The sequence below is a fragment of the Kitasatospora sp. NPDC127035 genome (assembly GCF_042726075.1).
Classification (GTDB): domain Bacteria; phylum Actinomycetota; class Actinomycetes; order Streptomycetales; family Streptomycetaceae; genus Kitasatospora.
In genome coordinates, this window is sequence record NZ_JBHXDN010000033.1 from 1 (window position 1) to 55,898 (window position 55,898).

The following is a 55,898-nucleotide window of genomic DNA, read 5'->3' on the forward strand; positions in this document are numbered from 1 at the left end:
CGCGGCCGGGGGGGGGCCCCCCCCCCCCCCCGGGGGGGGGGGGGGGGGGGGGGGGGGGGGGGCGCGGGGGGGGGGGGGGGGGGGGCGCCCCCCCCCCACGGGGGTGGGGTCAGCGGGGGGCGGCAGGGCGCCGGCGCGGGGGCGCGGTGCCGGGTGCCCCGGTGAACGGGAGGAACGGGGTGCCCGCCAGGGCCGTGCCGAGGGCCAGCAGCACGCCGGCGGAGCCGGTCGCGAGGTCCGTCGAGAGGCGCAGCAACTGGTCGCCGGGGAAGGCGAGCCGCCCTCGGTAGGGGATCCGGTGGAGGGCCAGCAGGGCACGTTGGCGGTCCAGCAGCGCGGTGCGGTCCGCCGAATCGGTGGCACCGGCGGCGTCGGGGGCGCCCGCCGTACCGGCGTCACCCGTCGCACCGGCCGCGCCGTTCCCGCCGCCCGCTCGCCCGCCGGTGCGGGCGAGGTAGCCGAGCAGCCCGGCCCGCCCGTTGAACAGACCGGCCTGGATGACGAACTCGGGCTCGGCGGCCCGCAGGATCGCCGCCTCCCGCTCCGCCAGGACGCAGTCCGGCCGGTGGGCGAGCAGTGCGTCCAGCACGAGGCCGATCCCGGCGCTGCCGGTCTCGATGTAGGGCAGGACCCGGCGGCCGTCGACCACCTGGAGCGTCCCGTCACTCACCTCGACGCACCGTTCGAGGTCCAGCCCCAGGAGCGTCTCGGCCTGGTCGAGCAGCGAGTGGTCCCCGGTGTGTTCGTGTAGCCGGACGAGGGCGAGCGCGGCTCCCGAGGCACCGGCCAGGAGCCCGGAGCGGCGCTTGGCGTCGCCGTTCCCCGCCTTCTCCCACGCCCCGGCGGCGGACCGGGCGACGTCGAGTGCCTCGTCCAGCATCCGGTCGTCGCCGGTGGCGAGCGCGAAGTGGAGCAGGGTGAGCGCGATGCCGGGGCCACCGGTGGCCAGGCCCGGTGACGGTTCGCCGTCCACGGCCCCGGGGAGGCGGCGCAGCAGACCCAGTGCCTGCTGGTGCTCGCCGAGCAGGTCCAGGACGTAGGCCACGCCGTGGCCGCCGTGGTAGAGGCCGGCCGGGAGGCTTCGGCTGCGGGCGGCGTCCGCCAGCCAGTCGACGTGTCCGGGGTCGACGACGGCGCCGGTCGTGTGCAGGGCGTAGAGGACGCCGGCCGCGCCGTGGGCCAGGCCGAGTCCGCCGTGCGTGAACTGGGCGATGTCGCCCGGGAAGAGCCGGTCGGTCCGTTCGGGGGTGGCCGTCGCGGCGATGCCGGCGGCCAGCGAGTCCCTGATCGCGGGCCAGTCGGCGACCGGCTGCTCCAGCAGCGCGCGGGTCTCGGCGTGCCCGTGGCTCAGTTCGGGGCGGGGCGTGCGGCCGTCGTCCGGTGAGGATCCGAGGTAGCGGCGGATGTCGTCGGTGTAGCCGGGAGGCACCGGGAAGCGGCGCTCGACGGCGTCCGCGAGCTGGCCGGCCTTGCCAGGGTCGAGGGCGGTGAGCTGGACCAGGGGGTAGAAGAGCCAGAGGCGGATCGCCGCCAGCCCGTACCGGTCGATGTCCGTCCCGGTGCGGCCGGGCGGGGCGGTGAACCCTGCTGCCCCGAGTGCGGGCCGGAGGAAGTCGTCGACGGTGCTGGCGAGTTCGAAGTCGATGAAGCAGAGCTCGCCGTCCGGACGGACGATCAGGTTGTGCGGGTGGAGGTCCCCGAAGACGACGCCGCGGGCGTGGATCCCCGCCAGGGCCCGTTCCACCTGCCCGACGACCGCGACGGCGTCCCGGGTGTACTCGGCGACGGCGCTCTCGTCGGCGTCCGGGTGGATGAGCGGGTAGCGGGCCGTGAGCCATTCGCTGAGCGACTGCCCGGCCACGTACTCCTGGACCAGGAACTCGTGCTCCCAGGCGGTGAGGAGGCCGTGTTCGGCCGGGACTCCGGGGACTCCCGACAGACGGCGGAGGACGGCGTGCTCGTTGCGCAGCCGGGTCACCGCGTCGACGCCGCGTTGGTCGAGGCCGGCGAACGGGCGCGCCTCCTTCAGTACGACGGGCGGCCCGTCCTTCCCGTCGCGGGCCAGGTAGACGCCGCCGGCGTTGGAGAAGTGCAGGACGCGTTCCACCGCGTACGGCAGTCCGGTGTCCTGCGGCGCGGCGCGCTCGGCGACGGCCGGGGCGATGCACGCCGGGACGGGCGCCCAGGAGGGGACGGAGAAACCGGCGCCGCGGACGTCGGGGACGAGCCGGCCGTCCGGTCCGACGAGGGCCAGCACCCGCTCGCCGGCCTCGTTGCGGCAGTGGCGTTCGGCGAACCCGCCGTACCTCAGGTAGAGCGGGCCGTCCTTCCAGCGCAGGTCGCTGAGGATGTACGGGCCCTTGCGGCCGGCCAGCAGCTCGCCGAGACCGTCGAGACATCGCTCCAGCTCCGCGTCGTCCACCGGGTACAGCGTGCAGAACTTGCCGCTGGAACCGCGCGGCGCGTACTTGGAGTTCTGCACCTGGAGGATCGGCAGCCCGCGCAGGAACTTGAAGGTCACGCCCTCCCGGAGGCAGTAGGAGAAGACGGTCTCCAGCACCTCCTCCGCGGTCTCGATGCACGAGGAGACGTGGATCTTCCAGCCCTGGTCGGGGATCCGGACACCGACGGGACGCACGACGGCCCACATCTCCAGCTCGCCGTGCTCCCAGCCGTCGGGCAGCGGCCGGGTGACGGCGGCGAACTCCTCGTGCGCTCCCCAGCGCCGGGGCGAGTCGTAGAAGAGCGGGTCGGCGTAGGCGTAGGCCTCGTACCGGTTGTCCAACGGAACCCTCCTCGTGGCGGGGGTCTGGTCGGTGCAGGGTTCGGTGCAGGGTTCGGTGCAGGCGGGAAGAGCGCGCGGCGGAGCCGGGGGTGGTGGAGCGGGGGCGTGGAGCGAGGACGTGGTGCGGGACGACGGTGAATCCGTGCCCGCCCCGGGCGTCGAGGTGCCGGCCGAATGCCTCGGGTATCGAAATCTTGTATGGCGATACGGCCATCCGAATAGTGGGTCCGCCGGGGAATCTCCGCAACGGCGCACGTTCTGCCCGGACGGCCGGTTCTGCGCACCCGGATTGCGCCGGTGACATTCCGAGAGCGGGGCGCGCGGCCACGCGCCGGCTGCTGCCGTTCGGCGTCGTTCGCCGCCGGTGGCGGCCTCGGGGTCGGCCGGAGCGGGGCGCGGGGGTCCGCCCGTCCCGTCGACTGTATGGCCGACCACCTGGAGGGACGGCCCCTCCGGGGCTCCGCCGACCGGCGTGGGCACGCGCGCCTCGCGGCTGCCGGCTCCGGCGCACGCCCGGCGGAGGGCAGGGTTTCGGCGTCCGTGGACCACCCGGGAAGGGAGTTCGGATTCTGTCGAAATGCCGAACAGAATCATCCGTTCCGCATTTCAGTTCTATTTCGACAGTATTTCTAGGATTCGGAAAATTCGTTTCTGCATGTCCTGGCTGCCTCGGACGGGAGCGGTCCGCCGGAACCCGTCCGGCCCCAGAGGCACCTCCGGCCCATCGGGCACCGATGAGCACGCCGGCCGTCGGGGTCGAGGCCGCACGAGCCACCCGCGTCGGTTCGCAGGTGTGCGACCGCCTGACGGCGCGGCGGGCCCGTGTGCGGCGGTCCGCGGCGGGCAGACGAGCGAGGCGCATCCACCCGCGCCGGCAGCACGCGGTGGCGGGGCGCCCGGGCCGTCCGCGCGGTGCGCGGGACGGGACTTGAGGAGAGCAGCCGTACGAGGAAGGAGGGACCATGCCGGCCTTGACCCACCGACACCGCGGCGACCGGGGCCCGTTCGGGTTGCGTCGCCGCCACCCGGCGCCCGGCGCCCGACGGGCGCCCCGCCACGGATCCGATCGGCACGTCCCGCAGCCCGGGCACGGGGTGCTACGGCACGCCGGCCGGTTGCTGCTCGGCGACGAACTGTTCGACCGGGCGGCGGCCCTCACCTACTACGGGGTGCTGGCGCTCTTCCCCGGTCTGCTGCTGCTGACCGGCCTGCTCGGCCTCGCCGGGCCCTCGCCCGGAGGGCAGGTGATGGACGGCCTGCGCCGGCTGGCGCCCGGCCCGGCCGGCGACGTCCTGCGGGACGGCGTCGGGCAGGTGCAGCAGAACTCCGGTGCGGGCGGGGCGTTCGCGGTACTGGGGGCGGTCGGGGCCCTCTGGTCGGCCTCCGGCTACGTCGGCGCGTTCATCCGTTCGGCCAACGCCGTCCACGGGGTCCGCGAGCGCCGCCCGCTGTGGCGGCTGGCACCGGTACGGCTGGCGCTGACCGCGGTGCTGGTGGTGCTGCTGGCGGCGGGGGTGACGATCGTGGTCCTCACCGGACCGATCGCCGAGCAGGCCGGCCGGGCGCTCGGGGTCGGGGACTTCGGCCTCACCGTCTGGTCGTTCGCCAAGTGGCCGGGGCTGGTGCTGCTGGTCACCCTGACGGTCGCGGTGCTCTACCGGGCGGCCCCCGACCTCCCCTCCCGCGAACCGCGCCTGATCTCCCCGGGCAGCGCGCTGGCGGTCGCGCTCTGGCTGGCCGCCTCGGGCGGCTTCGCGCTCTTCGCCGCGTACGTCGACACGTTCGGGCGGATGTACGGGGCCCTGGCCGGGGTGATGGTGTTCCTGGTCTGGCTCTGGCTCACCAACCTGGCGGTCCTGCTGGGCCTGGAACTCGACGCCGGGCTCGCCCGCCGGCGGACGGCCGCGGCGTCCGGGCCCGCCGTGTCCAGGGCAGCCGTGTCCAAGGCCGCCGTGGCCGGGCCCGCCGCCGGGCGGGACGCGGTCTAACTCCGCCCCGGCCGCTCCCGCTCCTGATCCCGGTTCCGGTTCCGGTCCTGATCGCCGCCCGCCGGCTCGGACGGGTTCGGCCGCTGCGTGGGCACCTCGGCGTGGCCGCGGGCCGGGACCGCATCGGGAGGGAACGGGGCCGTCTCGTCCGGGAAGGACCCGGCCACCGCCTCGGTCCGGGCGACGGTGACCCGCGGAAGCGCGTAGGGGTGCCGGTCGCGCAGGAACGCGACCAGGTGCTCGCGGACCGCGCAGCGCAGCTCGAAGGCGCGGTCGGCGTCGGCCGCGGTCATCAGGGCCCGGACCACGATGGTGCTGGGGGTGGTGTCGACCACCTGGAGCGCCCGGCCGGTGCCGTCCCACCGTTCGTCGCCCGCCAGCAGCTTCTCGAACTCGGCGCGCAGCTCCTCGACCGGCGTGCGGTGGTCGAGGTGCAGCAGGACGGTGCCGGTGATCCCCGGGTCCCGCCGGGACCAGTTCTCGAACGGCTTGCCGGCGAAGTACGAGACCGGCATCACGATCCGCCGCTGGTCCCAGGTGGCGATCACCACGGCGGTGAGGGTGATCTCCTCGACCGTGCCCCACTCGCCGGCCACCACCACGACGTCGCCGATCCGCACCATGTCGCCGAAGGCCAGCTGGATCCCGGCGAACAGGTTGGCCAGCGAGGACTGCGCCGCGACGCCCGCCACGAGGCCGAGCAGACCCGCCGAGGCGAGCAGGCTGGCGCCGACCGCGCGCACCGCCGGAAACGTCATCAGGGCGGCGGCCAGGGTGAGCACCGCGATCGCCACGTCCGAGATCCGGCCGACCAGGTCGACCTGGGTCCTGACCCGGCGCACCCGCCCGGGGTCCCGCCGTCCGGCGGCGTACGTGGTCAGCGCGGACTCGATGAACAGCGACACCGTCCGCGCGGTCAGCCAGCCCGCACTGACCAGCACCGCCAGCAGGAGCGCGTGCCGGACCGGCGGCCGGATGCCCGGGCCGAGTCCGGCGGCCGGCTCGCAGCCGAGCAGCAACGCCGCCGTGGCCGTCGCCAGCACGGGTATCCGGCAGCGCCGCAGCACGTGCCACCGGCGGGCGCCGGGCCGGGCGGCGGACAACCGGCCGACGGCCAGCTGCAGCACCCGGTCCACGGCGAAGACGGCGGCCGGCACTGCGGCCGCCACCAGCAGCGGGCGAAGGACGGTCCAGATCGGCATGTGGGTCTCTCCTCCGGTCGTGATCGGGGTCCGGATACGCGTCGAGGCCCCGGGGGGAGAGCCGGGGCCTCGACGCCGGGCGCCGCGGACGGGGCGGCGCTGTCCGTCGCCTTCCCGCTGAGGGTTGTTCAAACATCCGCACGGCACCTGACCGGCCGGGCACCCCGGAGAGGCCCCTTCCGGGCGCGCCCCCGGGGCGGGCTGACACGATGACCGCATGGATGACGTGGACCTGGGCGGATTCGTCGTGCGCCGTGCGCGGGAGTCGGAGGCGGATGCCCTGGCGGGGATCGACACGGTCGCGGCCGGAGGCGACGACGGGCGGCGGGAGAGCATCCGGAGGTGGTGCCGGGAGGGCCTCGCGGTGGTGGCGCAGGGGCCGTCCGGCCTGCTGGGCTACTGCGTGGTCGAGTACACGTTCTTCGGGCACGGCTTCGTCCCGATGCTGATGGTGTCCTCCGCCGCGCGCGGCGGAGGCGTCGGCCGTGGCCTGCTCGATGCCGCGGCGCACGCGTGCGCGACCCCGAAGCTGTTCACCTCGACGAACGTCTCCAACCAGCCGATGCAGCGGCTGCTCCGACGGGCCGGGTGGAGCCCGGTCGGCCTTCTGCACGGCCTCGACGACGGCGACCCCGAGCTGTTCTACCTCCTGCCGGTGGCCGGAACGAACTCTGCACCCGTGACCTGACCTGACCTGACCTGACCCGGCGCCGGCCGACGCGCGGCAGGGGCCCTCCACCCGACCCGAACGGTGACCCGGAGTGTCCGGCCGGTCGCCGGGTGGCGGGAGCGGAGGCATGTCTGCGGACCGGGGCGAGGGCGAGCGGTGAGTTCTTCCTGCCCGTGGGCGACGTGATCGTCACCTGACGACGTGGCGGACACGGGTCTGGCCCCGGCGGAGCTTCGCCGGGGCCAGGTCTCTCCGTGTCTCCAGGGCTGCCGTGTCGCAGGCTCGGTGAGGGATGCCGCGCAGAAGTGAGACCCGCTGCGCCCGGGCGCCGATGGGTCGGCGGCCGGCTCTGACGAGAAGATCTTCAGCGTCGACCCCCCTAAATGACGGTCGCTCACCAGCCGGAGCCGAAGAATTTTCGGTCTCGGTGTCGGCTTCCTTGCCGGTTCCCGTGCCCCGGGTCAGCCCGGCAGGTGCGGCAGACGGGGCAGACGGGGCAGCAGGGCCTCGGGCCGGATCGGCAGTTCGCGGACGCGGACGCCGCACGCGTGGCGGACGGCGTTGACGACGGCGGCGGCCGTGCCGACGATGCCGAGCTCGCCGATGCCCTTGGCCCCCATCGGGTTCAGGTGTTCGTCGTGCTCGTCCAGCCAGAACGCCTCGACGACGGGGACGTCGGCGTTGACGGCGACGTGGTAGGAGGCCAGGTCCCGTTCGGCGTGGTCACCGAACCCCGGGTCCAGGGTGCTGTGTTCGAGCAGGGCCATCGACGCGCCCATGATCATCGCGCCGGTGAACTGGGAGCGGGCGGTGCGGGTGTTCAGGATCCGGCCGGCGGCGAAGACGCCGAGCAGCCGGCGCAGCCGCACCTCGCCGGTGTCGGCGTCCACCTCGACCTCGGCGAACTGGGCGCCGAAGGCGTGCCGGGCGAAGGTACTGCCCGCCGCGACCGCGTCGGTGGTGTCGGCGCGATGGCGGAGCCCCTCGGAGGGGAGGGGCGTACCGCCCCGGTCGGTGAGCGCGCGGCGCAGCCCGGTGCAGGCGTCGTGGACGGCCCACCCCCAGGAGGCGGTGCCGGCCGAGCCGCCCGCGAGCGGGGCGGGCGGCAGGTCGCTGCGGCCGATCTCCACGTCCACCCGGTCCGGGGGGACGGCCAGGGTCTCGGCGGCGACGGCGGCGAGGACGGTGCGGGCACCCGTGCCGATGTCGGTGGCGTTGACGCGCACGAGGAAGGTGCCGTCCGGGCGGGCGAGGACCTCGGCGGTGGAGGGGGCGATCAGCACCGGGTAGGTGGCGGACGCGACCCCGCTGCCCAGCAGCCGGCGCCCCTCGCGGCACGGGCCGTCCGCGTGCCGGCGGGACCAGTCGAAGCGGCGGGCGCCCTCGCGCAGGCACTCCACCAGGTGGCGGCTGCTGAACGGGCGGTCGCTGTCCGGCTCGACGGCCGGTTCGTTGCGGATCCGCAGCTCGACCGGGTCCAGCCCGCAGGTCTCGGCCAGCTCGTCCATCGCGCACTCCAGCGCGAACATGCCCGGGGCCTCGCCGGGCGCCCGCATCCAGGACGGGGTGGGTACGTCCTGGCGCACCACCCGGTGGACGGTCCGGCTGTTCGGGGAGCGGTACATCACCCGGGCCGGGACGGCGGCCTGCTCGACGAACTCCCGCACGGTCGAGGAGCGGGTCGTCACCTCGTGGGCCAGCGCGGTGATCCTGCCGTCGTCGTCGGCACCCAGCCGGACCCGGTGGACGGTGGGCGCGCGGTATCCGGTGAGGGCGGGCAGCTGGTCCCGGGGCAGCGCGAGCCGTACCGGGCGGTCGACCCGGCGGGCGGCCATCGTCGCCAGCACGGCGTGCGGCCGGGTGGTGCCCTTCGAGCCGAAGCCGCCGCCGACGTGTTCGCTGATCACCAGGACGTCGGCGACGGCCAGGCCGAACAGCGTGGCGAGGGTCGTCCGGACCTGGTTGGTGCCCTGGCTGGAGTCGTGCACGGTCAGGCGTTCGCCGTCCCACTGCGCGGTGGCGGTGTGCGGCTCCATCGGGTGGTTGTGCAGCGGACCGATCCGGTAGGTGCGGTCGATCCGGACGGCCGCCTGACCGTGGGCGGTGTCGAAGTCGCCGCGCTCGCGGACGGCCGGGTGGCCGCCGTTGGCCTGGGCCGGGGTGTAGAGGCCCTGGTGGTCGTCGGTCAGGACGACGTCGAACGGCTCCGGCCGGTAGACGCACTCGATGGCGGCGGCGCCGGCCCGGGCGTCCTCGGGGGTCTCGGCGACGACCAGGGCGACGATCTGGCCGCGGTGGGCGATCCGCGGGGACTGCAGGACGGCGAGCGTCGGATCGCCGTCGTCGGGGAGAGCGAGCGCGGGCGCGTCGTGGTGGGTGAGTACCGCGAGCACGCCGGGGACGGCCAGTGCGGCCTCGGTCCGTACGGCGGCGAGGTCGCCGCGGGCGATCGTGGCGGGCACCGGCCAGGCGTGGGCGAGGCCGTCCGGGTGGTGGTCGCCGGCGTAGCGGGCGGTGCCGGTGACCTTGGCCCAGCCTTCGAGGCGGGCGAGGTCCGCCCGGTCGGTGGTCATCTGTCCTCCTGGACTTCGTCGGTCGGCGCGCTCGGAGCAGGCGTTGCGGCCTGCACCGCCAGCGCGGTCAGTTCGGTGACGGCCAGCCGGTGGGCCAGCGGCACCTTGAACGCGTTGTCGCGCAGCGGGCGGGCGGTGGTCAGCTCGGCGTCCATGGCGCGGGCGAACGCCTCCTCGGTGGCCGGGCCCCCGGCGAGCGCGGCCTCGGCGGTGAGGGCCCGCCAGGGCTTGGGCGCCAGTCCGCCGAAGGCCAGCCGGACGCCGGCGACCCGGTCGTGGCGCACCGTCAGCAGGACGGCCAGGGAGACGGTCGCGAACGCGAAGGAGGCGCGTTCGCGGACCTTGCGGTAGCCGCCCGTCGCGCCGGCCGGCGGCGCGGGCAGCTCGACGGCGGTGATCAGCTCCGCCGGTGCGAGCTCGGTGTCGCGGTCGGGCGTGTCGCCGGGCAGCCGGTGGAACCCGGTGAGCGGGAGCACGCGGTCGCCGTCCGGTCCGGTGAGGTGCACCACGGCGTCCAGCGCGACCAGGGCGACCGCGAGGTCGGAGGGGTGGGAGGCCACGCAGTGCGCGGAGGTGCCGAGCACGGCGAGATCGCGGTGGACGCCGTCGAGCGCGGGGCAACCCGAGCCGGGAAGACGCTTGTTGCAGGGTTTGGTGACGTCCTGGAAGTAGAGGCAGCGGGTGCGTTGGAGGAGGTTGCCGCCGGTGGTGGCCGCGTTGCGCAGCTGGCCGCTCGCCCCCGCCAGGACGGCCCCGGAGAGGAGCGGGTAGCGGTCGCGGACCAGGGGGTGCGCGGCGAGGTCGCTGTTGCGGACGGTGGCACCGATCCGCAGGCCGCCGTCCGCCGTCTCCTCGATCCGGTCGAGCGGCAGGCGGGCGATGTCCACCAGCAGGGCGGGCCGTTCCACACCGAGCTTCATCAGGTCGACCAGGTTGGTTCCGCCGGCCAGTGCCCGGGCCTGCGGGTGGGCGGCCAGCAGGGCGACGGCCGACGCCACGTCGGCCGGGCGGTGGTATCCGAGCGGCCTCATCCGGCGACCCGCGATCCCGCGCCGGCCCCGGCCGGCCGCCCGCCGGCGCCCTGCCCGCCGGCCGCGCCCGCGGCGGCGTCCCGCAGCACCCGGCAGACGGCCCGCACGATGCCGGGGTAGGCGCCGCAACGGCAGAGGTTGCCGCTGAGCAGCTCGCGGACGGCCGCTTCGTCGAGCGGGTCCGCCGCGGCGGCCGTCTCGTCGAGCAGGCCCGCGGCCGAGCAGAGCTGGCCCGGTGTGCAGAAGCCGCACTGGAACGCGTCCTCCTCGACGAACGCGCGTTGCAGCGGGTGCGGCCCGTCCGGCCCGGCGAGCCCCTCCACGGTCCGGACGGCTGCGCCGTCCTGGGCGACGGCGAGCAGCAGACAGCTGTTGAACCGGCGCCCGTCCAGCAGCACCGTGCAGGCCCCGCACTGGCCGTGGTCGCACCCCTTCTTCGCGCCGGTCAGACCGAGCCGGTCCCGCAGCGTGTCCAGCAGGGTGCTCCGGTGGTCCACCGTGAGCGTGTGCGGGTGGCCGTTGACGGTCAGCGTGATCGTGCTCGCGGTCGGCACGGTTTCGGTGGGATCCATGAGGCCAGGCATTCCACCGGGGTCGCGTCCGGACACGCCGCCGCCGCGCAGACCACCGAAACGACGCACCGTGCCGCGTCGAGGGGAGCGGTGCCGCAGGCGGGCGCGCCGCTCGCCGTGCTCGCTCACCGGACGGCGTCCTGCGGGGAACCCGTTCCGTGACCGACCTCTCGGTAGGCTGGTCGGATGACCGATGGACTTCCTCCCGGCGGCGTCGGGATCACCGAGGCCGAGGCCGGGGCCAGATGGGCGAACGCCTGGACGCCCGCCGAGGTCGCGGCCCGGCTCGCAGGCGTCTCGGCCCCCTGGTGCGTCGCCGGGGGATGGGCCGTCGACCTGTTCAGGGGCGAGCGGACCCGGCGCCACGACGACCTGGAGATCGCGGTCCCGGCCGCGCGGTTCCCCGAGATCCGGGCCCGGTTCGACGCGTTCGCCTTCGACGTCGTCGCGTCCGGCCGTCTCTGGGAGCTCACGCCGGAGGTGGCGGGACTGTCCCACCAGACCTGGCTGCGCGACCCCGCGACCGGGGACTTCCTGGTGGACGTCTTCCGCGAGCCGCACGACGGACCGACCTGGATCTGCCGGCGCGACCCCTCGATCCGCCTGCCGTACACCGCCGTCGTCCGCCGGACGGTGGACGGCATCCCGTACCTCGCGCCGGAACTGGCGCTGCTGTTCAAGGCCAAGGCCGCCCGCCCCAAGGACCGGCACGACTTCGCCGGCGCGCTCCCCCTGATGGACGGGGCCCAGCGGCAGACCCTGGCCGCGCTCCTCACCCGGGTGCATCCGGGACACGGCTGGCTGGCGGACCTCCCGCCGGTCGACGGCCCCGCGCCCTGAAGACCCCGCGCGCTGAAGACCCCGCGCTCGGACGGCCCCGCGCTCCGACGGCTCCGGTTCGCCGTGCAGCGTCACCGGCGCCCCCGGGTGCGGCGGGCGTAGTCGACGGTGACGGCGGCGAGGAGCGGGCCCCAGGCCACCAGGGGGAGGTAGCAGAGGGTCATCACCAGAGCGGCGAGGCCCTGCGGGGCGTCGGGGCTGCCCATGTTGTCGGGGCTGTTCCAGCAGAGGACACCGAGGACGCCCGCGGCCGTCAGGACCAGTGCGCCCAGGGCGGCCGGGACGACCGCGGCGAGGGGGCGGACCGCGCGCCCGCCGATCAGGGGCATCCAGCGGGGGACCACCCGCCCCCAGGGGCGGACCAGGCCGAGGGTGAGGAAGGCCAGGACCTCGGCGAGCGCACTCAGGGTCAGCATGTAGACGGTGCCCCAGCCGGGGACGTTCTGGTGGAGGAAGGCGAGCGCCTCACCGGAGAAGCCCATCGTCGCGCCGAAGGCGAAGGCGATCCGCCAGAGTCCGGACGGCACGGTGGTCCAGACGGCCGCCTTGGCGGCGAGTTCGGCCCAGCGTGGGGCGGGGGCGACGGCGGGGGCTTCGGCCGGGACGCCGGCCGGATGGAACGAGGACCGGACGGCGCCGTGGCCGGACGGCCGGGCCTGCAGGGTCGGAGTCCGGGTGGACTCGGTGGACCCGGCGGACCGGAAGGACTGCGTGGTGTCGATCATGGGACTGGCTCCTCTTCCCGGCGGCCCGGTCGGCCGCTGCGATGCCTCAAGACTGCTGGTCGGGCGGGGTGGGGCGGCAGATGCCGATCGGGCTGTTCCGGGAGGTCCGGCCCGGGCCCGTATGTGCCGATCGGCAGGGGTGGCCGGGCCCGAAGATCCGTAAGGTGGGGGCATGGGGGCGGAAGAATGATCGGACGAACGCTGGCGGCTCTCGCCGTACCGGGCGTGGCGGTGCTCGCTCTGACGGTGCGACGACGGCACGGGCCGGCGACTGCGGCGACTGCGGCGGGTGCGGCGAGTGCGGTGACTGCGGCGAGTGCGGTGACTGCGGCGGCGACCGCGGCGGTGGCTGCCGCGGTGTCGCTGGCGGTCACCGCCGCGACCGCGCTCCTCGGTCGGTGGGAGGAAGCGGACCGGATACCCGCCCTGGCGGCGCTGGCCGAACTGGCCGCGCTGCTCCTGCTGGTGGTCCTCGCGCTGCGCCACTCCCGGCGCCGGCCCGGATCGGTGTCGGTCGCGGCCGTCGGCCTGGCGGTGGCACTCTGGCCGTCCCGGTTCGAGGGGGCCGACGCGGCGGCCGACCCGCTGACCCTCACCGGGTTCGGCGCGGTCCTCGTCGTCCCGGCGGCGCTCGCCGGGCTGTACCTGCGCGGCCTGGACGACACCCGGCGCCGTTCGGTGGAGACCGCCCGCCGGGCCCAGCGGATTGAACTCGCCCACGACCTGCACGACTTCGTGGCGCACGACGTCAGCGGCATGGTCGCGCTGGCCCAGGCCGGCACGGTCCTGGCGGCCGCCGACCCGGTCGGCGCGGCGGCGCTCTTCGAGCGGATCGAGAAGGCCGGGCAACAGGCGCTCGGTGCCCTGGACCGGACGGTCGACCTGTTGCGGACACCGCAGGATCGGCCGGGAGCCGAGCGCGCACCGCAGCCCGGCCTGGAGGAACTCGCCTCCCTGGTCGACCGGTTCGCGTCCTCCGGCCGTACCTCCGTGCAGCTGGAGGCCCCGGAGAAGGACACCGGGGTACCGCGCGAGGTGGCGGCGACGGCGTACCGGGTCGTCGTCGAGGCGCTGACGAACGTCCGGCGCCACGCGCCCGCGGCGCGTGCGGTCGTGGTGCGGGTCCTCCGGGTCGGGGGCGGTCTGGAGGTCACGGTGGCCGACGACGGCACCGGCGGCGCGGCCAATCCGGGCCCGCGCCGGGGCGGCGGCAGCGGGCTGGCCGGACTGGCGGCCAGGGTGGAGGCGCTGGGCGGAACGCTCACCGCCGGTCGGGGTGACGGCGGTTGGCTGGTCACCGCACGCATGCCCTGGGAGGGCCGATGACCATCAGGGTTCTGCTCGCCGACGACGACGAGGCGATCCGCAGCGCGTACGCGATCATCCTCGGAGCACAGCCGGACATCGAGGTGGTCGGCGGCGCGGCCGACGGTGTGGAGGCCCTCGAACTGGCCCGGCGGCTGTGCCCGGACGTGGTGCTCGCGGACATCCGGATGCCCCGGCTGGACGGCCTGGAGCTGACCAGGCAGCTGGGCGGGGAGTTCCGGGTGGTCGTGGTGACCACCTTCGACCTGGACGAGTACGTGCACGCCGCGCTGCGGGCCGGGGCGACGGGCTTCCTGCTGAAGCGGTCGGGCCCGGCCCTGCTGGCGGAGGCGGTCCGGGCGGCGGTCGCCGGGGACACGTTGATCAGCCCGCAGATCACCGTCCGGCTGCTGAAGCGGCTCGCGCAGCCGGAGCTCCTTCCGGCGCAGCGCCCCCGGGCGGGCGGTGCGGGGTCGGCGCCGCCGAAGGGTGCGGAGGCGCTGACCGCCCGCGAGAGCGAGATCGCCGTGCTCGTGGCGGACGGGGCCACCAACGCGGAGATCGGTGCGGCGCTGTTCATCACCTCCGGCACGGTCAAGAACCACCTCGCCTCGATCCAGCGCAAGATCGGGGCCCGCAACCGGGTGGGGATCGCCGCCTGGGCGTGGGAGCACGCCCGTACGGCCGGCGGCTGAGGGCGGGCCCGGCACCGTGGCCACGACCGGTTGCTAGCCTGCACGGATGGGACTGGACATCACCGTGGTCATGGCCGACTGGGAGCGGCTGGCCCGGATACCGGCGGGGGAGCGCCTGGTCGTGCTGACCGACGCCGTGCACCCGTACTTCTGCTGCGAGTCGTGCGAGGACGCCGACTCCGCGGTGCAGGGCGGGTGGGTGTGGCAGCGACAGTCGCCGTGGTGCGCCGAGTACCGGTTCTTCGGGACCACCGGCTCCTACAGCTGGCACTTCCACCTCGCCAACGCCTGGGAGGGCGTCAGGGCGTCGGTCGCGCCCGACCTGCGGGAGGCTCTCGACCGCTTCCTGGGAGGCCTGGTGTGGGACGGTCCGGACTACGGCTCCGCAGCGGGCGAGGACGACGGGTACCCGTCGGCGGGCGGCTTTCCCGACGATCCCGGACCGTGGTGTCCTCGTGTCCTCCTGCTCCGTGCGCCGGGCGAGGTGCCGGCGCTCGTCCGTGACTGGCGGACGGCCGAGCCGCGGCTGGAGGAGCTCCGCGAACCGTTCGACGCCCAGGCCCAGGCCCAGGCCGAGAACGAAGCCGATGGCCGGGCGACCCGGTCCGGCCGCTTCGACGAGGCCGTCGCGCTCCTGCGCGAGTGGGGCGAGGTGGTCACGAGGGCCGGGGAGCGGGGCTGGGGCCTGATCGGACTCCCGTACTGATCACGGCCCACCGCATCAGCCCCACCCGGACCGGACCGGCCCGGCCCGGAGCGGGCACAGGGTGCCCGCGTCCGGGGCGGCTTCAGGCCGAGGCCGCGGCGACGCAGAACTCGTTGCCCTCGGGGTCGGCCATCACCACGTGATGCCCGTCGAACTCCGCCAGGACGGACCCACCCGCCGTCACCAGCCGATCGGACTCCGCCCTGATCCGGGTCCACCGCTCCTCGGGGCTGCCGTGTCCCGGCACCCGGACGTCGATGTGGAGCCGGTTCTTCGCCGTCTTCGGCTCGGGGACCTTGAGGATCGTGAGGCGGGGGCCGACGCCGTCGGGATCGCAGAGCCACGCCCCGTCGTCGACGGATTCGTCCTCCGGCAGGTCGAACTGCGCGAGCCACTCCTCGCGGGTCGCGAAGGGAGCGGGTGGCGGCTCGTCGACGTAGCCCAGCGCCGTCTTCCAGAAGTCGGCGAGGAGTTGTGCGTTCGCGCAATCCAGGGTCAGATCGATGGTGGCTGACATGGCAGGAGCGTACTGCGGACCTCCGACAGTCGCCGGTCGTCCGCCGGCACGCGTGAGCGCCAGGACGGGCCGACGCCCCTCGCGGCCGCCGGACGGGGCGGCCGCGAGGGGCGCGACGGGTGTGACGGGCGTGCGGCCTACAGGTACACGCCGGAGACCTCGAAGGTCTGCACGGTACGGGCGTTGAAGGTGGACCAGAACCGGTTGCCGTGGAGGTAGGTGTCCTCGTAGTACCGGTAGCGCTCGCCACCGGGGTTCGTTCCGGTGGCCCACCGGCCGATCAGGGCGTTGTCCTGGCCGGGCGTGCTGAACCTGGACAGGTCGAAGTCGATCGTCTGCCCGTCTCCCCCGTAGTTCACGGCGACGATGACCAGCTTGTGGTTGACGCCGTCGTAGGCCGCGACGGCGTCGGGGTGGCCCGCGTCGATGATCGTCATACCGGGGCGGATGTGCCGCATGTACTGGGCGAGGACGTAGAACTTGGGGTTGACCGCGCCGATCACGCCGTTGGTGAGGCTGATCGCGCCGTAGTTGTTCCAGTCGAGGATCTGCCAGATGACCCAGGCCGTGGGGTGCAGCCAGCGCAGGTCGTAGTTGAGGTTCCGGGCGAGGAGCATGCCGCTGGTGTCCCCGTCGCCGTACTCGGACATCCAGATGTCCTTGTTGTCCGCCGCCACGGCCTGGTGGAGTGCGTAGCGGTCGCCGTTGTCCTCGTAACCGTGGACGTTGACCCGGCCCACGGCCGCGCGGGTGGCGGCGTCGAAGTCGGAGTTGTTGGTCCAGTTGTACACGGCGCTTCCGACGCCCCAGTCGTCGAGACCCGCCACCATCATCCAGTTCAGACCCCGCACGTCCAGCTGGGCGCGGGTCTGCCGGACGATCTCGGCGATCTGGGGGCGGTCGTAGTGGCAACCCTCCTGCCCCTCGATCGACTCCGTCGACGCCTCCCACTTGGCCAGCGGTTCGTTGACGGGTTGAACGGAGGTGAAGTCGATGCCCCAGTGGTCGTGGGCGTACCGCGCCACCGTTGCCAGGTACGCCGCGTGACGGCCGAAGTTGCCGTCCTGCAGGTTGCAGGTGTGGCCGCTGACCGCTCCGCGCGGATCGTCGTTCTTCAGCATCCACCACATGGGCGAGTTGGTGAAGAGTTCGAACTTGTCCGCGCCCCGGTCCCGGGCCAGCCACATCATGTCGCGCTGGTTCGCGTCCGCGTTCCAGTTCCAGCTCGCCGACTGCGGGTCGTCCGAGAACCAGTCGAGCTGGTAGCCCTCGATCTTCTTGAAACCGTCCAGCGCCGGGACGGGCTTCATCGTCCTGCCGCCGATGCTGTTCGTCCCCGAGGCGCCGGCGTTGTAGCGGACCACGTTCATGCCCAGGCCGGGCACCGTCTCACCGTGGAACTGGACGGTCTTCCGGCTGAACAGCACGTCGGCCAGGTCCTCCTGCGGGCCCAGCTGGTTGGCCCACCAGGCCAACGACGTGCCCCAGCCCTCCCAGGTGCCCCAGGTGTGCGACGGATTGACCGTGGTGGTGAAGTCGGCCCTGGCGGTCCCCGCAGCGGCGACCACCGCCATCGCCCCGACCGGCACACCCACCAGTCCGCGCAGGACAGTACGACGTTCCATCAGCCCCCCAAACAGGTCCCCCGCGCCGGAATCCCGACGCACGCGAACGGCACAGTACCGTACCGACACGACGACGAGGTCGGTCGGACGATCACCGCTTCCGGCCACCTCGTCCGCCGGTCTGCGGGGAGTTCCCGGAGCCCGTCGAGGCCCGGTTCCCGTCGAGGCCCGGTTCCCGTCGGCGCGAGCGGACCTGAGGCCGCGCCGGGAACGAACGCTGCTCCTCCGGCCGGCCCCGCGCGCAGCCGGTCGGCGTCGCGCCGGGCATCGACCGGCCGGGGAGGGCCGGTCGTTCTCGTCGACGCCTGCTCCGGGTGAGCCCCGAACGCGCGGAGGTCCGGGTGCCGGGCGGTCCCGTCCGTGCCTCCGGGTCAGCTGAACGGGCCCTGTTCGGTGAAGCGTTGCAGGGCGCGCGCGAAGATCCCGGCCTCGGCGGGGGGCCAGGTGGCGAGGGTGGCTTCGATACTGTCGGCCAGACGGCGGCGCATTTCGGCGACGGTGCGCTCGCCGTCCGGAGTGAGGGCGAGCAGGGTGGCGCGCTGGTCGTGGGGGTCGGGCTGGCGGCGGAGCAGGCCCGCTGCCTCCAGGCGGGTGGCGCGGCGGCTGACGCCGGAGCGGTCGAGGCCGATCTCGACGGCCAGGTCGGCGGCGCTGCGCGGGCCGGTGCGGCCGAGGCCGCTGAGGACGGGGTAGGTGACCTCGTCCACCGCTTCGCCGAGGTGCTCGGTGAGGCGGTGGTAGAGGGTGGTGCGGGTGCCGCGCCGCAGGAGGGTGGCGAGGGCGTCCGCGACGGCGTCACCGAGACCGGCGACGGCTGCGGCGTCGGGGGTGTCGGAGGTGTCGTCGGGGGTGGTGGCAGGCCTGGGGGAGGGGGTGTCCTTCACGCCTCCCATCCTAGCGTGCGCGGCGCACGCGTTCTGGGGTACAGTCCTTCCATAAGCGTGCGGCACGCACGCACTCCTGGTCCGTGGAAGGAACCGCCATGTCCGTCACCGCCTCGCACACCACCATCACCGCCGCCCTGACCGACCTGCTCCTGACCCCCGGCCTCGACCTCGACACCGCCGTCGACCGCCACTTCACCCCCGACTACCGCCAGCGCACCGACGGCAGTTGGGCCGACCGGGCCGCCTTCGTCGACCACATCCGCCACCTGCGCGGGGTCGTCGCCTCGGGCACCCTGGAGGTCCACGAGGAGTTCCACGCCGGCAACCTCACCGCCGACCGCCACACCGTGGACGTCGTCAAGACCGACGGCACCCGGGTCCGTATGGAGGTCTACCTCTTCGGCGAGTACGGCCCGTGCGGGCGCTTCCGGCGCATCGAGGAGACCACCCTCCTCCTCGACGGGCCCGAGGCCGAGCGGGACCTCGGCTCCGCGCGCTGAACCCCGCGCACCTGTCGCGGAGGCTAGGGCCGCTCGCGCACGGACGGCAACCGGTCGCACCACCGTCGCCCCGGTTCCCCGGCCCGGCCGCCACGCTGCGTGGCCGCCGGGCGACCGAGCTGCGCGGCTCCCGTTCCGGCGGGATGGTGAGAGGGAGAGGGCGCTCGCACTCCGGTCGCGCGCCCGTACCGCAACCTCCCGGGATGCTGACATGGATCCGACCATCACCTCGGCGGACCTGGCCGCCGCCATCGACCCGGAAACGTTCGGGAACCACCTCGCGAGCATCAAGCCCGCGCACGACCACATGGGCCACCACGGCCACGCGTCCTCCGTCCGCGAGGTGGAGTTCGAAGGCCACAAGATCAAGATCGTCACCTCGTACGAGATCACCGTGGACGGCCGGCCGCTCGCGGTCGGGCTCAACGTGCACGACGACGGCTCGCTGTCCTGCCACGGCCTGCCGGCCTACCAGTTCACCTCGGCGGTGGAGACGGTCCGGACGCTGATCCGCAAGTACCCCAGGCACTTCCCGAAGGACCCGTGACATGTCCGTCGTCCGAAGGAACATCCTCACCGACGCCGCCGCGCGGGACGACTACATCGAGGGCGTCCTCGCACTCAAACAGGAGGAGAGCGGCTTCACCACCCAGCAACTCGGCGTCCCGGGGCCGGCCGTCCCCGTGCACACCTACGACCAGTTCGTGATCTGGCACTGCTGGACGATGATGACCCCGATCCCACCGGGCGGGAACCCCGACGACCGCAACGCCGCCCACGCCGGGCCGATCTTCCTCCCGTGGCACCGGGTGATGCTCGGCCTGCTGGAGGCGAAGATCCAGAAGATCCTGGACAAGCCGGGCTTCGCGCTGCCCTACTGGGACTGGGCCGCCGACGGCGACCTCGGCTCGCCCACCGACGCGACCGTCTTCACCGAGCACTACCTGGGAGGGGACGGCGACCCCGTCAGCACCGGGAGGTTCGCGTTCGACCCGGCCGATCCGGCGACCTTCGCCGTCCGCATCGAGAGCGACCCCGGCGGGATGCCCGTCCAGGCCGACCCGCCCCGCGGCCTGAGCCGGTTCCTCGCCGTGGACTGGCCCGCCCTGCCGACCGGCACCGAGGTCAAGAGCACGCTCGCCTACGCGCCGCCGAGCGGCAGCGGGCCGGCGGCCCGCTACGACACCCTCGATTTCAACGTGTCCTCGCGGGGCTTCCGCAACCTGCTCGAAGGCTGGATCCCGAGCGATCCCGTCCGTCCGGTCCACATGCACAACCAGGTCCACGTGTGGATCAGCGGGGACATGGCGTTCGGTACGTCCCCCAACGACCCCGCGTTCTACCTGCACCACTGCAACGTGGACCGGATCTGGGAGGGCTGGATGAAGCGGTACGGCCGGATCTACTCCCCGGACATGAGCTTCCCGGCGAACAGGTTCCAGGGCGAGCGGATCGACGACCGGATCGTCTCGCCGCTCGGGGCGCACGCGACGCCGGGATCCGTGCTCGACTTCTCCGCCGTCTGCACCTATGACGTCCTGCCCTGACCGGTGACGGCTCCGCGGCCCCGGTCCGTCCGTGGCATCGGGGCCGGTTCGTCCGCGGGTCGGCGGGTTGCCGCCGCTCGGCGGAGGGACAGGATGGACAGTGGTGCCGTCAGCGGATTCCTCGTCCGGCGGTCGTGTGCGGGCCGGCCGGGCGGGGCGGTGTGGAGGTGTGGCGATGAGCAGGGTGGAGGAGTCGATCGACGTGGACGTGCCGGTCCGCGTCGTCTATGAGCAGTGGGCGTCGTTCGAGGACTTCCCGCAGTTCATGGAGGGTGTGGAGGAGGTCAGGCAGCTGGACGACCGCCGTGCCTACTGGCGGGTGAGGATCGCCGGACTGCTCCGGGAGTTCGAGACCGAGATCGTCGAGCGGGCGCCGGACGAGCGGGTCGCCTGGCGTACCACCGGCGAAACCGTGAAGCACTCCGGCACGGTCGACTTCGAGTCGCTCGACACGAGCCGGACGCGGGTGAGGATGGTCATGGTCTTCCAGCCCAACGGGCTGGCCGAGAAGGCCGCCGACAAGCTGGGTGTGCTCGACCGGCAGGTGCGGGGAGACCTGCGTCGCTTCAAGGAGTTCATAGAGGATCACGGCGTCGAGGGTGGCCCCCGGCCGGCGCCGGACAGCGCCTGACGCCGGACAGCGCCTGACGCCGGACAGCGCCTGACGCCGGACCGCCGCGCGCCGGCCATGCGCGGTGCTGTCACGCGCGGGGTGGCGAGCGCGGTCAGAACCAGTGCAGGCAGTGCGGGGAGCGTTCGGCGCGGAAGAGGGCGTCGGCACGGGCAGCCGCGTCCGGGCGGTGGGCCCGGACGTGTCCGGCCCGCACGAGCGTACTCGGGGCGGTGCCGCCGAGGTAGACCGAGCCCAGGTCGCGCACGTCCAGGGACAGGTCGGGCTCCCGGTCCGTCGGGACGCAGACGGCCCTGCCGTCCCGGGCGGTCAGCAGGTAGCGGCCGTGCTCGCCGAGGAACGGGTCGTGGACGTCGAGGACGAGCTCGCCGTCCGCGAACCAGCCGCGCGCGGCCAGCGCACGCGGGACGTCCAGCAGCCGCACCCAGAGCCAGTCGGTGTCGCCGCTCACCTGGCCGGCGCGGAAGTCGGCAAGCTGCCAGCGCAGCGGGTGCTCGGGAGGGAAGTGCTTGAACACGACCTGGGTGACGAGGTCGTGCCCGAGCACGAACCGGGCCAGGGCCGTGTGGGCGGCGTCATCGGTGGCGACGGTCTCGTCGACCGTCAAGGTGTCGGGCTCGCCGAGCGCGTAGCTGGCGTACCCGTCCGCGACGCCGTCGGCGTTCCGGTGGACGGCGACGTGGCGCGGCGCCGCCGAGACCGGGGGCTGGCCCGCGCGCAGGGCCCACCAGCGGTGCGGCCGGGACAGCGCGCCGGGCTGGGCGCGGCGGTACCGGTCGTAGACCTCCTCCAGGATCCCGCCGCACTCGGCGCGCCGCAGGAGCTCGACCGTGCCGGTGTCCGGGCCGGTGCCCGCGGTGTTCGCCGGCGCGTCGGCCCGTCCGTGCGCCCGGGGGTGCGCGAGGGCGGCCCGGTGGCGCGGCACCGTCAGCCGCTGCGTGTAGGTGGCCGGCCCGTAGCCGAACCGGCCGTAGATCGGGGCCTCGGAGGCCAGCAGGACCGAGAGGATCTCCCCGCCTGCCCGCAACCCGGCGAGCTGATGCCGCATCATCGCGCCGAGCACGCCCTGGCGCCGGTGCGAGGGCAGGACGCCGACCGCGGTCACACCGGCGACCGGGACGAGGTGCGAACCGGGCAGGGTGAGTTCGAGGGCGTGCGTGGCGGCCGTGCCGACGGGCCGCCCGTCCTTCGCCAGGGCGAGCAGGCAGCGGTCCATGTCGATCGCCGACCACCAGAGCCCGCCGCCCTCGACCGGGGTCTCCGGGAAGCGTCCGAACGCGGCATGGACCGTGTCGACGAAGACGTCAAGGTCCTCGTCGCTCGTGGAACGAATCTCCATCGCTGCCGCCGCCTCCCCGGGATGCCGGGCACCACGAGCCGTGGTGCCCGGCCACAGTGCAGCGCCTATCCACCGCCGGGGCAAGCGAATTACGGCCTGCCCCCGGGGCTGGTCATATCATCTAGCGTCCAACGGAGGGAGCCCGAGCGGTCAGCCAGACCTTCAGCTCCGCGCACGCGGCTTGTCGTGCTCCTTCGGAGCCGGACCACCAAGTGAACATCCGGGTACCGGAGTCGAGATCCTCCCACCACCGGCGGGCACTCTCGGTGAGGTGGTGACGGGCAGTCCCGTCGGTCCGGGCAGCCCACCGAGCAAGCCGGGGGGTGACCGAGGAGCTCGCTGTCGTGCCCCGCTGTCTTCCGTGGCCGGCGCGGCCTCCAGGTTCCACCTCCGGCACCGACCGAGGCCGGCGGCACGAGGGGAGCGGGAGGCTCCGGCCTGCGCCCGGCCCGGGGCAGGCCGGGCGGCTGTCGGACCCGCGTGCGATCGTCTGTGGACGATCGCACGCGGGCTGCGGGTGCTCGCTTCGGTACCGGAGGGGGCGGGTGAGCAGGATGACGGGTTGGACCGGTGCGACCTGGGACAGCTGGGGGCACCTCGGTGACATTCGTGCGCGGCTCGATGCGGGAGCCGACCCGGATACGTGGGGCGAATTCCGGCCCCTGCACCGGGCGGCGACGGTGGGCTCGCCCGAGGTGGTGGCCGAACTGGCGGGCCGCGTCTCGGACGTGGACACGCTGTCGAACGGGACGACGGCACTGTGGGAGGCCGTCGTGGCCGGCAGGCCGGACAATGCCCGGGTCCTCGTCGCGGCCGGTGCCGATCCCTGACTGCCCCAACTCGGCGGTTGGTCGCCCGGCGGGCTGGCCCTGGCCGGCCCGGTCCCCGACCTGTTCCCCTTCCCCGTTCCCGACGGACAACCCGGCCCGACCGCTGCCGAGCAGGCCACCGCCCGGTACGGTCGGCACCTCGTCGAGGCGCTGGGCCGCTTCCACTTCGAAGGCACCGGCCTCGCCTGCGTCGCCGGCATCGACGCGGCCGAGGCGATCCGCCGTCTGGACGCGACACCGGTGGACGAGGAGACCGCGGAGGACTTCCTCGACAACCCGTACGAGGTCGACGCGAGCGAGAGGATGCTCGTCGCCGGCGTCACGACCGTGCCCGGCGGATGCGTCGTCACCCAGCCCTGGGGCTACACCCCCTCCACCCCGGTCGCCATGGCCCGCCTCACTGTGGGCACCATCGGCTACGGCCTCTACGCCAACGCCAAGAGTGGCAACCAGGGCCGCATCGCCCGCAACGGCACTAGCGGGGCCCACGGCCTCCACCCCGGTGGCGGCCCCCACCTCGACGACAGCCGCGAGGACGTCCTCACCGGATACCTCTACCGCGGCCACGCCGTCGCCCAGGCCTGCGCCTTCGCGGGACTGCGGCCCGCCGATGCCCGCGCCGTCACCGGCCCCGCCGACACCTGGATCCGATTGCCCGACCTCGACTACCGGGAACTCCGCTCCGACCGCGGGGGCTGATCCCGGCCTTCGGTGGCGCCCCCGTCGAGCGTCACCGAACGCCGGACGACTGCGGCGGCTCGCCGTGCGCCCCGGCGGTCAGACGGCCCTGGGTGTCGGGTCGGCGTGGAGCTCGCCGGTGGACCCGGCGGTGGTGTGGGCCTGGGACCGGATCGTCGCCGGCCGGGGCCTCGTCCGGGTCGACCACCTGGCGGCCGAATACGACCAGTCCCACCTCCATCGGGACGTCATGGCGTTCACCGGCACGACCCCGGCCGCCGTGCTGGGCGAGCCGTTCCTGACGGTGGACGACCGCGCCTGGCCGGCCGCGTAGCGCCCGTGTGGGGAGCGTCACGGATCCCCCGGGCCCGGCCGGTGTCCCGACGGGACGCGGGGGTTACTTCTCCGGCGCCGTGCAGGCGTCGGGGCGGCTGCCCGGCGGGAGGAGTCCGCGTTCGGCCTCGGACAGTTCGCGGGCGGCGAGGTCGCACGCGCGTCGGCGCCAGGTCTCCGGGTCCAGTGGCAGTACCTCCACGGACGAGCCCTCGGACCAGGCGAGCCGGCTGCCGTCCGCCGACCAGTCGCCCGTCGCCCCGTAGCCGGGGGAGAAGTGGTACAGCTCCGTGCCCTTGCCCACGTCCCAGAAGGTGAAGGAGTTGGCCGTGGCCACGGTGCTCAGCCGGGACGGGGTGGGGAAGCCGTTGAGCCACTGAACGCCTTGGTAGGCCAGTGTCCGCCACGTGTGCTTGTCCATGTCGCGGATCCTGAGGACCTCGTCGGTGGTGACCACGGCCAGCAGCCGTCCCGTCTGGTCGAAGGTCATCTGCCGGGGCGTGCCCTTCTCGGAGTCGAAGCTCTCGACGACCTTGCCCTCCTTGAAGTCCCAGATCTGGATCTCGTCTCCCCCCGAGCGGACGGCCGCCTGGTTGTGACCGGCGCGGGCCACACCGAAGACGGTGGAGGCCGCGGCCGACAGGTCGACCGGCTCCTGGACCGACGGCCGGTACGGCTTCCCGGCCTGCGCGCCGGACCGGAGGTCCCAACGGGACACGTAGGAGACGGCCGAGACCACGGCGTGGTCGTCGCCGTCGAACCAGACGTTGACCCAGGCCGGGGTCCGGCCCGTGCGGGGATCGACGCCCGCCGGATCGATCCCCGGGGGAGCGGGCAGCACCAGGCGGCGCACCTCGGCGAGTTCGGTGCCGGGGTCGGTGCCGGTGCCGGGCGGCCTCAGGTCCCAGACGAGGACACCGAGGCCGTCGGTCGTGACGGTCAGCAGCCGCCTGCCGTCGGGGCTGAACATCGGGTAGCTGCGCGCGAGTGGGGCGGAGGGGTGCAGGGCCGCGAGCTGGCGGCGCGTCTTCAGGTCCCACAGGCGCAGGGTCCTGCCGTCCGCGTCGACACTGGCGACACGGTCGTGGTCCACGTCCACGGTGCGGATCAGGCTCGTGAGCATGGCACTGTCGAAGCCGGTGGGCGCGGGCACCCGGGCGACGACGACCGTGCCGCCCGCGCTGACCGCGACCTTCATCGCGTCGGGGGGACCGGCGAGGCTCACGGCCGGCAGCGCGGTCGAGCCCGCGACGAACTCGTCCTGCTGTGCGGGGGCGGGCAGATCGAGCGTGGCGGGCAGTCCCTCCTGGAGGTCCAGCACCAGGAACCGGTACCGGCCCAGGCCGGCCCCGAACCGCTGCGCGGGGTTGAGCAGGAAGCGTCCCGTCCGGTCGAGCCGGGGCACGTACAGCGGGCAGACCAGGCCCAGTTGGCTGGTGCTGTACTGCTTCTTCACCCTCGGCTGCCCGGTCAGGTCCCAGGCCTGGAGGACTCCGTTGGCGGTGCACCGCACGAGGGTGGAGCCGTCCGCGCTGACCGTGACCTGCCCGACTTCCTGGCTGCCCCAGGTCTCCTCGTCCCGGAGGCCGCCGGACAGCTGCCAGCGCACCAGCTTGCCGTTCGCGCCGGCGGCTGCGCCCTCCGGGACGATCCGGCCGATGACGGTGGCACCGTCCGGGCCGAACCAGGCGTGCGAGGCGTTCCAGCCGGCCGGGGGTACGAGGGTGTCGCCGACCCGCGATCCCGTGGCCGTCTCCCACACCGAGACCCCTTCACCGGGGACGGCTGCGAGCAGCCGCTGCCCCGGGGCGTCGAAGCGGATGTCCGAGGCCGCCCGCGCGTTGTCGCGGGCCTGCGCGGTGTCCCGCAGCTTCACCGTCCGCCAGCTGCCGTCGGTCTGACGGGTGCCCGCCGTGACGAGGCCGTAGGGGGTGGAGGTCGCGACGGTGCGGCCGTCGGCCGAGGCCGTGACCAGCCGGACGACCCCCGTTCGGATCTGTGAGAGGTGCGGCGATCCGGTGGTGAGGTCCACCCCCAGGAGGTCGCCGGAGTGGAGGCCGACGGTGACGTGCTTGCCGTCCTCGCTGATGAACGTGTCCCGGACCTCGCCCTTGCCCTCCAGCACGATCTGTTCGACGTGCCGCATGCGGACGTACTGCTCGAACAGGGCCGTCTGTGCCTCGGGGGCCGGGTCCGTGCGGTACGCGGCGGCGCTCACCAGGGCCGAGGTGGTGAGCGACACGTCGTCGAGCCGGCCCGCGAGTTGCGCGAGCTGCGGGGAGGCGGCCCGCCGCAGGTCCTCGCCGAGCTTGCCGTTGGCCCCGTAGAACATCCAGGAGAAGGTGCCGGCGACGACCAGCAGGGCGCTCAGCAGGCAGATCACCGCCTTCCTGCGCCGCTTGGCCCAGCGGGCCTGGGAGGCCTCCTCGGTGCGCCGGGCCAAGCTTGCCTCGTAGAACTCCCTCTCGGGAATCGAGAGTTCGCTCATGCGGGCCCGGACCTGGGCGACGGCGGTGTCGAGCGGTGCGCCCGTCAGGAGCTGGTCCCGGGCCTGGTCCAGCTCGCGCCAGCGGTCGAGGTCGTGGCGGAAGCCGGCGCGCCAGGTGAGGAACTCCCGGTCCTGCGCCACCTGGTGGGCCAGGGTGGGCCAGGCGCCGATGAGCGCCTCGTGGGCCAGTTCGACGGTCTGGCCGCGCTCCGGATCCCCGCCGACGACCAGGATCCGCCGCTCCGCGAGCCGGCTGGCGATCCGCCACCGCCCCTCCCCGGCCTCGGCCCGGCTCAGCACCCCGCGCAGCGGCGCCTCGCCTCCCGGCATCAGCCTGACCAGCGCCGTGAGCAGCCGCAGGGCCTCCTCCCGGTCGACCTCCGCGATGCCGTCCCGCCAGGCGGCCTCCGCGTGGCGGCCCAGGGCGCCGCGAACCCCGCCGATCTCCTCGTACGCGGTGAACCTCAGGCGGCCCAGGGCCCGTTCGTCCCACAGTCGCGCCAGGACGAAGCCCAGCAGGGGCAGGACACCGGGCCCGGTGCCGGCGTCGTCGAGCATCCGGGCGACCAGCCCGGGGTCGTACGAGAAGGCGGGGATGCGGGCCAGTGGCCGCAGGATCACCTCGGACATCTGGGCACGGGTCATCGGCAGCAGCGGCCGGACGGCGGCCCGGTCCAGGGCCGGTCCCAGCACGGGGTGCGAGAGCGCCGCCTCCATGAAGTCGGCCCGGAGGGTGACGAGTACGCGCAGCCCCGGGGGGCGCGGCTCGGGGAAGAGGAGTCCCACGGTGAGGTCGTCCGCGCGCCGGGGGTCGGGCAGGACCGCCTCGGCCTGGTCGAGGACGACGAGAAGGCGTTGGGCGCGCTCGCCCAGCGCGAGCCGGGCGGTGACCGGCAGGCCGTGGCGGATCAGGGACTCCTCCAGGTACCGCGGCCCCGCCGGTCCGGCGCGCAGCTCCGGCCGGGCCAGCCGGGCGAGTTCCGCCGCGAGGGCGGTGCGTACGGGGATCCCGTCGGCGGCGCGCACCACGAGTACTTCGTAGCCCCGCGCACGCATCCGCGGCGCCACTCCGGCCAGGGCCAGGGAGGACTTCCCGCAGCCCGAGGGGCCGACGACGGCCACGCAGGTCCGCGGGCCGGAGTCGAGGAGGGCGGTCACGTCCGCCACCTCGCCGTCGCGGCCGAAGTACACCTCGGCGTCCGCCTCCTGATAGGTGCCCAGGCCCCGGAAGGGCGAGGCGGGGGTGAGGACGGGAGCGAGCGGCGGGACCTCCGCGATCAGGGTCTGCGTGGGGATCATGAAGCTCTGCCGGGCTCCGGAGAGCTGGGCGGCCACGACCATCCCGACGACGGCCCCGGCCTGCTCGTCCCAGACGGGGCTGCCGCTGAATCCCTTGTCCACGCTGACGCCCTGCTGGTCGGCGCCCGAGAGCTGCACCCACCCCTCGGCGGTCGCGCCGCGCAGCCGCCCGGCGTGCCACACGCCGCCGGGGGAGACGGCGGGGAATCCCGCCACCCGTACGGGGTGCTGCCACACGCTCGCAGGCGAGGCCATGGCCAGCGGGGTCGCGCCGGGGATCGGTGCCGCCAGTCGCAGGACGGCGATGTCCCCGGTGCCGTCGGCCCGCAACGGGACCCAGTACGTCACTCCCGCCGCGGCCCGGCCGGCAGCGCCGGACAGGGGCCGGTCCAGGGTCAGGGTGCCCTGCGGCTCCCGGACCTGCGTGCGCGGCAGGCCCAGGGCGTCGGCGACGACATGGGCACAGGTCACGGCCAGGTCCGGGGCCACGAGGAACCCGACGCCGCCGACCGTTCCGTCGGGGCCCGTGACGCGGACGATGGCGGAGCCCAGCGCGGCGTCCGCGTTCGCGGACCCGCTCGCGATGGTCATTCCGGCCCCTTACGGAGTGTCGAGCGGCGCCGGGGAGTTCCAGGTCAGGGTCACCGAGAAGTTGGCCTCGGTGGCGGTGCTCGCGATCACGATGTCCGCCTCGGCCGACAGGGAGACCCCGAACTCCAGCGTGATCTCGTCCGGCCGGTGGACGAGACCGCCCAGCCGGCTCACGAAGCTGTCCGCGACCGGCCGGATGCCGTCCAGCATCTCCCCGAAGGAGCGCGACGCCCGCGCGACGGCGCCACCGCCGCGCCCGACCCTCGCCAGCGACTCGTCCACCTCGCGGATCTGCACCCGCAGCACCCCGTCGGTACCGTCCCCCAGCGGGACTTCGACCGTACGCACCTCGGTACCCATGCTCCGACCACCTTCCCCCGTTGTCCGGTTTCCCGGTTGCCCGGCAACTTTCCCATGACCATGGGGAGTTGCGGCAAGACCGCGAGCGATGTGCGCGGGGATGGCCGAATCGGAACCACGGGGAGGCGGACCGCGACGGCTCTCCCGCCCCGCCCCCGCCCCCGCGCAGTTACCAGGGGCCGACGCGTCGACCTCGGTCGGAGCCGGGGTCGAGAACCGGCAGGTACCGCCCCACCGGGGCCGGGCCCTGGGCGCGTGGGTGCTCGGCGGGGCCTGGGTCCTCGAACCGTCCGGCTTCCCGCGCGGCCTGATTCCGGTCGTGCTGCTCCTCCTCGCGGGGCGCATCGGGTGCGCCGAGCGAGGAGCCGGCCGCACGGCGGCCCGAGACCGGCAGCCCCTGGGCTCCGACCGGTAGGCGGCGTCCGCCCGGAGTCCGCCCGGAGTCCGTCCGGCGGTCGGCGTGGCCGGGCCGGGGTGGCCGGACCGGGGTGGCCCTCGCGACAGGGCCACCCCGAGCGGACTCAGCCCTGCTGCGCGAGCCAGTCGGTGTAGCGGGTCTCCGCGAGGCGGGCGTCGGGGCCCGGGAGGAGGGTGGCCTCCTGAAGCCGGGCCCCGAAGTAGGGGGCGGCCGGGTCCGCCACGACCGTGCGCGGGTCACCCTTGTCCGCGAGCCCCTTGCGGATGAGCTCGTCCAGCCGGAACGCCTCGGGTCCGGCCACCTCCACGATGCCGTTGACGGGGCTGCCGACGGCCGTGCGGCCCACGGCGGCGGCCACGTCGTCGGAGTGGACGGGCTGGATCCTCACGGGGGCCAGGCGCACGGTGTCGCCGTCGGTCGCCGCATCCGCGATGCCCTTCAAGAACTCGAAGAACTGCGTCGCGTGGACGATGGAGTACGGGATCCCACCGGCTGTGATCAGCTCCTCCTGCGCCTGCTTGGCACGGAAGTAGCCGCTCTCCTGGAGCAGCCGGGTGCCGACCACGGACAGTGCGACGTGGTGGGTCACGCCGGCGTTCGCCTCGGCCTTCAGGAGGTTGGCGGTCGAAGTGCGGAAGAACCTCAGGACGGCCTCGTCCTCGAACGAGGGGGAGTTCGACACGTCGACCACGACCGAGGCGCCCTCCAGGACCTCGGCGAGGCCCTCGCCCGTCAGTGTGTCGACGCCGGTGTTGGGCGCGGCCGCCACCGCCTCGTGGCCGTGTTCGCCGAGCCTGGCGACCAGCTTCGAGCCGATGAGTCCGGTGCCACCGATCACTACGACCTTCATGGGGGTGATCCTCTCGCGGAGATCCTTCTGACCTGTCCGGGGCGGTCCGATCGGCCGCTCGCCGCGCACCGGTCGGTCCCGCCCCACACGGGTAGACCGGACGGCCGGCTGATCTGTGACGCGGCACCCGGGTGAATCTCCGGAATCCCCCGGGGAGCGCAGCGCGGCCGGTCACGCGACCGCGCTGCGCGCCCCGGGGGGCCTCAGCCGTCCAGGGACGCCACGAAGGGCGACACCTTGGCCGGGTTCATCAACCACATGATCGTCTCGATCCCCTCGGTGGACACGTCCACGCAGAGGAGGGCCGTGGTGGCCCCGGCCGACGATATGAGAACGGCAGGCCGGCCGTTGGCCTCGACCCACCGGAGTTCCGTTCCGGGCCAGAACCGCGGGGCGAAGGCCACCAGGTACCTGGCCACGGGGAGACGCCCGACGACCGGGATCCTGGACGCGCCGCGCGTTCCTCCGCCGTCGGAGTAGCTGACGACGTCCGCGGCCAGCACCTTCTCCAGCACCGCGAGGTCGCCCGTCTGCGCGGCGCTGAGGAACACCTCCAGGAGGCGCCGGTGCTCGGCGGAGCTGACACGCTCCCGGCGTGCGGCGGCCAGGTGCTTGCGCGCCCGGCTCACCAGCTGACGGGTGTTGGCCTCACTGGTCTCCAGGATGTCCGCGATCTGCCGGTAGGGGTAGTCGAAGGCCTCCCGGAGGACGTAGGCCGCCCGCTCGACCGGGTTCAGCCTCTCCAGGAGCCGGAGGACGGCCAGTTCGAGCGCCTCGGCCCGCTCGGCCCCCACCTGGGGATCCGCGCCGGTGTTGACCGGCTCGGGCAGCCACGGACCGACGTACGACTCGCGCCGGACCCGGGCGGACTGGGCGAAGTTGATGGCCAGACGGGTGGTGACGGTGGCCAGGAACGCGGCGGGTTCGAGGATGTCCGCGCGGTCGGTGTTCTGCCACCGCACCCATGCTTCCTGGACGATGTCCTCGGCCTCCACCGTGCTGCCGAGCACCCGGTAGACGATGCCGAAGAGTCGCGGGCGTATCGCGAGGAAGTCCTTCGCCGCCCGGTCGAGCGAATTGGCGTCGGCGCCGGCGTCCATGATCGTCCCTTCCAGCCGTGAGGGCCTCATGGTACAAGCCGTTCGAGTACGGTGCGCACGCGGTCGGGAGAGATCGTCCTGAGGGCCGATCCGAGCCGAAACCCCCTGTGGGCAGCGGTCGTTCGCGACCTGCGGACGTCCGTGTCACAACGCCGGGGAGTGTCCGGTCATTATCGTCGAACGGCCGGGGGAGCGCGGCGGCCGGGCCTCCGCCGGACGGTGCGCCGCCCCCCGGAACGGTGAACCGACGGAGGGGTACGAGGCGATGACGGTCAAGGACACGGCGCACGGGCACGGGCACGGGCACGGAGCCGACCACGGTGGCGCGTCGGAGGGTTGGATGAGGGCGGCGACGATGCTGCAGGACGCCTCGCCGACCACGGTCCCCGAGGGGGCCTCGGCGATGACCGTCCACATCGAGTGGGCACCCGGCGACCCCGGCACTCCGCCGCACCGCCATTCGGGTCCGGCCTTCGGGTACGTCGTCGAAGGCGCCGTCCGCTTCGAACTCGAAGGCGAGCCCGAGCGGGTGGTCGAGGCAGGCGGCACGTTCTGGGAGCCGGGCGGTGACGTGATCCACTACCAGGACGGCAACGCGCTGACGGACGCCCGGACCCGGTTCGTGGTGACGATGATGTGCGCGCCGGGCAAGCCCATGCTCGAACTGGTCGACCAGGACGAGCTGGAGAAGCGCGTGCACCTGCGTGCGCCCCGGCCGACCGGGGACCGCTGACCGGTCGGCGTGCCGCGACCGTCGGCCCGCTGGTCCGTCGGTCCGTCGGCCAGCCGTGACCGCCCCGCGCGTCGTCGGGCCGGCGCTGCGAGGGTTCCCGGCAGCATCCGCGCCCGACGGTTCGCCGTCGCCGTGGCGGAGGGGGAGCCGTCGACACGGGGGCGGGCCGGTGAGCGGGAGTCAGCCGGCGGTCCGCGAGGGCGGGGTGTCCCCGGAACCACCTGCGAGGGGGATGTCCGCGACCGGTTCCCAGGAGAGTTCCCAGGCCGACTCGCCGTCCGGCCGGGGGGACAGGCGGAACTGCACGTCGAGCAGGCGGAGGCCGGTGAAGCGGAGGCGCGCGTGGCTCGGCGCCAGGCTCCGCAGCGCCGTCTGCAACGCGTCGGAGGACGCCTCGGCCCAGGCGTAGCCGAGCGAGATGTGGTGTCGGCCGCCGTTGTGGAGCAGTGCGCCGGGCCCGCGGACCTCGCGGATCGCGTCGCGGACCCGCTCGCGCAGCTCGACGAGTCCGTCGTCGGGGGACAGGTCCAGGAACGCGCCGAAGCGGTTGGCGATCGGGGAGCCGGCCGTGACCTCCAGCGGGCCCGTGGCGGCCACGTGCTTGCGCAGGGCGGCGACGAGGTCGTCGCGCTCGTCGGCCGTGATCCTGTCCGCGGTGGTGTCGGCGATCATCTCGACGGTGCAGTGCAGCGTGTCGTCACCGATCGGGGTGATCGGGTAGGACCTCATCGCGCTTCGGCACGCGCCGACCAGGCGGGCCAGCGGGCCGTTGCTCCTCACGTCCGGGACGGCGTAGACGTGCAGGACGCGGGCGCCGTCGGGCCACGGCGCGCCCTGGAACCTCGGAACGAACTTCTCCACGATCACGACTCCTCGGCATCGGCATCGGTATCGGCGGAGTCGAAGTCGGTCGGTGGAACCCGGTGCCGGGACATCCCAGGGGCCGCCGAGAGGCTCCGACGCCAGGGTGTCCAGTCTGCCGTGGAGGGCGGGGCGTCACCTCCGGTTTCGTGATGTCCGGCGGCCACCCCCGGTCCGGATGCTCCGCGCCCGCAGGCGCCGGCCGGCCGGTCGGCGGAGGTCGGAAAATCGCACCGGAAGTCGATCACACGCGAGACTTTCGGAGACAGCCCCTCGCCACGGCCCCTCGCGACAGTGGTCCCCATGCACGAAACGACGACCAAGCGACGCAACGGCTGCCTGATCGGCTGTGGGGTGATCGGGGTGCTCCTCCTCGTTCTCCTCGCCCTCGGAGGCTGGCTGCTCTACAGCAACTACCGCGACGGTTTCATCGAGGGGAAGGAGTACGACGCCGTCCAGGTCGGCACCCCGGAGGCGGACGTCCGCCGCGAACTGCCGGACGGCGAAAGCTTTTTCACCAGGATCCTCGCCGAGGACCTGAGCAGGGGCGAACCGGCCGTGCCCGAGGGTTCCGGGTGCCTGCGCCTGCTCTCCACGGAATCCGCAGAGCGGAACGACGACGTGATCGTCTTCCGGTTCTGCTTCCGCAACGGCACCCTGGCGGAGAAGACCTCGTACACGGTTCGGGGCTGACGCCGCGTCAGGCTGCTCCGGTGCCCCGGGCGGTGCGCGACCGGCGCCACACGCCCTCCTCACCAACCCGCGATCCGGGCGACGAAGAAGAGCACGACGCAAACCACGAAGACCGCGACCACCATGATCGGCCACGGGCCCCACGCCCGGCGCAACTCCGGAGACTCCGGGGTGGAGATGCCGGCGGTGGTGCTGCTCTCCGCGGGCGGCGTCTCCTGGGGAGTCGGGCCGGCGGCCGGTCGGGCGGTGTCGTCGCCCGACCGTGCGGCGGCCGTGGCGGAAGCGGCTCCGCCCCGGACCCGCCCGCCGTCGGCCCCGGTCCCGTGGCGCTCCAGGAAGTCGAGTGTCGACAGGAGGTCGAGTTCCTCGCCCGGCCCGGCAGGCCCGTGGACACGGGTGAAGAGGAATCTGCCGTCGTCCGAGAAGAACGACTCCACGGCGAGGCCGGACCGCGCGAACCGGAGGGTCCTCCGTGGTCGTGGATCGGCGTCCTCCACCGACCATCCCAGGGCCGCGGCCCTCGCGTGCAGATCGGGTCGCTCCAGGCTCCCGGGCGTCCGTGAACCCCGGGGCGTCTGCGAACCTGCTGTCGCCATGATCGGCCTCCCGTCCCGTGGGCGGGCTGCGCCGTCCACGTCACCCGGCACGTCTACCCGAATGTATGCGAACCAATCGTGCGGGGGGGAGTTCTGCCGCCGCCGGACCGCCCGACCGCCCGACTGCCCGCCCGGGTGCGCCGTCGCCGCTGACGAGGGCGCTGATCTGCGCGTCCGCCCCGTAGCTTCCGCCGGGCCCCGGAGGTACCCGCCGGGCTCGGGCCGTACCCTGCCGGAGCGGGCGTAGCGCGCACTTCACCCGGACGCGGTGGGTGCGAGAGAGTGGGCACATGGACAGCTTGGACTTTCGCAGTGGCAACCTGGACGCTACGGAAGCCTTCCTCTCATCCGCGTACACGCCGATGCGGATCGGGGGGCCGGTGAGCGACGCCCGGGTGCGGATCAGCCGACGAGCGATGGGGTCGCTGAGCGTGGACCGCCTCGTGCTCGGCTACGACATGCGGTACGACGCCGGCAGCCTCGGAAAGGTCTGCCTGATCAGCATGCACGCCGGTACGCTCGTGGACCGGACCGGTGGCCGCGAGACGGTGTTCGGCCCGGGGGAGACGTTTCTCCTCGCCCAGCCCGACCTTCCGTACCGGGGAGAGGTGCGGGCGGCGCGCTACACCATCGCGATGTTCGACACCGTCCTGCTGGACCGGATGGCCGTCGCCGGCGGGACGGCCGGGCCGGGGCCGGTGAGGCTGACGGCCCCCAGGGCGACCACCGCTGACGGGAACGACCGGCTCACCGCCGCGGTCCTCTACCTGCGGGACGCCGTGCTGAACGATGCGGGGTCCTCCCCGGGCGCTCTGGTCGTCTCCACCGCGGCGCACCACCTGGCCGCAGCCGTGCTGTCCGCGCTGCCCCACACCGCCAGGACCGCGCCCGCTCGCGTCGACACCCGCGACGCCGGCAGCGGCACGCTCCGACGGGCGGTCGCGTTCATCGACGACAACGCCCACCGCGACCTCACGCTCGCCGACATCGCGACCGCCGCCAGGGTCACCCCGCGCGCACTGCAGTACGCGTTCCGTCGCCACGCCGGGACCACACCCCTCGGCCATCTGCGCCGGGTCCGCCTGGAGCGGGCGCACGCGGACCTCGCGGCAGCGGACCCGTGCGACGGCGCGACCGTCACGGAGATCGCCATGCGCTGGGGGTTCGCCCACCCGGGCCGCTTCGCCGACATGTACCGCAGGGCGTACGGCCGGGCGCCCTCGCTCACGCTCCACGGGGACCGTACCGGCCGACGATGACTGCGGGCGGCCGGGAGCCGGTTCGCGGCGAGCGGCCGGTCAGGACGGCGTGGACTCGGTGGCGGGCCGCACCCCCAGGAGGGCGCTCGTCTCCGTCAGGTGCAGCAGTCTGCGCAGCTGGTCCCGAGGTGAGGCCACCTGGAAGGTGACGCCCAGGCCGGCGGCGGTCAGCCGGCCTCGGAGGAGTTCGTTGAGTCCGGCCGACGCGCAGAAACTCAGCTCCCCGCAGTCGACGACGAGGGTCGTCGGCAAGGGGGTGGCACCGAACTCGTCCTCCAGGGCGGCGCGCAGGACGGCGGCCGTGTCCATGTCGGCATACCCGTCCAGTGCCACCTGCCGTACACCGGGCGCGGTTTGACGGCGGGTGATGCGAAGTCCGGATTCCACTGCTGCCTTTTCCTGAACACGGCCGACGCTTGCTCCGCCCCACTGTGCCGTGCCCCGGCGCTCCTCGCAGCACCGGGAACGAAGCCGGCCGGAAAACGAAACCGGGGCCCCGGGCCGCTGCGTCCGGTGGGTGCGGGCGCCGTCGAGGTATCCCGGCGTACCTGGCGCACCCGGCTCCGCGGCCCGGGGCCGGGCGTCGCGGCGTGCGGAGGGTTCAGAGGGGCCCCGCAAACCCGGGGCGATCGAGTGGCGCCGCGTGGTGGCCCCCGTCGAAGCACGCCGGCCCGACTGCGGCGCGGGCAGGTCGGGGCAGGGGCGGCGCGATCCGAGTCCGCCGTTCCGGGGACGACGTGGACGGACCGGCTCGAACGCGGGCGCTGAGCGGGTGGCCGTGAGGACCCGCGCACGGCGCCGGCCGCCACCCCACCGCGAACAGCGGCGGGGTGGCGGCCGTGGAGGGCCTGCTCCCTACGGTGGGGCACGGCTGCGGAGGCACCGGGTAAGGGGCCCGGTCCCACGCGGCCCGCACGGGCCACGAGGCGGCGGCCCGGTCCACTGCGGACCGGGCCGCCCTAGGGGTGCGCCGTCAACCGTCGGCTTGCCCAGGTGTCCCGGAACCGCGGGTTCAGGGACCGTCGAAGTAGCGTCGCTCCTCGACCATGGGCTCCTGGACCACGCGCGAGCCGCCGAGCGCCCGCCGGCGGCGCAGCGCCCGGGCGTAGACCGCGATTCCGAGCAGTCCGGCGACCATCAGGATGATGCCGACCACGTCCACGTTCACACCGGAGAGCTCCCAGTCGACGGCGAACGTGAGGATGGCGCCGGCCGCGAACAGGATGATGCATCCGCCGATTCCCACAGGTCTGTCCTTTCTCCGAGCTGACCGGTGTCCGGTCAGGAGGCGATCAGGCGGTCCAGGACGCTGCGGAAGTCCCGCATGGCGAGCCTGAGTTCCTCGGTCGACCCGGCCCCGGTGCCGGACCCGCCGGATCCCTTGGCGGCCGCGTCGACCATCGGGCGCAGGGCCGCGCGGCGCTGCGCCACCGCCTCGGCCACCTGGTCGGCGGTCCGGCCGATCAGGTCGTCGGCGCGGGTGACGGCGCCGGCGGGGTCGTCGACGAACCCGGCCTGCACGGCGCCCCACTCGGCGGCGATCACCTCGACCCGCTGCCGGTCCAGCCAGCCGCCGGGGGTCGGCCGGGCGGCGCCGTGGGCTCCGGCGTGCGTGGCGGTGTGGGCGCCGGTCTGCGGACCGGTGTCGGCCTTCGTCATGGCCCCGGCCGGAGCCGCGGCGGCGTCGGTACTGCGGGCGGCCACGTCGTGGGCGGGTGCCGCACCGTGCGCGGGCCGGTCGTGCGCGGGCCGTACGTGCTCGGCGGGTGCGGCGCCTGCGGCCGGGCGGTCCGGCCCGGCCGGGGTCCCCCCGGGGACCTGCTCCGGTGCGCGGCCCGGCGTGTGGTCGGGTGCGTCGTGCGGCAGGTGCACCGGGGTCTGCGCGACGGCGAGCCGGGCCCGGCCGTCGGGGGCCGTGCCGGGTGCGGCGGGCGGGGCGGCGTGAGTCGGGGGCACGTCCGGTACGGCGGTGGGCGGCTCCGCGGGCAGGGCGGGAGCGCGATGGGTGTGCCGGGTGTCCGTCATGACGGTCCTCCTCGTTCGAGTGCTTCGAGTGCTTCGAGTGCTTCGAGTGCTTCGGGTGCGTCGGGAACGGAGCGCGCGGGGCGCGGAGTGCGTCGGGCGCGGGGCGTCAGCGCGTCGCGAGTGCGCCCTGGCGGGTCCGGTGCAGCAGCTCCTGGGCGAGGTCGCGGACCGCGATCAGGGCCATTCGCAGTGCCTCGCTGTCGCCGGCCTCGCCGCCCTGGGCGCGGACCAGCGTCCGGCGGGCGGTGCGGTAGCGGGCGAGCGCGGCGGGGTGGTCGACGGAGACGGCTTCCAGCCGGCCCTTCTCCGGGTACCCCATGCGGCCGAGCACCGTGTCGAGCAGGCTGTCGGCCTCGGCGACCGCGCGCAGCGGGTCCTCGACGAACAGCGCCTGGAGGCCCTGGAGTTCGGCCGCCGCCCGATCGCGGTCGGCGGCGTCGAGCGGGGTGATCCGCAGGCTCCGGTGGCGGGAGATCCGATCGGAGAGCTCCTGCTCGGCGAGCCGGACCTGCCCGTCGTGGCCCAGCACGGCGTTGTCGTACTCGGGTCCGAAGCGGGCATGCAGCCTGCGGGAGCGCAGTCGTGGCAGCACGACCGCGAGCAGTGCGGCCAGCACGAGCAGTGCGGCGATGGCGATGTAGCCGGCTTCCATTCTCCGGGTCCCTTCCCTCGGTGCTGCCCTGCCCGGCTCCGCGCCGGGTGGCCTGCCGAGGGCCCGTCTTGCCCGAACCGCCGGGCTCAAACTCCCGGTGGCACAAGGACCGTGGTCGCGGGCCCGGAGGGGCCCGCCGGGTGCGGAGCCGGCGCCAGGGCCGCCGACGCCACGTCAGGGCGTCGGCGGGGCCGGGCCCGGAGGGTTGCGGGGCGCTCGGGATCGGCGACGCGGGCCGTCACGACAGGGGGCCGCCGGTGGGACCGGCCGCCATCCGGCGCATGACCTCGGCCGGGAGTGCGGGCTGGGCGGCGGCCTCGGCCGCGGTGCAGGAGTCCAGCAGCAGCCGGACCAGGACCCGTGCCGGTAGCCCGGGGTGGGCAGCGGCGGCCTGCCGGATGTGCCGGTTCGGGTCGTCGAGCAGCCTGACCGCCGAGGCAGCCCCGAGCCGCGGGTCGGTGGCGGCCCGGTACCGCACCTCCGGGTCGGCGTCCCGGCTGAACCGCTCGACCAGCCCGGCTGTCGAGGCCGGGTCCTCCAGCGCGAGCCTCCGCATCCGCGGATTCGGGTCGTCGGCGTGGCGCAGCAGGTCGGTGCGGGGGAAATTGGGGTGGCCGAGCGGTCGGTCGGGACGGGTGAGGCTGCCGGTCCACCACTGCCACACGCTCATCAGCATGTCGGCCGGCGCGTCGTCGCAGGACTCGGCGAGGAAGAGCCGGACCACGCGGTCCTCGTCACGGGCGAGGCGATCGACCACGTCGGACGGAAGGCGGCGGGCCCGGGCGACGCTCCGCCGGATCAGCGGGTGGCCGGAGGCGGCCAGCCGGCGCATGGCGTCGGGATCCTCGTGCAGTGCCACGACCCAGTCGAGTGCCGACGAATGGGCCGATGGGTCGAACGCGACCACGACGGCGGCGCGTTGTTCCTCGGTGAGGTCGTGGCGCAGGGCCACCCGGTGGCGGACGGCCTCGTCGGGGTCTCGGCCGAGCAGGTCGACCAGGTCAGGGTCCAGTCGAGGGTTGTCGGCGAGGGCGCGGCGCTGGTTCGCGGCGCCGTGGCGGGCCAGGTGCCCGGCGAGGTCGCGGTCCAGTCGGCAGGTCTGCAGTGCGTCGGTGTCCAGGCCGTCCTCGGCGTCGAACACGGCGCGGGTGAGGGGGTGGTCGATGTGGTGCCGGTGCCGCGCGTGGGTGCGGACCCTGCCGTCGGGGTCGGTGAGCAGCACCTCGCGGGCCGGGCCGTCCAGGTGGGGCCAGGCCCGGCGGCAGGCGGCGGCCCGGACCGTCGGGTCGGGGTCGGCCGCTAGGTCGGCGAGCAGGTCGGCGGGAAGCCCGGGCAGCCGGGCGGCCTCGGCGCGGACTCGGGCCTGGGAGTCGGACGCGAGCTGTCGGCAGGTGTCCGGGGGGAGTTCCCTGCCCCACTCCGCCGCCAGCATGGTGACGACCCAACGGGTCCGGGTGGATCCCGCGTCCCGGAGCACCTGGGCCCAGTGTTCGGGGCCCAGGCCGGGTTGGTGTTCGAGGGTGGAGATGCGGATGGCTCGGTCGGGGTGGCCGAGTGCCTTCGCCAGGGCCTTCGCGGGCATCCGGCGGTAGAGGATCCACCCGGTGCGATCCACCAGGTCCTCGTACAGGTCCTCGGGCAGGGCGGGGTTGCGGCCGAGGCCGTCGGTCCACGCCCGGCCCAGCGCCTCGGACGGTCCGGGGCCGTCGACCAGGGACGTCCAGGCGGCGGCGCGCTCCTCGGCCGTCTCGGTGACCTCCCGCGCGGCGGAGGTCTCCTGACGCTCACGGACCCGCTCCACGGCGACCAGCCGGGCGATCGCGTCCTCGGAGGTCACACCGAGCAGGGTGCCGCCGTCCGGCGAGGCCGTCAGGAAGGCGGGCCGCCCGCGGGGGGCGCCCAGGACGCCGGCGAGGTCCCAGTCCTCGGTGAGGCGCACCCTGGTCCAGTGGCGGCAGCCGCAACTGCCGGACGAGCCGGGGACGTCGATCAGGAACGCGCCGTCCGCGCCGAGGATTCCGTGCTCGATGGCGAACCGGTGCCACCGCGCGTTCAGTGCGACGACGGCGTCGGGACGGTCGAGTCGTACGGTCGTGGCGGGTTCGACCTCGCCGGACAGCACGGGACGCCAGGCAGCCGACGGTGTCAGGGCCTCCGGGGCCGACCGGTCGCCGACGGTCTCCAAACCGGCCCGCTTGAGAAGGTCGGGGAGGTCGGGCAGTTCCGGCAGCTCGGCGTTCGCACTCGTCATGGCGGCCATCCTCGCCGATCGACGGCCGGGACCGGTCGACGGGCCACCGGGAAGGTGCGGCCGGACGGTGCGGCCCCCGGCGCCGTCTCAGCTGCCGGAGGCCGTCACGGACCGGGCGAGTTCCAGCATGGCTTCGTTGTCCGCCTTCACCGCCGTCAGCTCCGGCAGGCGCCGCCGGATCAGCTCGTTCTCGTACGCGGTCTCGACGGTGAACCACGTCCCCACCACGTTGGTCCGGGCCTTGCACTCGACGTCGGCGGTGGCCGTGGCGATCTCCTCCGCGGTCGCCCTGGCGGTGGCCGCCCACCGCGGGTCCTTCAGGGCGTCCCCGGGCGTGGCGTAGGAGTGGCCGCGGTCGGCCATGCAGCGTGACCAGTCCTGGAAGGCGGCCTTGACCCGGGGGTCCTTCATCGAGCGCTCGAAGCCCTCGTAGTTGATCCCCACCGCGACGTCGGCGTCCCGGCCGGTCCCGCCGCGCGAGGTCAGTTCCTTCTGCGCGGCCCCGATGCATCCGCCGGGCGGGAGCGGCTTCCCGCGGAGCGTGGAGGCGGATCCCGGGGCGGGTTTGCCGTCCGGCCCGAGGCCGGAGCCGAGCACCGTGGTGAGGTCGGCACTCAGGGAGGGCGCTCCGGCCGGCTTCTTCCCGCGGTCGGGGTCGGGCGAGTGGTAGCCGTTCACCGTGACGTCGGCGATCTCGATCGGATCGTACCGGTGGGTGGTCTGGGTCTCGGCGGACGCCCCGGCTCCGTCCGGGCGGGTGTAGTCGAGACCGAACCCCCGCACGCATCGGGCGACCAGCACGGTCTGCGCCGCGTCGTACTGCCGGAACTGCTCCCCGCTCAGCAGGTAGGCCTCGATGGGCAGCGTCCGGTCGTCCACCCGGCTCAGCAGGGGGACGTCCCCGATCGCCGGCGGCTCCATCGGGGCGAGGGAGGAGGTGGGCGCGGCCTCGGTAGCGGCGGGGCGCGAGGCGCAGCCGGCGAGGAGGAACAGGGGGACCAGCAGCAGGGCGGGCAGCGAACGGCGGAGGGACGTCATGGCGGGCTCCTCGGGAACCGGCCCGCTGGGTGGTGCGGGCGTTCGGGGGTGGGGCCGGTCCGGGTGCCGGGCCCCCCGGGGAGGGGGCCCGGCACCCGGTCAGGGCGGGGTCAGCGCTCCCAGCTCTGCGAGTGGTTGTTGTTGCGCATGTTGACCGAGCCGCCGTTCCACGGCACCGCGCCCAGGTTCACCCACTGGTCGTGGGGCACGTACTGGTTCGGGCCGGTGTTGCGGATGCTGTACTCGCGGTAGTGGACGCGCAGGTTCCACGAGTGGTCGAGGTTCTGCACGGAGGCGGCGTTGTTCACGACGGCCTGGCCGTTGCCGGCCCCGCCGCCACCGAAGTAGCCGTCGTAGTTGCCGCCCTCGCCCTTGCCGAACTTGGCGCCCTGCAGGTTGGGGCTGTAGTAGACACACGCGTCGCCGGTGACGCAGCCGCCGCTGCTCGCGAGAGCCGGTCCGGCGGTGCCCAGGAGCACCGTGCCGAGGGTGACCGCGGCCAGCGCGGCGGCCGCCATCTTCTTTGTCATGTCACTGCCTTTCGGTGGGTGGACAAGGAATTACCCGCGCTCCCGCTATCGGGAGCGAGGTCATTGCCTGGCCATGTCCGGGCCGATTTCCGCCCGGCGATTGACGACTCTGCCCCAGGGGTGGGGTCGATCCAAGGGAAACCGGCCTCCTTGAGACGTCTCAACCGTCGCCGACCCGCTGACGTGGGGTTTGAGAATATTTCACGTCCTACTGTGAGACGCCCGGGATTCGGTCGCCGGGGGATTCGGCCCGTTGTTCCCCTGTTTCTTGTTGGACCACACCTGATCCGCTTCGGGGGATATGCCCCGCACTGATTAGCCCGCAGTGCGGAAGAATCACGCGGTCCGGGCGGCAGTGGCGGTCCCGGGGCGGGCGCCGGAAATTCCACGGCATATCCGGAGGCTCCACGGAGCGGCTTCCGGAGCGCCTCGGAGGGGAGTCCCGTCGCGGCCGTGCCCCGGCGGCCGGCCGGCCCCAGGGTCGTCACGGCGTTCGCAGGGCCTGTCGTAACCGCTGCGCCGTCCCCGCTGCGCCGTTGCGCGGGCTTCGGTGGAAGGGGGTGCGGGTGGGGGAGGTCGTCGTGCCGTGACGGCCCTGGAGGGGGGATCCTGCGGCGTGTGCCTCTTGCCGGCCGCGGTTCCGCCGATTTCACGCGGCTTCATCCCGGTTCGACCTCCATGGCCTCCAGGAAAAGGTTATGGGGCGAAAAGGTCGGCCATGGACATGGCGGCCGGCTCGAAAAGATCCGGGTCGGATTCGATCCGTTCTGTCGGACGCCGCCGGGGAAGTGCGCGGGGGCGGGAATCCCGGTGAATCCGGAATAGTGGATTCCGATATTCGAGGATGGCGGCGGGGCGAAGGATCGAAACCCGACCGCGGGCCGGCCGAACGGCCGCGAAAAACCGGAACGGGGTGCTCCGAATTGTGCCCGCCCGGTATTCGCCGAGGAATCCCGCGAGCCGCCCGCCCGTGGCAGGCCGCGCGGTCGCCAAAGGGGCGGGGTGCTGAATCGGCCGGGGGAGAACCGGGCGTCGCATGCGGCCCGCTCGACCGTCGCCGCCCGCGGCGGACAGCGGGCACTGCGGGTCACGCCACCCGTGTCACCGGTCGCCCCGGTCCGGCACCGCCTCGGGGTGTCCCCGCGCTGCCCGGGCCCCGCCGTCCACCCCGGTCGGTGTGCCGGGAGAGGATGCCGGGGCCGATGTCGCCGCAGGGAAGAGAGCTGTCGTGGAGGAGACCGAGTCCGTCGACCTGATCCGCCTGGCCGACCGCCCCGGGCTCGGTGGCCAGAGCGTCGGCGTGCGGGTGACGGGCCGGAGTGCTCCGGGCGCTCTCCTGGGTCACGACTGGCTCGACTGCGAGATCGTGATCACTACCGAGGTCGTCCACGGCTGCCTCCCGGTGGTGCTGACCCCGGACGACGTCGAGGACTGGGAGCGGAAGCTCGGCGAGCTCGCCGGCGGGCGGAGCGCCTCCTGGCCGGACTCGGGACGCGGTCCGGAGCTGACCGTCCAACCGACACGGAACGGCGGAATGTGGGTGTCGGTCGCCGATCCCGAGTCCTCGGGAGTGGTGGTCAAGCTCCCTCTGGCCCCGGCGGCCGGGTGGGTCGAGGAACAGCGAGCCCTCCTCGCGCGCGTGTCCGGGGTGTTCCCGCGAGAGACCGTGGAGACGTCGCCCGGAGTGTTCGTGTGGCGCCGGTAGCACCTGGCCCGACCTCGGCGCGGCAGGCGGCCCGGCCCCTGGGCCGTCTGCCGGGCGCCCCGAGACGGCGTCGCCGTCCAGGACGGCCGGCCGCCGAACTGCCACGTGCGGACTTCTGCGCCGGCGCACTGCTCCGCCAGGCTCGAAGGTGCCACGTGCCGGTCGTCACTCCGGGTCGAGGAACTGTTTCAGGGTGCGCCGCTTGGGCGGCTGGTGGTCGATCACCTCGACCAGCTCGGCCACACCGATCCGGACGTGCAGCGTGCCGGAATGCGACTCCAGCGCGACCAGCCAGGCGCCCCCGCCGAGCCGGTACACCAGCCTGCGGTACGGCTTGCGCTCCGACAGCAGGCTCGGCACGTACGACCGCGCCAGGCTTTCCGCCAGTTCGTGAGCGTTCGCCGCGTCGCGGGCCGGGTGCCGGGCGGCCAGGCCCCATCGATGGTCGTCCTCCCCCCAGGTGTTCTTGGACTCCTCCTCCACGAGCACCTGCCACACGCCGTCGGACACCATGTCCACCACCCCCGGCTCCACTCCTACCCGGCGGCGTACGGGCCACTCCGCCCGCTCGGGAACCGGCGGACGGCGTCGGCGTGGACGGCGCCGGCCGGGAGCGCCTACGCGCGGGGCGGACGGGTGGCGGTGTCGAGGTAGAAGGCGTCGATGGTCTGGACGGCCCGCTCGAACTCCTCCAGGTTGACGGGCTTGGTCACGTAGGCGTTGGCGTGGCTGCTGTACGCGCCGGTGACGTCGTCCGGGGCCGAGGAGGTGGTGAGGACGACGACGGGGATGGTCCGCAGGTCCTCGTCGGCCTTCAGGACCTTCAGCAGGTCCCGGCCGTTCATCCGGGGCATGTTGAGGTCGAGGACGATGAGGTCGGGGCGTACACTGTCGGGCGCGCGCAGGTGCTCCAGTGCGGCGAGCCCGTCGGTGACCTGGATCAGGTTGCGGGTACCCCGTTCGGTGAGGGCCTCCTCGATGAGCATGGCGTCGGCCACGTCGTCCTCGACGAGCAGGACGTCGAAGGGACGGGCGGGAGAGGTCATCATCGGTTGCTCCGCAGGGTTGTCGTTCGAGTGGGGGAAGAGCCCCGGCCACCGGCGGCGGGCGCCTTGGCGGGTCATGCCGCAGGCGGCACCGAGCTGGGGATAGCCGGCGCCCGCGCCGGCGGCGGCGGCGGCCGCCTCTTGCTGGAGCCGTACTGTGGCCTGCTGGAGGTGGTCCAGCAGGTGCAGCAGGCTCAGCGACCGTGCCGGGCCGTCCGTCGCAGGCGGCGAGGGGTCTTCCAGCAGCTGAAGAGCAAGACGCCGCGCAAGGTGGGCGACCGCGGCGTCCGCGACCGCTGCCGTCTCCTGCGGAGTGGTCCGCAGGACGAAGTTCTTGCCAGACATATCCGCACTCTAGGCCCCTGATTGACCCCGCGACAACAAGCGTTGTCGGATGCCCTCTACAGTGAGCGCTGCGCCGCTGGACGCGGCCGCCACACCGGAGGAGCTCAGAGGATGACCGGCTACGACAGGCCGCCGCGGACGCGGAGGTTTTCCACGTGGACGACCAGGCGATGGCTGCGGGTGGGTGCGGCCGTCTCCCTGGTGGTGTTGGGCCTTCTCGGTGTGACCGGAGCGTGGGTGCTGGAGCGGACGGCGTCGATCAGCGAGGACCTCGTGGACGTCAAGTCGCCCGCGGTGACCACGGCGTTCCGGCTGGAGTCGGCCCTGCTCAACCAGGAGACCGGCATCCGGGGGTACGGGCTCACCGGCAACCCCGAGTTCCTCGAACCCTACCGGCAGGGAATCACCGAGCAGGAGACCCACGTCGCACGACTCGCGGTCCTGCTCCGGGACGACGACGACGCCCTCGTCGACCTGGCCGAGGTCGAGGGGCTGATCTCGACGTGGCAGGAGAGGATCGCCCGGCCGACCGCGGCCTCGCCGTCCGGGGCACCGTCACCGCTGGTCGTCGAACGGGCGGCGGAGGGCAAGAGCACCTTCGACGCGGCGAGGTCGGCGCTCCTCAGGCAGCAGGAGCGGCTGCGCGCGGACCGGGTCGAGGCGCGGGACGACCTCACGCGCATCATGGAGCTGAGGAACTGGATCTTCACCGCGATCGCCCTGGTGATCGTGGTCCTCACGGTGCTGATCTTCGAAGGGCTGCGCCGCGGCATCACCACTCCGCTGGAACGGCTCGGGGCCGACGCCCGTGCCGTCGCCGGAGGCGACTTCGACCACCCCATCGCGTCCGTCGGCCCCGCCGACCTGCGCCGGCTGAGCAGTGAGATCGACTCCATGCGCCGGCGCCTGGTCCAGGAGCTCGCGTTCACCGAGGAGGCCCGCCTGCGCCTGGACGCGCAGGCGGCCGAGCTCCAGCGCTCCAACACCGAGCTGGAGCAGTTCGCCTACGTGGCCTCCCACGACCTGCAGGAGCCGCTGCGCAAGGTCTCCAGCTTCACCCAGCTCCTCCAGCGGCGGTACGGCGGGCAACTCGACGCGAAGGCGGACCAGTACATCGGGTTCGCGGTCGACGGCGCCAACCGCATGCAGACCCTCATCAACGACCTCCTCGACTTCTCCCGCGTGGGGCGGCTCCACCACGCCCACAAGGAGGTCGACCTGACCGCGACGCTGGAGCAGACCCTGGCCACGCTCAGCGTCGGTATCGAGGAGGCCGGCGCGCTCGTCACCCACGACCCGTTGCCGACGCTGGTCGCCGACCCCACCCAGATGGGGATGCTCTGGCAGAACCTGATCGGCAACGCCGTCAAGTTCCGCCGGCCCGGCCGGGAGCCGAAGATCCACGTCTCGGCCGAGCGGGAGGGGGAGCTGTGGCGGTTCGCGGTGACCGACAACGGCATCGGCATCGCGCCGGAGTTCGCGGAGAAGGTCTTCGTGATCTTCCAGCGGCTGCACACCAAGGACGCCTACAACGGGAGCGGCATCGGCCTGGCGTTGTGCAAGAAGATCGTCGACTTCCACGGCGGCACCATCGCCGTCGACCCCGAGTACCGGGACGGGACCCGGATCACCTTCACCCTCGCCTCCGAGGCCCCCGAGATCGCGGACGGTCCCGAGCTGCGGGAAGCCACCCGCGTCGGCGCGGAGCCGGCACGATGACCGCGGCCCTGGCAGCCGCCACCGGGGCGGCCTCCGACGAACCGGTCTACCGCATCCTCCTCATCGAGGACGACGAGGGCGACGCCCTGCTCGTGGAGGAACTCCTCCACGACACGGAACTGCGCTTCGAGCTGACCGTCAGCGCCACGCTGGCCGCGGCCCGCACGGTGCTGGCCACCAGCCCCGTCGACTGCATCCTCCTCGACCTGCACCTGCCCGACGCGTCCGGCACCGCCGCGCTCACCGCCGTCCGCGCGCTGGCCCCGCACACGGCCGTGGTCGTCCTGACCGGGCTGTCCGAAGCCCGGGCGGGCACCGAGGCGATGGCCGCCGGCGCCCAGGACTACCTCGTCAAGGGCATGGTCGTGGCCGACGTGCTGCGCCGGACGGTGCGCTACGCCGTCTACCGCAGCCAGACCGAACGCGCCAACATCGAGGCCCAGGCCGTCCGCCTGCGGGCGGAGGAGAACGCCCGCCTGGAGCGCGGCCTGCTGCCCCCGCCGATCCTCGACACCTCCCGGGTGACGGTGACCACCCGCTACCTCCCCGGCGTCACGACGGCCCTGCTCGGCGGGGACTTCCTCGACGTCGTGGAGGGCGACGACGGACTGCTGCACGCCGTCGTCGGGGACGTCAGCGGGCACGGGCCCGACGCCGCCGCACTCGGCGTCCTCCTGCGCATCGCCTGGCGCTCCCTCGTCCTCGGCGGACACCGGGGCGGCGACCTGCTCCACCTGATGGAACGCATCCTCGTCGCCGAGCGCGGCGGCCCGTCCATGTTCGCCACCTGCACCCTCCTCACCCTCGACCAGAACGCGGCGACCGCCACCCTCCATCTCGCCGGTCACCACGAACCCCTCCTCACCACGGCGGAGGGCACCCGGGAGCTGACCGCCACCCACGGCATCGCCCTGGGCCTCCTGCCGGGGCTGCGCGACTGGCCCTCCACGGTCGTCCCGCTCCCGGCCAACGCGGCCCTGACCCTCTACACCGACGGCCTGACCGAGGGCCACAACGGCACGATGGGCGAGCGCCTCGGCGTCGAGGGGCTGCTCACCCTGATCGGAAAGCTGCCGCCGACCGATCCGGCCGCCCACGTGGACCTCGTCATCCAGGAGACCCACGCCCTGAACGCCGGCCGTCACACCGACGACCTCGCCGTTCTGCGCCTCGACTGGGACAACCGGTAGCCGACGGTCCGGCGGGCAGCCCCCGCCGGACCTCCGGCAGAGCGTTCACCGTCAGGTGAGTGCAACGAGCGGGCGGTGGACGTTGCATTCGATCCAGGGTTCATTGCAATGAAAATATTGCTACGAGCTGCATGGATGGCACTTCTGCGCAACTGTCGTGTTGCTTGAATGCTGAAGGCAACGTAGCGTTTCCTTCGTCGGAAACCGCATGGGCGGTTCGTGGGGTGGTCATCGACGGGGGCGGATCATGGAGACAGCGCAGAGCCGGAAGCAGACCGAGCCCGGAGCCTGCACCGCCTTCGCCCGCTTCGTGCTCTGCGGCGGCGGGGTGGGGCTCGCCTCCAGCTTCGCCGTGACGGCCCTCGCCTCCTGGACGCCCTGGATCCTGGCCAACGCCCTGATCACCGTGGTCTCCACGCTCCTCGCCACCGAACTGCACGCACGCTTCACCTTCGGCGCGGGCGGGCGCGCGACCCGGCGCCAGCACGCGCAGTCGGCCGGCTCGGCGGCGGCCGCGTACGCGGTGACCTGCGCCGCGATGCTCGCCCTGCAGCAACTGGCGGCCGCGCCCGGAGCGATGCTCGAACAGGCCGTCTACCTGTCGGCCTCCGCACTCGCCGGTGTCGCGCGGTTCGCGGTGCTGCGCCTGGTGGTCTTCGCGCGGAACCGCTCGCAGGCGGCCCCCGCCCCCATCGCCCGTCCGGTGTACGCGACCGTGGCCCGCTCCTCGGCCCCGGCCGGCCCCGCAGGACTCTGCCGCGCGGCCTGAACGTCCGGGCCGGGCGCCGCGAAGCCGCGGCCCCGCTCCCGGCCCGGGCCGCCTCCGGGCCCTGCTCCTCGGCCAGGCCCGGGCCCATCACCTTCAGCAGGTCGCCGGGCATGCCCAGTCCGCGGACCCCGGGGCCGCCCGGGTCGGTCTGGAGGATGCCACGCCGTCTCGAAGGGTCGGTCGACGCGATGCGCGAGACGGCGATCTCGATGGTGCGCCCGTCCGGCTCGCCGCAGTCGAGGGGGACGGTGAGGCGCGCGCACCGCGTGCCGCTCGCGGTGCGCGCGGCGTCCCGGCAGGCCGTCCAGTCGACCGGTCGGTGGCGGTACCGGTCCAGACCGTGTCCTTCGGCCGCCGGGCCCCTGACGCGGTCGAGGTGGCCGGCAGCGTCGGGGCCGGGGCCGCCGGCGCCGCAGGCGGGGACGTCGTGGCGACGGCGGCGACCGACGGGACGAACGTGCCGAGTGCAGTGGCTTTGCTCACGGCTCGCCAACGTACGGGTCCGACACCGGGCCGGGCGCGTACGTCGTGGAGTGTCGCAGGGCCGGGCCGCCGAGCACTCCGAACAGTGCAGCCACGTGACCGCGGATCAGGCACCGGCCCGCTCCGGAAGGCGGGCCCGACGGACCGTCGACCCTCGCGAAACCCCAGGTCGGAGGGGACTGTCAGTGCCCCGTCCTAAGGTGGGAACAACGTTGGAGGGGGCGCCGGAAAGGCGTCGAAGAAGCGTGGGAAGAGGGGCAGTACCTTGTCTGCGAACCGGATCAAGCACAAGGTCAACCACGTCTCGCTGGTGGTCGACAACTCCGGCTCGATGCGCCAGCACGAGGCACAGCTCGTGCGCGTGGTGGACGAGTTCGTGAAGGGCCTTCAGGAGGAGTCCGACCGGCTCGGTCACGAGACCCGCATCAGCCTCTACGCCTTCGATCACGAGGTGCAGAACCTGGTCTGGGACATGGACGTCAAGCACCTGCCGTCCCTGCGGGGCCTCTACGAGGTCAACAACGGTGCGACGGCGCTGATCGAGGCGGCCGTGAAGTCCGTCGACGACCTGAAGAACATCTGGGAGGGGTACGGGGAGCACTCCTTCCTCCAGGTGGTCGTCACCGACGGCGAGGAGAACGCCTCGGGCTTCTCGGAGTCCGGCCGGATGCACACCCGCCTGGGCGGCAGCCGGGGCAAGGCCGTCCTGAGCACGTGGATGGACCGCATCCGGAGTGCCATGGACGACCTTCCCGACCACTGGACCTCGGCGATCCTCGTCCCGAACTCCCTGGCCAAGCGCACCGCCCAGGAGTACGGCTTCCCGGCGGGCAACATCGCGATCTGGGACGCCGACTCCAGCAAGGGCGTCGAGGAGGCCATCGGCACCGTCAAGAAGGCTGCCACGGACTTCCTGCGGGGCCGCGAGCAGGGGGTGCGCGGCACCAAGAACCTGTTCTCCATGGGCCAGGACCTGAGCACGGCCGAGGTGAAGGCCAGCCTCGACGCCCTGGACACCGGCAAGTACGTCCTGATCCCGGTCGACGAGCAGTCACCGATCCGCGACTTCGTCACCGGCGCCGGACACCCGTACACCACCGGGTGCGCCTTCTACGAGCTGTCCAAGCGCGAGAAGATCCAGGGCACCAAGCAGCTCGCCGTGGCGGAGAAGGACCCGGCCACCGGCCTGATGACGGGCAGGGTGTTCTCGGGCCCGGCGGCCCGCCGGCTCCTCGGCCTGCCGAAGTCGGAGGCGACGGTGAAGCCGGGCGACAACCCCGAGTACACCGTGTTCGTCCAATCGACCTCCGTCAACAGGAAGTTGGTGTCGGGCACCAACGTGCTCGTCATCCTCTAGCCGGGGACGGCGTCCGGGCGCGGGCCCGGCCGACAGCGTCCCGGAGTCCGTCGGTCGGGGTGGCGGCGGAGGTGGTCGGGCAGTCCCGCGCGCCGCCGGCCGGGCCCGCTGACGGGTGGCGACGAGGCTCCTGTCGGCCGACGGCCGCCGCCGTGACCGGGCTGCGCCCCTATATCGGTTCGGTCCGGGTCCGTGGCATGTCACACTGGCGATCATGAACACCCCCGACCGGCTCCCGCTGTGGCAGCCCTTCTCCGAGCCCGCCACCACCGCCCCCGTCCCGGCCCCGGCCGGGGCCCGGCCGTTCGCCGTCGAGCTGGCGCCGTTCCTGGAGCCCTACCTCGACGACTTCGAGCCCGCGGCGGGGCCCGCGGCCGGCTGACCGGGCGTTCGGCCGCCCGGGCCGCCGTGCCCGGACGGCCGAAGGGCCCCGATCGCTACGTCACCAGCGGGCCGCCTTGGCGTGGAAGGTCAGCCCCGGCCAGGCCTCGACGGGCTCGGCCGAGTACACGATCTGGCCCGCACACAGGCGCCGCTCGGCGAGGCCCTGGACGATCTTCGGGATCGCCGCGAGCGTCGTCGGCAGGCCGTCGTGGAGCAGGACGATGCCGCCGGGCTTCACGGTGAGGGCGTTCGCCACGACGGTCTCGGTGGGGATGCCGCTCCAGTCGACGGTGTCGGTCGTCCAGATCACCTCCGTCATCCCGAGCCTGGACGCGTCCTGCCTGGTCCGCGCGTCGGTGCTGCCGAACGGCGGCCGGAAGAGCGTCGGTGCCCGGCCCGTCTGCGACCGGATCACGCGGCTGGTGTCCTGCAGCTCGGCGAACGCGGTGGGCGCGTCGAGCTCGACCAGGTTGGCGTGGGTGTACGAGTGGTTGCCGATCCGGTGGCCCTCCGCGGCGATGCGCGGGGTCCCGTCCGGGCGCGTCTGGGCCAGGCCGCCGGTCACGAAGAACGTGGCCCTGGTGTTCCCGGCGTCGCGCAGCGCCTTCAGGTACGCGGGTGTACTCGCCGTCGGACCGTCGTCGAACGTGAGTGCCACGTAGCCCCCGGAGCAGCGCCTCCCCGCGTCGTCGTGCCCTGTCCGCGCGGTTTGTGCGGCCTGCGCGGTCGCCGGTGCCGCGGCGAACGCCATCAGTGCGGCCAGGGTGACGCCGAGCCGGATCCGGGACCTCCCGCGTGTCGTCCTGCCGTCCTTCGTCCGGGCCTCTGCCGCTCCTGCTGCTCTCGCCGCTCTCGCTGTGAGCTTCACTTCGGGTGTCCTCTCGATCGCCGGGTCGCCGAATCGCCACGGCCGGTCGGGGAGGTCCGTGCGAGGCCGAAAGCTCCGCGCACGGTCGTGCGGGCTTCGGCCGGACACCATTGAACGCGAGCGGAGCGGCTCCGCGATACGGCAAACGCGGATTCCGTTCCCGGACCGGACACCTTGGTGACGTATCGTCAAATCACGGTCACGAAAACGTCGGTGGGGGCTCGGTGGGTCGTGCCGGGTCTGCCCCTCGCCCCGGTCCGGCGGTCCGCAGGCGTCCGTGGGCCCGCCTCAGGGGGAGCCCGTCAGGTAGCCGCGGAGCTGTTCGACCCGCAGGGTGTCGTACCGAAGGCGATGCGGTGGCGGGCGCCGGTGAGCAGGGCCGAGCCGGACGTGAGGGTGGCCGAGGTGGTGGGTTCGTGGGTCCAGCCGTCGAGTGCGAGGTCTCTGACACCCGTGAGGACGAGTTCAACTACCCGGGCCACTACGCGGCGGTCCAGTACCGGTGCGCCAAGTGGCACGGCTCCGCGAAGCAGGCCGACGCGTTCGCCGACCGCGCGGCCACGGCCGCCCCGGAGAGCAGCCTGCTGGCCGGGATGCGGCTGATCGCGCTGCACGAGCACGAGCCGGACGGCGCGGAGGAGACCTACTGGTCCACCCCGTACGCGCAGGCTGCCGTCGATGCCGCCCGCCGGGCCGTGGACGCGGCACCCGCCGGTCACCCCCGCGCCGCCGAGATCCGGCACCTGCTCGCCTGGTGCTACGTCATGACGGAGCGGCCGGTCGAGGCGATGGCGCAGTTCCAGCTGGTCGACGGCTACGTGAACGCCCTGCCCTGGCGCTACGCGGAGGACTCTGCGGGGTACTTCTGCTACACCCGGGCCGCCACCGCCTTCGCCGCCGACAGGCAGCTCGCCGCCTGACCCGGTCCGCCCCGGGCCGCTCCATCGGTCAGGCCCGGCCCGTGACGGCCGCTGCGGGCGGCGACTCCGACGGTATACGTCTGTTGACGTATCTTCCGCCGGGATCACCTGTGGCTGTTGACCGGCGCCCCTCCCGGCGATTGGCTCGCCTGGAGCCCGCCGCCGGGAGGGAGCCCGGCCGGGTGATCCCAGGGGAAGGACAGATCTCATGGCCCATCGCATCCGTACCGTCCGCAACCGGTGGCTGGCCGGTGGCGGCAGCGTCCTCGTCGCCGCCGCCGTCCTCGCCGCGACCGCGGCCCCCGCCCAGGCCCGCCCGGCACTGCGCGGCACCGTCCAGATCAGTGTCGGGGTGAACGGCACGGTGCCGGACAGCCAGTCATGGAGCCAGGCGATCAGCGCCGACGGCCGGTACGCCCTGTTCACCTCGTGGGCCACGAACCTGGTGTCCCAGCCGGCGAAGAGCGGACGCGACGCCTACGTCCGCGACCTGAGGACGGGCCGCACCGAGCGCGTCAACCTGTCCGACGACGACAACGCGCTGGACGGCTTCACCGACTACGTCGCGATCAACGCCGACGGCCGTTACGTCGCCTTCGACAGCGAGGCCGAGAACGTGGTGCCCGGCGTCCAGGTCCAGGGGCGCACCGAGGTGTACGTCCGCGACCGGAGGACCGGGCGCACCGAGCTGGTCAGCGGTGGGCTCACCAGCACCGACACCGACCGGTTCCACGCCTCGTACGCGCCCTCGCTCAGTGCGAACGGCCGGTACGTGGCCTTCGTCTCCAGTCGGACCGACCTCGTCCCGGACCTGCAAGGTGGTGACCCGTCACTGGCCAGGCCCTACACCTGGGACTACAACATCTACGTCACCGACCGCTGGACGGGGAAGACCCGTCTGGTGACCCGCGGGGTGGACGGCAAGCCGGGCGACGGCATGTCGCTCAACCCGACGATCAGCGCGGACGGCCGCACCATCGGCTTCACCTCCCTCGCGGGCAACCTGGTGCCCGCCGAGGAGACCCCTGCCGTCGCCGCCGCGGCTGTCGGGGGCGGCGCTCCCGCCGACGTGGAGCTGGCCCCGGGCCTCGCCGCAGCCACGCCCCGCAGCGCGGGAACGAGCCTCGCCCGGCCGACGACCGGCGTCTACTACACGTACGACGTGAAGTCCGGCCGCATCTCCGCCGCGAGCCTCGACCTCGACGGCAACCTCGGCTACGCGAGCTTCGGTGCGACGATCAGCCCCGACGGGCGGCGTGCGATCTACGCCCTGCCCGAGCCGGGCGGGTCGACCAACGGCCACCGGTTCCACACCGTGCTGTACGTCCGGGACCTCAGGAAGGGCACCGTGACGAAGGTCAGCGGGGGGCTGCCCGGCACCGCGTCGGTCGGCTCGTCCGACCACGGCCGGATCACGGCCGACAACCGCTGGCTCTACTTCACCTCCGCCGCCGACAACCTGGTGGCAGGGCCGCAGCACGCGGGCTGGGACGTCTACCGCCACGACCTGCGCACCGGCCGTACCGAGCGGATCGCCACCGCGCCGGACGGCTCGCTCGGCAACGGCTCCTCGATCGACCCGGTCGTGGACGCCGACGGTGACACGGTGGTGTTCGGCTCGACCAGCGGCAACCTGGTCGCCGGCACCGGCGGCCCGGCGGGCACCGACAACCAGGTCTTCGCCCGGTCCGCCGGGCACCACCGCGACGGCGACGACCGGGGCCAGGACGGCGACGACTGACCGCGTTCCGCTGTCCGCACCGCCGACCGATCGACCGCGCGGGCGGGCGTACCGGGTGGAAGGACCGCGCGGTGGGGCGAGCCGATTCGCCTCCACCGCAGGACAGTTGTGAGCCCGTGAGCCCGTGAGCCCGTGAGCCCGTGAGCGCGGTCCGCGGGGCGCGGACCCCGCACTCCACGAGGGGCCCGCGCCGCCGCACCGCGTGCCTTCAGAGGTGGGCGGGGCGGCGGGGCGGAAGACTGCTGGGCCGTGGGTCCCGCCCGGCTCCGCCGCCGCCGACCGTGACTGTCGGCGGTGACGGTGCGGCACCCTGGTGAAGCCGAGGGCGCGAATGTAGTGTCCACGTCATGACGACCGCCCGGCGCCGTGCCGCCCTCGCCGCGACCCTCATCGGCGCACTCGCCGCCACGATCACTCCCACCGCCACCGCCACCGCCGGTACCGCGCAGCAGGCCCGTCCCCACTGCCAGACCGTCGACTCCGCGCAGCCGGACCGGGAACAGGCACGTACGGCGGACCCGCGGACCGCTGCCCTGACCGAACGCGGGGGCTTCGGCGACTTCGTCCGCCGGTTCCCCGCAGCGCTCTGCACCGCGCGCACCGCCGAGCAGGCCGGCCGGCTGGTCGACGCCTGGGGCGAGGCACTGTGGCGGGCCGGCGTCGACCGCGCCCAGGGGCGCCGTCCCGGCGGCGACCTGCCGGCCGTCGACGACCGGCCGCTGTACTGGACCAGGGTCGCCATGACCCTGCAACTCGGCCGCTGGAAACCGGACTTCGCCGTCGACGCCGCCGTCCTGCGGCAGCGCTTCGAGGACGCCTCGCGCGGACTCGCCGACAGCGGGTTCGGCGGCCGTCCGGGCGTGCGCCGGATCTTCGTCAGCGGGTTCGACCCGTTCGGTCTGGACGCCGAGCTGCGCCGCGCCAATCCGTCGGGCTCGGCGGCCCTGCAACTGGACGGACGGCGGATCGTCCTGGCCGACGGCAGCCCCGCGGAGATCCAGACGGTGCTGTTCCCGGTCCGCTACGGCGACTTCGACCGCGGCATCGTCGAGCGCGCCTTCGCCCCGCGGCTCGCCCCCGGCCACCGGTCCGCGGACCTCATCACCACCGTCAGCCAGGGCTATCCCGGACTGTTCACCCTGGAGGCCTGGGCCGGCCGGTCCCGCTCCGCGGACCCGTACCCCGACAACGCGGGCGCGTTGTCCGGTGGCACCCGCGAGCACCCCGTCACCGCCCCCGGCCTCGGTCCCGGTGCGGAGTTCATCGCCACCAGCCTGCCCACCGGGCCGATGACCGCCGTCCAGCAGCCGTACCCGCTCAAGGTGAACACCACCGTCACCGAGATCCCCGCCGGGGCGAGCGGCCCGGTCGACCGGACGGACGGCCCGACCCCCGGTTCGCGCGCGGTCGCCGGTGGTGGCGGGGGCTACCTCTCCAACGAGGTGGCCTACCGCACCAACCGGCTACGGCTGGAGCTCGCCCCGCAGCTGCCCGGCGGCCACCTGCACACCCCCGTGCTCACCGGTCTCCCGGAGCAGACGGAGCAGCTCACCGGGCCGGTGTTCGAGCAGAACGAGGCCGCGATCACCGCCGAGATCCTCGACATCCTGCGGCACATCGTCGGCTGACGGCCCGGGTCTTCCCGGTC

Annotated in this window: 51 protein-coding genes; 25 read left to right on the top strand and 26 right to left on the bottom strand. The window is 73.8% G+C overall.

Translation table 11 applies throughout. The features are described from left to right. Positions 1-109 precede the first annotated feature (109 nt). Positions 110-2,785 (bottom strand): class III lanthionine synthetase LanKC, encoded by a 2,676-nt coding sequence (lanKC, locus tag ACFWIC_RS22390; RefSeq protein ID WP_380519843.1) that lies wholly within the window; start codon positions 2,783-2,785, stop codon positions 110-112. A gap of 962 nt (positions 2,786-3,747) precedes the next feature. Between lanKC and ACFWIC_RS22395 the strand changes: the two genes are divergently transcribed. Further along, on the top strand, positions 3,748-4,773 hold the full coding sequence (locus ACFWIC_RS22395; RefSeq protein ID WP_329950223.1) for a YihY/virulence factor BrkB family protein: 1,026 nt from the start codon (positions 3,748-3,750) through the stop codon (positions 4,771-4,773). Here ACFWIC_RS22395 and ACFWIC_RS22400 read toward each other — a convergent pair. Further along, on the bottom strand, positions 4,770-5,975 hold the full coding sequence (locus ACFWIC_RS22400; protein ID WP_329950224.1) for a mechanosensitive ion channel domain-containing protein: 1,206 nt from the start codon (positions 5,973-5,975) through the stop codon (positions 4,770-4,772). The two genes, ACFWIC_RS22395 and ACFWIC_RS22400, sit on opposite strands and share 4 nt — an antisense overlap. Before the next feature lie 217 nt (positions 5,976-6,192). On the opposite strand from ACFWIC_RS22400, the gene ACFWIC_RS22405 reads away from it, so the two are divergent. After that, positions 6,193-6,663, top strand: coding sequence for a GNAT family N-acetyltransferase (locus ACFWIC_RS22405; RefSeq protein ID WP_380362481.1), 471 nt, complete (start codon positions 6,193-6,195; stop codon positions 6,661-6,663). Positions 6,664-7,106: 443 nt separating this feature from the next. Here ACFWIC_RS22405 and ACFWIC_RS22410 read toward each other — a convergent pair whose 3' ends face one another. Genes ACFWIC_RS22410 through ACFWIC_RS22420 form a run of 3 tightly spaced genes read right to left on the bottom strand, consistent with a single transcriptional unit; the run spans position 7,107 to position 10,821 of the window. After that, positions 7,107-9,218 carry a xanthine dehydrogenase family protein molybdopterin-binding subunit gene (locus ACFWIC_RS22410; protein ID WP_380519844.1) on the bottom strand — a complete coding sequence of 704 codons (2,112 nt, stop codon included), beginning with the start codon at positions 9,216-9,218 and terminating at the stop codon, positions 7,107-7,109. Further along, the gene (locus tag ACFWIC_RS22415) at positions 9,215-10,249 is read right to left on the bottom strand and encodes an FAD binding domain-containing protein (protein ID WP_380519845.1); all 1,035 of its coding nucleotides are present in this window, start codon (positions 10,247-10,249) and stop codon (positions 9,215-9,217) included. Before ACFWIC_RS22415 ends, ACFWIC_RS22410 begins: the two co-directional genes overlap by 4 nt. Beyond that, positions 10,246-10,821, bottom strand: a complete 576-nt coding sequence (locus ACFWIC_RS22420) for a (2Fe-2S)-binding protein (protein WP_380519846.1) — start codon at positions 10,819-10,821, stop codon at positions 10,246-10,248. Before ACFWIC_RS22420 ends, ACFWIC_RS22415 begins: the two co-directional genes overlap by 4 nt. Before the next feature lie 186 nt (positions 10,822-11,007). On the opposite strand from ACFWIC_RS22420, the gene ACFWIC_RS22425 reads away from it, so the two are divergent. Beyond that, positions 11,008-11,661: a nucleotidyltransferase domain-containing protein gene (locus tag ACFWIC_RS22425; RefSeq protein ID WP_380519847.1), complete on the top strand. Its 654-nt coding sequence runs from the start codon at positions 11,008-11,010 to the stop codon at positions 11,659-11,661. Positions 11,662-11,732: 71 nt separating this feature from the next. On the opposite strand, the gene ACFWIC_RS22430 is transcribed toward ACFWIC_RS22425, so the two are convergent. Continuing rightward, positions 11,733-12,386 carry a hypothetical protein gene (locus ACFWIC_RS22430; RefSeq protein ID WP_380519848.1) on the bottom strand — a complete coding sequence of 218 codons (654 nt, stop codon included), beginning with the start codon at positions 12,384-12,386 and terminating at the stop codon, positions 11,733-11,735. A gap of 303 nt (positions 12,387-12,689) precedes the next feature. On the opposite strand from ACFWIC_RS22430, the gene ACFWIC_RS22435 reads away from it, so the two are divergent. From ACFWIC_RS22435 to ACFWIC_RS22445, 3 genes are read left to right on the top strand one after another with little or no spacing between them, the layout of a single operon-like run. Continuing rightward, a complete protein-coding gene (locus tag ACFWIC_RS22435; RefSeq protein WP_380519849.1) occupies positions 12,690-13,712 on the top strand; it encodes a sensor histidine kinase in 1,023 nt (340 codons plus the stop codon). Continuing rightward, positions 13,709-14,386, top strand: a complete 678-nt coding sequence (locus ACFWIC_RS22440) for a response regulator (protein WP_380519850.1) — start codon at positions 13,709-13,711, stop codon at positions 14,384-14,386. Before ACFWIC_RS22435 ends, ACFWIC_RS22440 begins: the two co-directional genes overlap by 4 nt. Positions 14,387-14,432: 46 nt before the next feature. After that, positions 14,433-15,092 carry a hypothetical protein gene (locus tag ACFWIC_RS22445; RefSeq protein WP_380519851.1) on the top strand — a complete coding sequence of 220 codons (660 nt, stop codon included), beginning with the start codon at positions 14,433-14,435 and terminating at the stop codon, positions 15,090-15,092. A gap of 82 nt (positions 15,093-15,174) precedes the next feature. On the opposite strand, the gene ACFWIC_RS22450 is transcribed toward ACFWIC_RS22445, so the two are convergent. The 3 genes from ACFWIC_RS22450 to ACFWIC_RS22460 form a co-directional block, all read right to left on the bottom strand. Continuing rightward, on the bottom strand, positions 15,175-15,609 hold the full coding sequence (locus ACFWIC_RS22450; protein WP_380362499.1) for a VOC family protein: 435 nt from the start codon (positions 15,607-15,609) through the stop codon (positions 15,175-15,177). 137 nt (positions 15,610-15,746) lie between these two features. Beyond that, complete coding sequence (locus tag ACFWIC_RS22455) at positions 15,747-17,234, bottom strand: glycoside hydrolase (RefSeq protein WP_355405662.1); 1,488 nt, start codon at positions 17,232-17,234, stop codon at positions 15,747-15,749. A gap of 371 nt (positions 17,235-17,605) precedes the next feature. After that, positions 17,606-18,001, bottom strand: a complete 396-nt coding sequence (locus tag ACFWIC_RS22460; protein WP_329883821.1) for a MarR family transcriptional regulator — start codon at positions 17,999-18,001, stop codon at positions 17,606-17,608. Between the two features lie 215 nt (positions 18,002-18,216). Between ACFWIC_RS22460 and ACFWIC_RS22465 the strand changes: the two genes are divergently transcribed. The 4 genes from ACFWIC_RS22465 to ACFWIC_RS22480 all read left to right on the top strand — a co-directional run bounded on the left by ACFWIC_RS22465 (position 18,217) and on the right by ACFWIC_RS22480 (position 20,799). Continuing rightward, a complete protein-coding gene (locus tag ACFWIC_RS22465) occupies positions 18,217-18,621 on the top strand; it encodes a nuclear transport factor 2 family protein (protein ID WP_329883792.1) in 405 nt (134 codons plus the stop codon). A 211-nt stretch (positions 18,622-18,832) separates the two neighbouring features. Beyond that, complete coding sequence (locus ACFWIC_RS22470) at positions 18,833-19,168, top strand: hypothetical protein (protein WP_329950232.1); 336 nt, start codon at positions 18,833-18,835, stop codon at positions 19,166-19,168. Between the two features lies 1 nt (position 19,169). Then, positions 19,170-20,168: a tyrosinase family protein gene (locus ACFWIC_RS22475; RefSeq protein ID WP_380519852.1), complete on the top strand. Its 999-nt coding sequence runs from the start codon at positions 19,170-19,172 to the stop codon at positions 20,166-20,168. A 175-nt stretch (positions 20,169-20,343) separates the two neighbouring features. Beyond that, positions 20,344-20,799: an SRPBCC family protein gene (locus ACFWIC_RS22480; RefSeq protein ID WP_380364092.1), complete on the top strand. Its 456-nt coding sequence runs from the start codon at positions 20,344-20,346 to the stop codon at positions 20,797-20,799. Between the two features lie 94 nt (positions 20,800-20,893). Here ACFWIC_RS22480 and ACFWIC_RS22485 read toward each other — a convergent pair whose 3' ends face one another. After that, entirely contained in the window at positions 20,894-22,138 is a 1,245-nt protein-coding gene (locus ACFWIC_RS22485) for a GNAT family N-acetyltransferase (protein ID WP_380519853.1), read from the bottom strand. Between the two features lie 554 nt (positions 22,139-22,692). Between ACFWIC_RS22485 and ACFWIC_RS22490 the strand changes: the two genes are divergently transcribed. From ACFWIC_RS22490 to ACFWIC_RS22500, 3 genes are all read left to right on the top strand, one after another. Next, positions 22,693-22,968 (top strand): ankyrin repeat domain-containing protein, encoded by a 276-nt coding sequence (locus tag ACFWIC_RS22490; RefSeq protein ID WP_380519854.1) that lies wholly within the window; start codon positions 22,693-22,695, stop codon positions 22,966-22,968. 240 nt (positions 22,969-23,208) lie between these two features. Next, positions 23,209-23,667: a hypothetical protein gene (locus ACFWIC_RS22495; protein ID WP_380519855.1), complete on the top strand. Its 459-nt coding sequence runs from the start codon at positions 23,209-23,211 to the stop codon at positions 23,665-23,667. 118 nt (positions 23,668-23,785) lie between these two features. Continuing rightward, positions 23,786-23,980: a hypothetical protein gene (locus ACFWIC_RS22500; RefSeq protein WP_380519856.1), complete on the top strand. Its 195-nt coding sequence runs from the start codon at positions 23,786-23,788 to the stop codon at positions 23,978-23,980. A gap of 63 nt (positions 23,981-24,043) precedes the next feature. Here the strand turns inward: ACFWIC_RS22500 and ACFWIC_RS22505 are convergent, their stop codons facing one another. From ACFWIC_RS22505 to ACFWIC_RS22520, 4 genes are all read right to left on the bottom strand, one after another. Further along, positions 24,044-28,357, bottom strand: coding sequence for a trypsin-like peptidase domain-containing protein (locus tag ACFWIC_RS22505; RefSeq protein WP_380519857.1), 4,314 nt, complete (start codon positions 28,355-28,357; stop codon positions 24,044-24,046). 9 nt (positions 28,358-28,366) lie between these two features. Then, a complete protein-coding gene (locus ACFWIC_RS22510) occupies positions 28,367-28,717 on the bottom strand; it encodes a CU044_2847 family protein (RefSeq protein WP_329883798.1) in 351 nt (116 codons plus the stop codon). A gap of 521 nt (positions 28,718-29,238) precedes the next feature. Beyond that, positions 29,239-29,985 carry an SDR family oxidoreductase gene (locus ACFWIC_RS22515; RefSeq protein ID WP_380519858.1) on the bottom strand — a complete coding sequence of 249 codons (747 nt, stop codon included), beginning with the start codon at positions 29,983-29,985 and terminating at the stop codon, positions 29,239-29,241. Between the two features lie 203 nt (positions 29,986-30,188). Further along, positions 30,189-31,085, bottom strand: a complete 897-nt coding sequence (locus ACFWIC_RS22520; RefSeq protein WP_355405680.1) for an RNA polymerase sigma-70 factor — start codon at positions 31,083-31,085, stop codon at positions 30,189-30,191. Between the two features lie 340 nt (positions 31,086-31,425). Between ACFWIC_RS22520 and ACFWIC_RS22525 the strand changes: the two genes are divergently transcribed. Next, entirely contained in the window at positions 31,426-31,818 is a 393-nt protein-coding gene (locus ACFWIC_RS22525) for a cupin domain-containing protein (protein WP_380519859.1), read from the top strand. A gap of 180 nt (positions 31,819-31,998) precedes the next feature. On the opposite strand, the gene ACFWIC_RS22530 is transcribed toward ACFWIC_RS22525, so the two are convergent. Further along, positions 31,999-32,679, bottom strand: coding sequence for a hypothetical protein (locus ACFWIC_RS22530; protein ID WP_380519860.1), 681 nt, complete (start codon positions 32,677-32,679; stop codon positions 31,999-32,001). 303 nt (positions 32,680-32,982) lie between these two features. Here ACFWIC_RS22530 and ACFWIC_RS22535 point away from each other — a divergent pair, with 303 nt between their 5' ends. Beyond that, positions 32,983-33,372, top strand: coding sequence for a hypothetical protein (locus ACFWIC_RS22535; RefSeq protein ID WP_329883802.1), 390 nt, complete (start codon positions 32,983-32,985; stop codon positions 33,370-33,372). A gap of 59 nt (positions 33,373-33,431) precedes the next feature. Here ACFWIC_RS22535 and ACFWIC_RS22540 read toward each other — a convergent pair whose 3' ends face one another. Beyond that, positions 33,432-33,968 (bottom strand): DUF6480 family protein, encoded by a 537-nt coding sequence (locus ACFWIC_RS22540; RefSeq protein WP_380364346.1) that lies wholly within the window; start codon positions 33,966-33,968, stop codon positions 33,432-33,434. Between the two features lie 290 nt (positions 33,969-34,258). On the opposite strand from ACFWIC_RS22540, the gene ACFWIC_RS22545 reads away from it, so the two are divergent. After that, the gene (locus ACFWIC_RS22545; RefSeq protein ID WP_380519861.1) at positions 34,259-35,227 is read left to right on the top strand and encodes a helix-turn-helix transcriptional regulator; all 969 of its coding nucleotides are present in this window, start codon (positions 34,259-34,261) and stop codon (positions 35,225-35,227) included. A gap of 39 nt (positions 35,228-35,266) precedes the next feature. Here the strand turns inward: ACFWIC_RS22545 and ACFWIC_RS22550 are convergent, their stop codons facing one another. The 7 genes from ACFWIC_RS22550 to ACFWIC_RS22580 form a co-directional block, all read right to left on the bottom strand. Further along, a complete protein-coding gene (locus ACFWIC_RS22550; protein WP_380364342.1) occupies positions 35,267-35,614 on the bottom strand; it encodes an STAS domain-containing protein in 348 nt (115 codons plus the stop codon). A 625-nt stretch (positions 35,615-36,239) separates the two neighbouring features. Beyond that, positions 36,240-36,473, bottom strand: coding sequence for a DUF6458 family protein (locus ACFWIC_RS22555; protein WP_329883806.1), 234 nt, complete (start codon positions 36,471-36,473; stop codon positions 36,240-36,242). 35 nt (positions 36,474-36,508) lie between these two features. Next, the gene (locus ACFWIC_RS22560; RefSeq protein WP_380519862.1) at positions 36,509-37,252 is read right to left on the bottom strand and encodes a hypothetical protein; all 744 of its coding nucleotides are present in this window, start codon (positions 37,250-37,252) and stop codon (positions 36,509-36,511) included. Between the two features lie 106 nt (positions 37,253-37,358). Next, entirely contained in the window at positions 37,359-37,904 is a 546-nt protein-coding gene (locus ACFWIC_RS22565; RefSeq protein WP_329883808.1) for a hypothetical protein, read from the bottom strand. A gap of 238 nt (positions 37,905-38,142) precedes the next feature. Further along, positions 38,143-40,155 (bottom strand): PE-PGRS family protein, encoded by a 2,013-nt coding sequence (locus ACFWIC_RS22570; RefSeq protein WP_380519863.1) that lies wholly within the window; start codon positions 40,153-40,155, stop codon positions 38,143-38,145. Between the two features lie 87 nt (positions 40,156-40,242). After that, positions 40,243-41,193, bottom strand: a complete 951-nt coding sequence (locus tag ACFWIC_RS22575; RefSeq protein WP_380519864.1) for a hypothetical protein — start codon at positions 41,191-41,193, stop codon at positions 40,243-40,245. A 110-nt stretch (positions 41,194-41,303) separates the two neighbouring features. Then, a complete protein-coding gene (locus ACFWIC_RS22580) occupies positions 41,304-41,723 on the bottom strand; it encodes a hypothetical protein (protein WP_355405930.1) in 420 nt (139 codons plus the stop codon). A 1,228-nt stretch (positions 41,724-42,951) separates the two neighbouring features. Here ACFWIC_RS22580 and ACFWIC_RS22585 point away from each other — a divergent pair. After that, entirely contained in the window at positions 42,952-43,428 is a 477-nt protein-coding gene (locus tag ACFWIC_RS22585; protein WP_380519865.1) for a DUF5959 family protein, read from the top strand. 165 nt (positions 43,429-43,593) lie between these two features. On the opposite strand, the gene ACFWIC_RS22590 is transcribed toward ACFWIC_RS22585, so the two are convergent. Together ACFWIC_RS22590 and ACFWIC_RS22595 are read right to left on the bottom strand one after the other, a co-directional pair. Then, complete coding sequence (locus ACFWIC_RS22590) at positions 43,594-43,950, bottom strand: hypothetical protein (protein WP_329883814.1); 357 nt, start codon at positions 43,948-43,950, stop codon at positions 43,594-43,596. A gap of 95 nt (positions 43,951-44,045) precedes the next feature. Further along, complete coding sequence (locus tag ACFWIC_RS22595; protein WP_380359663.1) at positions 44,046-44,819, bottom strand: response regulator; 774 nt, start codon at positions 44,817-44,819, stop codon at positions 44,046-44,048. A 111-nt stretch (positions 44,820-44,930) separates the two neighbouring features. Here ACFWIC_RS22595 and ACFWIC_RS22600 point away from each other — a divergent pair, with 111 nt between their 5' ends. The 5 genes from ACFWIC_RS22600 (at position 44,931) to ACFWIC_RS22620 (ending at position 50,719) form a co-directional block, all read left to right on the top strand. Further along, positions 44,931-46,538 (top strand): CHASE3 domain-containing protein, encoded by a 1,608-nt coding sequence (locus ACFWIC_RS22600; RefSeq protein ID WP_329950247.1) that lies wholly within the window; start codon positions 44,931-44,933, stop codon positions 46,536-46,538. Next, positions 46,535-47,728 (top strand): SpoIIE family protein phosphatase, encoded by a 1,194-nt coding sequence (locus tag ACFWIC_RS22605; protein WP_329950248.1) that lies wholly within the window; start codon positions 46,535-46,537, stop codon positions 47,726-47,728. The genes ACFWIC_RS22600 and ACFWIC_RS22605 overlap by 4 nt, the downstream gene beginning before the upstream one ends. A 247-nt stretch (positions 47,729-47,975) precedes the next feature. Further along, entirely contained in the window at positions 47,976-48,497 is a 522-nt protein-coding gene (locus ACFWIC_RS22610; protein ID WP_380519866.1) for a hypothetical protein, read from the top strand. 748 nt (positions 48,498-49,245) lie between these two features. Then, the gene (locus tag ACFWIC_RS22615; RefSeq protein WP_329883820.1) at positions 49,246-50,337 is read left to right on the top strand and encodes a vWA domain-containing protein; all 1,092 of its coding nucleotides are present in this window, start codon (positions 49,246-49,248) and stop codon (positions 50,335-50,337) included. 214 nt (positions 50,338-50,551) lie between these two features. Beyond that, entirely contained in the window at positions 50,552-50,719 is a 168-nt protein-coding gene (locus ACFWIC_RS22620; RefSeq protein WP_329876664.1) for a hypothetical protein, read from the top strand. Between the two features lie 60 nt (positions 50,720-50,779). Here ACFWIC_RS22620 and ACFWIC_RS22625 read toward each other — a convergent pair whose 3' ends face one another. Continuing rightward, positions 50,780-51,379 carry a polysaccharide deacetylase family protein gene (locus ACFWIC_RS22625; RefSeq protein WP_380359667.1) on the bottom strand — a complete coding sequence of 200 codons (600 nt, stop codon included), beginning with the start codon at positions 51,377-51,379 and terminating at the stop codon, positions 50,780-50,782. A gap of 626 nt (positions 51,380-52,005) precedes the next feature. Between ACFWIC_RS22625 and ACFWIC_RS22630 the strand changes: the two genes are divergently transcribed. The 3 genes from ACFWIC_RS22630 (at position 52,006) to ACFWIC_RS22640 (ending at position 55,878) form a co-directional block, all read left to right on the top strand. Continuing rightward, entirely contained in the window at positions 52,006-52,509 is a 504-nt protein-coding gene (locus ACFWIC_RS22630; RefSeq protein WP_380519867.1) for a hypothetical protein, read from the top strand. A 208-nt stretch (positions 52,510-52,717) separates the two neighbouring features. Continuing rightward, positions 52,718-54,250, top strand: a complete 1,533-nt coding sequence (locus ACFWIC_RS22635; RefSeq protein WP_380359669.1) for a TolB family protein — start codon at positions 52,718-52,720, stop codon at positions 54,248-54,250. Between the two features lie 347 nt (positions 54,251-54,597). Further along, positions 54,598-55,878 carry a pyroglutamyl peptidase gene (locus ACFWIC_RS22640; RefSeq protein WP_380519868.1) on the top strand — a complete coding sequence of 427 codons (1,281 nt, stop codon included), beginning with the start codon at positions 54,598-54,600 and terminating at the stop codon, positions 55,876-55,878. Positions 55,879-55,898: the final 20 nt, after the last annotated feature.

Coding starts and splice junctions, on each gene's coding strand:
- ACFWIC_RS22485 (WP_380519853.1), bottom strand. CDS start 22,138: ATGGAGATTCGTTCCACGAGCGACGAGGACCTTGACGTCTTCGTCGAC.
- ACFWIC_RS22525 (WP_380519859.1), top strand. CDS start 31,426: ATGAGGGCGGCGACGATGCTGCAGGACGCCTCGCCGACCACGGTCCCC.
- ACFWIC_RS22445 (WP_380519851.1), top strand. CDS start 14,433: ATGGGACTGGACATCACCGTGGTCATGGCCGACTGGGAGCGGCTGGCC.
- ACFWIC_RS22600 (WP_329950247.1), top strand. CDS start 44,931: ATGACCGGCTACGACAGGCCGCCGCGGACGCGGAGGTTTTCCACGTGG.
- ACFWIC_RS22425 (WP_380519847.1), top strand. CDS start 11,008: ATGACCGATGGACTTCCTCCCGGCGGCGTCGGGATCACCGAGGCCGAG.
- ACFWIC_RS22510 (WP_329883798.1), bottom strand. CDS start 28,717: ATGGGTACCGAGGTGCGTACGGTCGAAGTCCCGCTGGGGGACGGTACC.
- ACFWIC_RS22420 (WP_380519846.1), bottom strand. CDS start 10,821: ATGGATCCCACCGAAACCGTGCCGACCGCGAGCACGATCACGCTGACC.
- ACFWIC_RS22570 (WP_380519863.1), bottom strand. CDS start 40,155: ATGACGAGTGCGAACGCCGAGCTGCCGGAACTGCCCGACCTCCCCGAC.
- ACFWIC_RS22465 (WP_329883792.1), top strand. CDS start 18,217: ATGTCCGTCACCGCCTCGCACACCACCATCACCGCCGCCCTGACCGAC.
- ACFWIC_RS22430 (WP_380519848.1), bottom strand. CDS start 12,386: ATGATCGACACCACGCAGTCCTTCCGGTCCGCCGGGTCCACCGAGTCC.
- ACFWIC_RS22580 (WP_355405930.1), bottom strand. CDS start 41,723: ATGACAAAGAAGATGGCGGCCGCCGCGCTGGCCGCGGTCACCCTCGGC.
- ACFWIC_RS22410 (WP_380519844.1), bottom strand. CDS start 9,218: ATGACCACCGACCGGGCGGACCTCGCCCGCCTCGAAGGCTGGGCCAAG.
- ACFWIC_RS22440 (WP_380519850.1), top strand. CDS start 13,709: ATGACCATCAGGGTTCTGCTCGCCGACGACGACGAGGCGATCCGCAGC.
- ACFWIC_RS22515 (WP_380519858.1), bottom strand. CDS start 29,985: ATGAAGGTCGTAGTGATCGGTGGCACCGGACTCATCGGCTCGAAGCTG.
- ACFWIC_RS22475 (WP_380519852.1), top strand. CDS start 19,170: ATGTCCGTCGTCCGAAGGAACATCCTCACCGACGCCGCCGCGCGGGAC.
- ACFWIC_RS22595 (WP_380359663.1), bottom strand. CDS start 44,819: ATGTCTGGCAAGAACTTCGTCCTGCGGACCACTCCGCAGGAGACGGCA.
- ACFWIC_RS22560 (WP_380519862.1), bottom strand. CDS start 37,252: ATGACGGACACCCGGCACACCCATCGCGCTCCCGCCCTGCCCGCGGAG.
- ACFWIC_RS22545 (WP_380519861.1), top strand. CDS start 34,259: ATGGACAGCTTGGACTTTCGCAGTGGCAACCTGGACGCTACGGAAGCC.
- ACFWIC_RS22540 (WP_380364346.1), bottom strand. CDS start 33,968: ATGGCGACAGCAGGTTCGCAGACGCCCCGGGGTTCACGGACGCCCGGG.
- ACFWIC_RS22535 (WP_329883802.1), top strand. CDS start 32,983: ATGCACGAAACGACGACCAAGCGACGCAACGGCTGCCTGATCGGCTGT.
- ACFWIC_RS22565 (WP_329883808.1), bottom strand. CDS start 37,904: ATGGAAGCCGGCTACATCGCCATCGCCGCACTGCTCGTGCTGGCCGCA.
- ACFWIC_RS22620 (WP_329876664.1), top strand. CDS start 50,552: ATGAACACCCCCGACCGGCTCCCGCTGTGGCAGCCCTTCTCCGAGCCC.
- ACFWIC_RS22490 (WP_380519854.1), top strand. CDS start 22,693: ATGACGGGTTGGACCGGTGCGACCTGGGACAGCTGGGGGCACCTCGGT.
- ACFWIC_RS22405 (WP_380362481.1), top strand. CDS start 6,193: ATGGATGACGTGGACCTGGGCGGATTCGTCGTGCGCCGTGCGCGGGAG.
- ACFWIC_RS22505 (WP_380519857.1), bottom strand. CDS start 28,357: ATGACCATCGCGAGCGGGTCCGCGAACGCGGACGCCGCGCTGGGCTCC.
- ACFWIC_RS22635 (WP_380359669.1), top strand. CDS start 52,718: ATGGCCCATCGCATCCGTACCGTCCGCAACCGGTGGCTGGCCGGTGGC.
- ACFWIC_RS22605 (WP_329950248.1), top strand. CDS start 46,535: ATGACCGCGGCCCTGGCAGCCGCCACCGGGGCGGCCTCCGACGAACCG.
- ACFWIC_RS22575 (WP_380519864.1), bottom strand. CDS start 41,193: ATGACGTCCCTCCGCCGTTCGCTGCCCGCCCTGCTGCTGGTCCCCCTG.
- ACFWIC_RS22640 (WP_380519868.1), top strand. CDS start 54,598: ATGACGACCGCCCGGCGCCGTGCCGCCCTCGCCGCGACCCTCATCGGC.
- ACFWIC_RS22480 (WP_380364092.1), top strand. CDS start 20,344: ATGAGCAGGGTGGAGGAGTCGATCGACGTGGACGTGCCGGTCCGCGTC.
- ACFWIC_RS22400 (WP_329950224.1), bottom strand. CDS start 5,975: ATGCCGATCTGGACCGTCCTTCGCCCGCTGCTGGTGGCGGCCGCAGTG.
- ACFWIC_RS22610 (WP_380519866.1), top strand. CDS start 47,976: ATGGAGACAGCGCAGAGCCGGAAGCAGACCGAGCCCGGAGCCTGCACC.
- ACFWIC_RS22395 (WP_329950223.1), top strand. CDS start 3,748: ATGCCGGCCTTGACCCACCGACACCGCGGCGACCGGGGCCCGTTCGGG.
- ACFWIC_RS22450 (WP_380362499.1), bottom strand. CDS start 15,609: ATGTCAGCCACCATCGATCTGACCCTGGATTGCGCGAACGCACAACTC.
- ACFWIC_RS22470 (WP_329950232.1), top strand. CDS start 18,833: ATGGATCCGACCATCACCTCGGCGGACCTGGCCGCCGCCATCGACCCG.
- ACFWIC_RS22520 (WP_355405680.1), bottom strand. CDS start 31,085: ATGGACGCCGGCGCCGACGCCAATTCGCTCGACCGGGCGGCGAAGGAC.
- ACFWIC_RS22455 (WP_355405662.1), bottom strand. CDS start 17,234: ATGGAACGTCGTACTGTCCTGCGCGGACTGGTGGGTGTGCCGGTCGGG.
- ACFWIC_RS22415 (WP_380519845.1), bottom strand. CDS start 10,249: ATGAGGCCGCTCGGATACCACCGCCCGGCCGACGTGGCGTCGGCCGTC.